We start from the raw sequence: 55,998 nt of genomic DNA on the forward strand, positions 1-55,998 counted from the left end.
GCCGCGATGCACCCCGGCAGCGCCCCGCAGTGGTCGCACCCCGGCAGCGCCCCGCAGGGGTCGCGCCCGAGTGGCCGAGAGGCGGTGGCAAGCGTGCGGAAGGTGAGTACGCTGCTGCACATGACGGATCACCCCCCGGGTCCGCTCTGGACCGGCCGAGCGTCCAACCGCGTGCAGTGGTTGTTCGCCGTACTGGGTGCCCTGTTCGTCGCGCTGGGCATCCAGCTCGCCGTCTCCTCGGACTGGACCTCCGGGATCGTCCCCCTCGTCATGTCCGTCGTCGGCTGCCTCGCCGCCGGACTGCTGATCCTCTACGGCACCCTGGCCTTCGTCCACGTCGCCGTCACCGTCGACGCCGAGTCCCTCGTCCTGCGCTGCGGCCACATCGGGCTGCCGCGGCGCACGATCGCGCTGAGGGAGGTGGCCGCCGCCGAGTTCGTGCCCCGGATCACCCCGCAGCAGTGGGGCGGCTGGGGCTACCGCTGGCGCCCCGAGAAGGGCACCGCCGTGATCGTCCGCCGGGGGGAGGGCGTGGAGCTGCGGCTCGACGACGGCAAGCTCTTCACCTTCACCGTCGACGACGCGGAGAACGCCGTCCGGGTCATCCGCGCCCACCTGCGGGCCCTCGCCCGCTGAGGCCACAGCCCGCGGACGTACACTCCGCAGATGAGCAGCAGCGTCACCCGCGCGGCCGAGGCCGCCCCCGCCACCGACCGGGCCAGCGCCCCCCGGACCCGCCGCGCCAGGGCCCTCGTCCGCCCCGGCCTCGCGGCCCTCGCCGGGGTGCTGCTCTACCTCAGCTTCCCGCCGCGCCCCCTGTGGTGGCTCGCGCCCTTCGCCCTCGCCCTGCTCGCCGGCGCTCTGCACGGCCGCCGCGCCCGAGCCGGTTTCGGACTCGGGCTGCTGGCCGGGCTCGGCTTCCTGCTGCCGCTGCTGGTGTGGACCGGCGAGGAGGTCGGACCGGTGCCGTGGCTGGCGCTGGCGACCGTCGAGGCGCTGTTCGTCGGCCTCACCGGGCTCGGCATCGCCCTGGTGAGCCGGCTGCCCGCCTGGCCGCTGTGGGCCGCCGCCGTCTGGGTGGCGGGGGAGGCCCTGCGCGCCCGGGTCCCGTTCGGCGGCTTCCCCTGGGGCAAGCTCGCCTACGGCCAGGCCGACGGCATCCTCACCCCGCTCGTCGCCGTCGGCGGCACCCCGCTGCTCGGCTTCGCCGTCGCGCTGTGCGGCTTCGGGCTGTACGAGCTCCTGCGCGTGGTCCGCGACCACCCGCGCCGCGCCACCGCCCTCGTCGCCGCCGTCACCGTGGCCGCCCCGCTCGGCGCGGCCCTGGCCGCCCGGCCGCTGGTCTCCGACGCGGCCGAGGACGGCACCGCCGTCGCCGCCGTCGTCCAGGGCAACGTGCCCCGGCTCGGCCTGGACTTCAACGCCCAGCGCCGGGCCGTCCTCGACAACCACGCCCGCCGCACCCTCCAGCTCGCCGAGGACGTCAAGGCCGGCCGGGTCCCGCAGCCCGACTTCGTGGTGTGGCCCGAGAACTCCTCCGACCTCGACCCGTACACCGAGCCCGACGCGTACGCCGTGATCGACCGGGCCGTCAAGGCCGTCGGGGTGCCCGTCGCCATCGGTTCCGTGCTCGAACCGGAGACCGGGCCGCTGCGCAACACGATGATCCTGTGGGACCCGGTCAAGGGCCCCACGGACACCTACGACAAGCGCAAGATCCAGCCCTTCGGCGAACGCATCCCGCTGCGCCCGGTGGTCCGGCTGTTCAGCTCCGACGTGGACCGCGTCCGCCGCGACTTCGGCCCCGGCACCGACCCCGGCGTGTTCGCCATGAACGGCAGCCGGGTCGGCATGGTGACCTGCTTCGAGGCCGCCTTCGACGACGCGGTGCGCTCCACCGTCCGGGCCGGCGCCCAGGTGATCGCCGTACCCAGCAACAACGCCACGTTCGGCCGGAGCCAGATGACCTACCAGCAGCTCGCCATGGACCGGATCCGCGCGGTCGAGCACAGCCGCTCCGTCCTGGTGCCCGTCACCAGCGGGGTCAGCGCCGTGATCCGGCCCGACGGCACCGTCGTGCAGCGCACGCGGCTGTTCACCCCCGACGCCCTGGTCGCCGAGATCCCGCTGCGCTCCACCGAGACGCCCGCCACCCGGCTCGGCCCGCTGCCCGAGTACGCGCTGCTCGCCGTCGCGGCGGCCGGACTCCTCGGGACGGCGCTGCGCCGGGCCCGGGCCCGCGGGGGCGCCGCGACCCCGTAGGGTCGGTGACATGTCGACACCTGACTGGATCCGCGCCGTGCGTGCCCACGCCGGCAACGAGCTCCTCGTGCTCCCCGGCATCAGCGCCGTCGTCTTCGACGACGACGGCCGGGTGCTGCTCGGCCGACGCGCCGACAACGGCCGCTGGTCGGTCGTCGGCGGCATCCCCGACCCGGGGGAGCAGCCCGCCGACACGGCGGTGCGCGAGGTCTACGAGGAGACGGCCGTGCACTGCGTACCCGAACGGGTGGTGCTGGTGCAGATGCTCCGCCGCACCACCTATCCCAACGGGGACGCCGTCCAGTTCATGGACATCACCTTCCGGTGCCGGGCCGTCGGCGGCGAGGCCAAGGTCAACGACGCGGAGTCGCTGGAGGTGGCCTGGTTCGACGTCGAGGCGCTGCCGCCGGACCTGCCGGCGTTCGCCGTCGACCGGATCCGGCAGGCGCAGAAGGACGAGCCGACCTGGTTCGCCGCCCCGGAGTTCACGCCCGGCGGCTGAGGGCGCGGCCCGGCGGAGCGGCCCGGCGGAGCTGCCCCCCGCCCGCCGTCTGCCTGCCGGGCGGGCCCGCCCGCCCCGCCCCGGCGGTCAGTGCGCCGCCGCGGCGCGCCGGTAGAGCCGCTCGGCGAGGTCGCCCAGGACGGCGCTGTAGGAGACGTCGTCCTCGGTCCCGCCGCCCTCGAAGCCGCCGAGGACCCCCGCCAGCGCCCCACCGGCCAGCCACGGGCTGCCGCTCGTCCCCCCGGCCAGGTCCGGACAGTCGATGCGGCGCTGGGTGGGACCGGCCATGGTGGTGTCGTTCGAGCAGGTCAGCGGCTCGTCCACGGTGCTCGGGTAGCCGACCACCGTGACCGGTACGCCGGCCGGGGCGTCGGTGGCCAGCGGGAAGCCGCCGACCACGTCCTCGATGGCCCGCCCCTCCAGCGGGGCGAGCGTGGCGAAGGCGATGTCGGCGTCCGGGTCCGCGCCGTCGGTCCAGCTCGGGTCCTGGGTGACGCCGGTGAGCCGCCAGACGCCGTACGGCGCGGAGCCGTCGCGGTAGCCCGGGACGAACACCGTGCTCAGCGGCTGCCCCAGGCAGTGCGCGGCCGTCGCGATCAGGTCGCGCCCCGCGCTGCGCACCACCGAGGCGGTGCAGAAGTGCCCGCCGTCCAGGCCGCCCGAGAACAGCGCGCCCACCCGGGCGGTCACCGGACCGGCGTCGGCCACCGCCGTCACCCCCGTCGGGGGCGTCGCCGAGGCGTCGCGGCCGTCCAGCGTGAGCAGCGCGGACACGGTGGCCAGCGCCAGGGCGACGCGGCCGGCCCGCCGGGGCCGTCGGGGGAGCGCACGGTGGATCATGCCTCGACCCTGCAGGGCGAACCTGTGACCGGAACCCCGGCTTCCTTAGGAGTTCCCTGTGAGTCGAAGCCGGCGATTCCCCATGAGTCGGCCGGGGCGGGCCGAGGCGCGCGCCGCGGCGCCTCAGCCGGTGCGCTCGTACACCGTCACCCGGCGCCCGCGCACCTGGGCGTCGGCGGTGACCCGGAAGTGCTCCCGCAGCACCGCCGTCTTCACCGCGTCCCGCTCCGCCGACACCGGCCGGGCCACCTTCGCCGCGTCCGTCACCAGCAGGATCCGCCGCTGCGCCAGCATCGCGGCCCGGATCCGCGCCGGGTCGGCCTCCTCGCCCTTGAGGGTGCCCGACTCGACCGGGCCCCGGGCCAGGGCGAGGTCCGTCAGACCCGCGAACGCCGCCGGGGAGACCAGCGCGGTGTCCCGGCGCGCGGCCGGGACGAACAGCACCGCGTCCCCGGCCCCCTTCAGCCGGGCCACCTCGTCCGCGACCGCCAGTACGTCGTCGACCCGGCTGGCCGGCGCCCGCTTGGCCAGCTCCACCGGCAGCATCGCCACCCCCGCCACCGCGACCACCACCGGCACCAGCAGGCGGGCGGCCCGCGGGGAGCGCGGCCGCAGCGCCCGTACGGCCGCGCCCAGGGCCGCGCCGATCAGCAGGGCCAGCCCCACCATGCTGAACAGCACGTACCGGTCCAGGAACAGCGGCTGCACCAGTGACAGCCCGATCAGCCCCACCTGCGGCACCGCCAGCAGGGGAAGGCCCACCGCCGCCACCGACGGCCGGCCGACCCCAGGCCGGTCCAGCCACGCGCCGAGCCCGCCGATCGCCAGCAGGACCGCCGGGCCGATCAGCATGTGCCAGGTCAGCGGCGGTATCCACGACACCTGGTCGGACTGGCTCCGGCTGAACAGGACCAGCGGCAGCGCGCCCGCCACCGCCGCGCCCGCGGCCACCGCCCAGCCGCACCAGGTCCGGCGCCGGGCCCGGACCCACAGCAGCGTCGCGGCGTGCGCGGGCAGGATCAGCAGCGAGAGCCAGTTCAGCAGGGCGCAGACCAGCACCGTCAGCCCGTACGCCGCCCAGCCCGGCCACCGCCACCGCCGCGCGCCCGTCGTGCGGGTGGCGTCCGCCCGGCCCGTCGTGCCCGCCGGCTCCACGGCCCGGACCAGCAGCAGCGTCGCGAGCGCCGCCCCGGCGGCGACCAGGGCGTAGGGGCGTCCCTCCTGGAGGTGGAACTGCACGGCCGGCAGCAGCCCGAGCGCCAGCCCGCCGCCCAGTCCGGTCCACAGGCCCGCCCGCCCCGGGCCGGCCAGCCGCCGCCCGGTCACCGCCACGCACGCGGCGGCCCCCGCCACGGCGAGCACCGACGGCAGCCGCAGCGTCGTCGTACTCGCCCCGAACACCTCGAACAGGCCGTGCATCAGCAGGTAGTACAGCCCGTGGACGGCGTCGACCTGGTCCAGCATGTGCCAGATCTCGCCCGCCGAACGGTTCGCCACCTGCCACGTCGCGGCCTCGTCCCGCCACACGCTGTCCTGCCGGGAGAGCCCCCACAGCCCGAGGGCGAGCGTCCAGAGGGCCGGTACGAGGGGGACGACCGACGCGGCACGAGGGGCCCACCGGCCCGCGGCTGCCCCGGATATGCCGGATATGGGGGAAGACATGAAAACGAACGGGTCCTCGGCGGTCGGCTCGGGCGGAAGCCACCAGTCTATGGACGCCACGGAGGATTCCCCGACCGGCTGTTGTGCAAGGCGGTGCGTGAGCGCCGCCGCCCCGCGCCCCTAGCCTCGCCGCAAGGAACGAACGAGGGGCGGTACCGCAGGTGAACTGGCTGATCCACGACTACCGCGAGAGCGATCTCGCCGCCGTCGTCCATCTCATCGACACCACGGCCGAGCTGGGCCAGGAGTCGGTCTTCTCCCTCGCCGAGTGCATCAGCGCCCTCACCGACCGCCAGCCCGCGGTCGTCGCCGTCCACCAGGGCGTCCCGATCGGCGCGGCGCTCGCCTGCGTCACCGGGGAGCGGGCCTGGGTGATGCGCATCGCGATCGCCTCCGGCTGGCGCGGCCGGGGCCTGGCCAGCGCGCTGCTGGTGGAGCTGGAGCGGCGGCTGATCGCCGCCCGGGTCGGCCGGATCGCCTACGTCCTGCCCGAGGAGGACCTCCTCGGCGAGGGCCTGCTGAACGCCGGCTACACCCGCCAGCCCGCCGTCGCCTACTTCGAGAAGACCGAGCCGCTGCACGGCCCCGCCGCCGGTCTCCTCGACGACCTCGGCGGCCGCTTCCTCCCGAACGACCTGTGGGCCCGGGTCGCGGGCATGGAGAAGGAGAAGGACCTCATCGAACGGCGCGTGGTGCTGCCGCTGGCCGAGCCCGAGCGGGCCGCCCAGCACGGCGTCCGCCCGCCGCGCGCCATCACCCTCTTCGGCCCGCCCGGCACCGGCAAGACCACCTTCGCCCGCGCCATCGCCTCCCGGCTCGGCTGGCCCTTCGTGGAACTGCTGCCCTCCCGGCTCGCCGACGGCGGCAACCTGGCCGCCGCCCTGCGCACCGCCTTCGCCAGGATCGCCGAACTGGAACGGGTCCTGGTCTTCATCGACGAGGTGGAGGAGATCGCCCCCGTGCGCACCGAGCCCGCCGCGCCCGGCGGCATGCACGGCGTCACCAACGAACTGCTCAAGCTGATACCGGGCTTCCGGGAGGGCGACGAACGGCTGCTCGTGTGCGCCACCAACTCGATCCGTTCGCTGGACCCGGCCTTCCTGCGGCCCGGCCGCTTCGACTACCTGATCCCGATCGGCACCCCGGACGCCGGGGCCCGCGCCGCGATCTGGTCCCGCTGGACCGAGGGCCGGGCCGACGTGGACGTGGCGGCGCTGGTGGCGGCGAGCGAGCTGTTCACGCCGGCCGACATCGAGCACGCGGCGCGGATCGCGGCGCAGGTCAGTTTCGAACGCGACCTGGAGGCGGTGGCCGGCCCGCCGGGAACCCCGCCCGGCGCGACCACCCGCGACTACCTCGACGCCGTCGCCCAGTGCCGCCCGACCGTGACCCCGGCGCAGACCCGCGACTTCGCCGCCGACATCACGGCGCACGCACGGTTCTGACACCGGGCTGCCCCGGCGCGGGCGTCAGCCGGGGCAGTGGTAGGTGAACTCCACCGCCGCCGTGCGCCGCGTCGGCTCCAGCAGCTCCAGCTCGGCCCGCGCCGGATAGCTGCCAGGGCCCTGGAAGGTCCACATCAGGTGCAGCCGGGCCTCGTGCTGCCCGCGCGTCACCCGCTCCGTCATCCGCTCGGAGCGGGTGCCGTCGCTGCGGATCCACCGGTACGTCAACGTGCCCGCGCGCCCGTCGGTCCGCACCGCGGCGACCACGTCGGCCGTGGCGTCGCAGGACGGGCCGGCGGCGTCGGTGCTCACCACCACGTCCCGGACCGTGACGGCGGGGCCGTAGCGCTGCCAGAGGAGGTACGCGAGGACGGCGAGCAGCACCGCCCCGGCGAGCGCGTACCGGCGCAGCCCGGCCCCCCACCGCCGGCGGGCGGGCGCCGCGGCGGCCGGGCCCGCGACCACCGGGAACGGCGCGACCGCCGCGGCCGTCACGCCCGGGCCGAAGCGCAGGACGGAGCCGTCCACCCGGTCCGGGGCCACGTCGGCCACCGGGGCAGGGCCGCCGCTGATCCATTGGCTGCCGAGCGCGGTGGCGCTGTAGTCGTTCTCGTCGCTCATCGGATCTGGCACCTCTGCGTCGTGAGGTGGGACACCGCGGCGCCGGACCCGGCCGCGGGCGTGGTCGTGGCACGCACGTGCCAGTAGCAGTCGCGGCCGGAGAACCCGAGGGTCCTGGCCGTCCCGGCGGTGGCGGAGGGGAAGGTCATGGTGCCCTGCGAGGTGCCGAGCGTGTCCGGGGAGTTGCTGCTGAACCACTCCAGCCGGACGGTCGCCGGTCCGTCGGCGGCCACCGACAGCGTGACGACGGCCTGCGTGAAGTCGGACTGGCGGAAGGAGGTCACCCCGACCGACCGCACGCGCACCCCGGGCGACGGCGGTGGTGTCGTCGGCGGTTTCGTCGTCGGGCCGGGCGACACGGGCGGCGCCGCGGTCGGCGACGTACCCGGTCCCGGTGCCGGCGAGCCCGAGCCCGACGCGGACGGCGACGCGGACGTGGACGCGGAGGCCGAGGCACTCGCCGACGCCGAAGGGGATCCGGACGCGGACGGGGAGGCCGTGCCCGTGGGGGACGCCGACGCGCCGGGCCGGCCCGTCGGCGGGGCGGCGCTGGTGGTCGCGAAGGCGCTGAGCGCCCCGGCCGGGGCGGTGCGGTCCGTGGCCGAGGCCTCCGTGAACACCAGCAGCGCCCCCAGGACGAGCGCCACCCCGGCACCCAGCCAGCCGCGCCGGCCCGGGTTCCACAGCGAGGTGGTGGCGAAGGCGGTGGTGGACGCGGGGGGCGCCGCCGCGGACGGGAACAGCAGCGGCAGCAGGGCGGCCAGCGCCGCCAGCTTGCGCTGGCCGCGCTCCTCCCAGTCCTCCCCGTACGCCGAGCGGGCCAGGCCCTCCAGCTCCGCCACGAACGCCTCGGCGTTCTCCGGGCGGTCCTCCGGCCGCTTGGCCAGGCCGCGGCGGATCAGCGGCCGGACCGGCTCCGGGGCCTCGGCCTCCGGGACCGGGGCCTCGATGTGCTGGAGCGCCAGCTCCGCGAAGTTCTCCCCGGCGAACGGCTTGCGCCCCGTCAGGCACTCGAAGAAGGTCGCCGTCGCCGCGTACACGTCGGCCGCCGGCGAGGCCGGCTGCCCCTGCCACTGCTCGGGCGCCATGTACGCGGGCGTGCCCGCCACGCCCGGTGTGGTGCCCCGGTCCGCGGCGATGCCGAAGTCGACCAGCTTCGAGGTCCCGTCGGCCGCGACCAGCACGTTCTCCGGCTTGTAGTCGCGGTGCACGACCCCGGCCCGGTGCGCCGCCGCCAGGCCCAGCAGCGAGCCCTTGAGGACCACCAGGGCCGCCTCGGGACCGGTCTGCCCGGCCTGCTGCAGGACGGCGCGCAGGGCGATGCCGTCCACCAGCTCCATCACGATGGCGGCGCCGTCCGGCGCCTCCACGTACTCGTACAGGCCGACGACGTACGGCGAGTGCAGTGCGCCGAGCAGCCGCGCCTCCGCCCGGAACTCCCGGACGAACGCCGGATCCTGGCGGAGGCGGTCGCTGAGGTACTTCACCGCGACCGGGATCGAGGTCCCGTCGTGCACGGCGAGCACCACGCGGCCGCTGCCGCCCGATCCCAGTTCTCTGGTCTCCGTGTAACCGGGGACCGTCCACGCCTTCATTTCCGTCCCCCCTGAGATGGGTCACTCCACCCGCAGGGACACGGACGAGCCGTGGCCGGTTCCCGACCTACGGGCCCGCTCAGGCAGCGGCCCGTTCCGCGCGGATCATGGCGTGCAGCCGGTCCGCGGCCGACCGCCCGAACGCGGGGTCGTTGATGTGGGTGTCGTAGTCGTAGATGCGTGCCGCACTGCCCCGCAGCCCGTCCCGCAGTGCGGTGAACAGGGCCCGGTCGGCGGCGGGGTCATGATACGGGCCGCCGGGAGCGCCCAGTGTCGACAGCCCCCGCTTCGGGACGCACAGGGCCGTGGGGCCCGTGGCGGCGCGCAGTTTGGCCGCCACCAGGCGCCCGATCTCGGCGCATTCGGCCGATGTCGTCCGGATGACGGTGATCGACGGGTTGTGCACCCGCACCCGCCGGAACCGGGCCCGTTCCGGCAGGGTCTCCGGCGGCCCGAACTTCACCATGTCCAGCGCGCCCAGGCTCACCACCTGCGGGACGCCCGCGCGGCCGGCCGCGGTCAGCCGGTCGGGTCCGGCGCTGAGGATCCCGCCGCAGTGCTCGTCGGCGATCTCGCTCAACGTCAGGTCCAGGACCCCGGCGAACACCCCTTGACCGGCCAGGGCCTCCAGGGTCCGGCCGCCGGTGCCGCTGACGTGGAAGACCAGCACCTCGTAGCCCAGCTCGGTCAGCCGCTCACGGGCCGCGTCGACCCCGAGGGTGGTCACCCCCGCCATGCTCGCCGCGACCACCGGCCGCGCTCCCTTGCCCAGCTGGCCGGGGAGGATGCTTCGGGAGGTCCGGGCGAACCCCTGGGCCATCCCGGCGACGGCGTCGACCGCATTGGCCAGGACCGGCGCCGAGACGGTGTTGATGCCGGCGATGTCCACGACGCTGTACATCATGGTGATGTCCGAGGACCCGACGTACTTCGCCACGTCCCCGGACGCCATCGAGGAGACCATCACCTTCGGCACCCCGAGCGGCAGCGCCCGCATCGCCCGGGTGGCGATCGAGGTGCCGCCGCTGCCGCCGATCGCCAGGACCCCGTGGAGCCTGCCCTCCGCGTGCAGGCGCAGCAGCGTCTGCTCAGCGCCGCGCGCCATCGTGGTGACGGCCGCGCCCCGGTCGGCGGCCGCCCGTAGTTCCGACAGTTCCGTTCCCGCGGCCCGGGCCACTTCCTCCCGCGGCACATCGGCGGGCACCCGGGGATCGCCCATGATTCCGGTGTCGACCAGTATGACCTCGACGCCGGCCCGCAGCAGTCGCTCGCGGAGCCAGCCGTACTCCACACCCTTGGTGTCCAGGGTTCCCACCAGCACGACGTTCGTCATGTGTGCAATGTCCACGCATCGCGGCGCGCTGGCAAGTCAAAGGTGGGTCAACCGTGCAGATGTGCCAACAGCCGTTCCACGAAAGCCACCTGAGCGGTGTTCAGACGAGTCCGAGCCACCTCGGGAGTGCACCAGGCGACCCGGTCGAGCTCCGGGAACTGCGCCGTACGGCCGGAGCCCGGCGGCCACTCCAGGGTGAAGGTGCCGGGCACCATCAGGGCCGGGTCGAGGTCCGCCTCGACCGCCCAGACCGTCACCAGCTTGCCGTTCGACTGCCGGACCTCGCCCAGCGGTACGTACGGCCCGTCCGGCGCCGGCAGCCCGATCTCCTCGGTGAACTCCCGCCGGGCCGCGTCCCGCGGGTGCTCGTCGGGGCCGTACTCGCCCTTGGGGATCGACCAGGCCCTGGCCTCCTTGTGCTGCCAGTACGGGCCGCCCATGTGCCCCAGGAGCACCTCGACGCCCGGGCCGTCGCCGTCCGCACCGCCACCGTGGCGCCGGAACAGCAGGAGTCCGGCGCTGCGCTTGTCCGTCATGGGGACAACCCTGCCCAGGACGGGCCCGGTTCAGTGGTGGTGCGGGCCCTCGCGGTGCACCGGTCCGTGCGGCGAGGCGCAGTGCCCGTCGTCCCGCCCGCCCGTCTCACCGGGGCGGCCCACCGACAGCAGGGCCTCCTGGGCGTGGTCCACCTGCAAGGTGGTGTGGCCGATCCCGTACTCCGTGGCGAGCAGTCGCTCCAGGTCGCGCCGGACCGCGTGGCAGTCGCCGCCGGGCTCGACCAGGACATGGGCCGACAGCGCCGCCTCGCCCGAGGTGATCGTCCAGATGTGCAGGTCGTGCACCTCGGTCACGGGGTCGAGCGCCACCAGGCGGTCGCCGACCGCGTCCGGGTCCACATGGGCCGGGGCCGCCTCCAGGAAGATCCGGCCCGAGTCGCGCACCAGTCCGTAGCCCGCCTTCACCATCAGCGCCACCACGACCAGGGTGGCGATGGCGTCGGCCTGGACGAAGCCCGTGGTGAGCACGATCAGACCGGAGACGGCGGTGCCGATGAAGGCGAACAGGTCGTTCAGGATGTGCTGGTAGGCGCCCTCCACCGCGAGCGAGGACCGGTTCGCCCGGGAGATGCACCAGGCCGCGGCGACGTTCACCACGATCCCGGCCAGGGCCGTCACCAGCACCGGACCGCCGGCCACCTCCGGCGGCTCGATCAGCCGGCGCACCGCCTCGTACGCCAGCCAGACCGCCAGCAGCAGCAGCGTCAGCCCGTTGGCCTGCGCGGAGAGTATCTCCGCGCGCTTGAGCCCGTACGTGAACCCGCCGCGCGCCGGCCGGGCCGCCAGCCGCATCGCGACCAGGGCGAGCACGATGGAGACCGCGTCGGTCAGCATGTGCGCGGCGTCGGAGATCAGGGCCAGCGACCGGGCGAGGATGCCGACGACCACCTCGACGGCCATGAACGAGCCGATCAGCCCGAGGGCGATCGCCAGCCACCGGCGGTCGGCGTCCGCGGACACGCCGTGCGCATGGCCCGCGTGACCGCCGTGGCCCCCGTGGTCGTGGCCGTGCCCGTGGTCGTGTGCACCCATGACGTTCCCCCGTCCGTACGGTTTTCCGACCCGTGCAGTGAAGCGCACCTTCGCGCGTGGGGCAAAGGCTGCAACGGGGACCGTTGTCATTCCCTATAAGAGGCCTCTGACCTGCGATGATGCCGACGCCGAGGGGGCATGGGAAAATCGGCCCATGGTCCAGCGCCCCGGCGTCCCGACCGCGCCCGAGCTCGTCCTGGAGACCGCCGGGGGCATCACCGTGCTGGACCCGCGCCGCGTCTACCACGTCGGCCGGGACCCCTGGTGCGAGATCTGCCTGGCCGACGAACGGGTCTCCTGGCACCACGCCGTCCTGCGCACGGACGGCGACCACTGGACCGTGGAGGACGACAACAGCACCAACGGCACCTGGGCGGACGGCCACCGCGTCCACGCCTGGGGCGTCGGACCCGGCAGCGAGCTCCGCTTCGGCAGCGCCTCCGACGGGCCGCGCGCCGTCCTGAGCGCCTCCGCGCCCCGCTCGTCACCCGCCGCGCCCTCCCCGCCCCCCGCCGCGCCTCCCTCGCCGCCCTCGCCGCCCGCCGCGCCCCGCCCGTCCGGCCCGTCCGGCCCCGTGGCCCTCGGCCCGGTCGTGGTCGCCGAGCCCTCCCTCACCGGCACGTTCCGGTCACCGACGTCGGTGCGCCCGATGCCCCCGCGCAGCACCCTGCGCATCGGCCGCGCCCCGGACAACGACCTCGTCGTCGACGACCTGGTGGTCTCCCGCCGGCACGCCGCCCTCACCGCGCACGCGGACGGCACCTACGAGATCACCGACCTCGGCAGCCACAACGGCACCTACCTCAACGGCGTGCGCGTCGTCCGCGCCCGCGTCCACGAGGGCGACACGGTCGGCATCGGCCACTCCGCCTTCTGCCTGGTCGGCGGCCGGCTCGAGGAGTACGTGGACACCGGCGAGGTCTCCCTCGACGTCCAGGACCTCGCCGTCCACGTCGACCGCGGCCGCCGCACCCTCCTCGAAGGCGTGTCCTTCCCGGTCGGCGCCCGCAGCCTGCTCGCCGTCGTCGGCCCCAGCGGAGCGGGCAAGTCCACCCTGCTCGGCGCCCTCACGGGCCTGCGCCCCGCCGACCACGGCACCGTCCTCTACGACGGCCGCGACCTCTACCGCGACTACGCCGAACTGCGCGGCCGCATCGGACTCGTCCCGCAGGACGACATCCTGCACGACCGGCTCACCGTCCGGCGCGCCCTGTCCTACGCCGCCGAGCTCCGCTTCCCCCAGGACACCGCCCGCGCCGAACGCGCGGCCCGGGTGGAGGAGGTCATCGCCGAACTCGGCCTGGAGCAGCGGGCCGGGCAGAGCGTGCACAGCCTCTCCGGCGGCCAGCGCAAGCGGGTCTCCGTGGCCCTGGAGCTGCTGACCAAGCCCTCGCTGCTGTTCCTCGACGAGCCCACCTCCGGCCTCGACCCCGGCATGGACCGCTCCGTGATGCACACGCTGCGCCGCCTCGCCGACGACGGCCGGACCGTCATCGTCGTCACCCACAGCGTGCTCAGCCTCGACGTGTGCGACCGGCTCCTCGTCCTCGCGCCGGGCGGCCGTACCGCGTACTTCGGGCCGCCCGCCGAGGCCCTCGGCTTCTTCGGCTTCCCCCAGTGGCCGGAGGCCTTCGAAGCCTTCGAGAACGAGCGGGACCGGGACTGGGCAGGGGAGTTCCGGGCCTCCCGGTTCCAGGCCCGCTACGTCGACGGGGTCGCCCGGCAGCCGCGCGTGGCCGCCGCGCCGCCCGAAGCGGAAGCGGCCGGGCCGGAAGCCGCCCCGGCTGCCGAGCCGCCCGCCGCACCGCCCGCCCCGCCCCCCAAGGCGCAGAGCTGGGGCGCCCAGCTGAGGACCCTGGTGCGCCGTTACGCGGCGGTGCTCGCCGCCGACCGCGTCTTCCTCGTCGTCATGGTCGTGCTGCCGTTCCTGATGGGGGCCATGGCCCGCGCGCTGGCCGGACGGGCCCTCACCCCCGAGACGGCCGTCAACGCCCTGCTGATCCTCTGCGTCGGCGGCGTCCTGACCGGGGCCGCCAACGCGGTGCGCGAACTGGTCAAGGAACGGGTCGTCTACCAGCGCGAACGCGCCGTCGGCCTGTCCCGGTCGGCCTATCTGATGTCGAAGGTCGTGGTGCTCGGCACGATCACGGTCGCCCAGGCCGCCGTGCTCACCGTCGTCGGGCTGGGCGGCGTCGACCACAACGCGCCGGGCGGCCGGGGCGTGCTGATGCCGCCGCTGATCGAGATCACGCTGGCCGTCGCCCTGCTGTCGTTCACCGCGATGATGCTCGGCCTGCTGGTCTCCGCCCTGGTCCGCAAGGAGGAGGTCACCATGCCGCTGCTGGTCCTCCTCGCCATCGTCCAGGTCGTCTTCTGCGGGGCCCTGCTCCGCCTGGACGGCGTACCGGTGCTCGAACAGCTCGGCTGGCTCGTGCCGTCCCGCTGGGCCATGGGAGCCATGGCGGGCACCGTCGACCTGCGGGCGATCGTGCCCGGGGCGCTGACCTCCGACCCGCTGTTCCGGCACAGCGCCGGGGTCTGGCTGCTCGACGTCGGCATGCTCGTCGCCCTGTCCGTGCTGTTCGGGGTGCTGGTGGCCCGGCTGCTGCGCCGCCACGAGCCCGCCGTCATGCGGAGGTGACCGTCCGATGACCAGCCCCGCCGGCTCCGCCGGCCCCACCGGGCAGCCCGGCGACGTCCGGTCCCACGTCCCCGACCCGCTCGGCCCTCCCTCCGACGTCCCGGCCGGTGCCGGACCCGAGGACCGCTCCGGCGCCGGGCCCGGCTTCGCGCCCACGCACGTGGTCCCGCGGGAGGGCCTGCCCGCCTGGGAGGCTCCCGACCCGGGCCGGCCCACCACCGCGCTCGACCCGTTCCTCCCCGTGCAACTGCTGTCCCGCCGCGGCGACTGGGGCGAGGTGCTGTGCTCCAACGGCTGGTCCGCGTGGGTCGACGGGCGCCTGCTGGTCGCCGTACCGCAGCCGCCACCGGCCGGCCGGCGCCCGCTGACCCGCACCGACGACCCGCGGCCGCTGCTCGACCGGTGCGCCGACGCGCTCAGCCGCTACCGGCGGGCCGCCGACGACCTCGCGGCCGGGCGCGGCGACGGCGAGGCCTTCCGGCGGGCCACCCGGGGCCTGCGGGCGGGCGTGGTGCTCGACGGCGAGTCCGTCTGGCTCTACGACGAGTCCTCCGGCCACTGGGCGTACGGCGACGGCACCCGGCTGAGCGTGTACGCCGTGCCCTCCGCCGCACCCGACGCCTCGGCCGCACCCGACGCCACTGCCGTCCCGGACGCCCCGCCCGCCCCTGGCGCCGCCGCGCCGCATCCGCCCACCCGGATCGTCGGACCGGGTGAGGACTGACGGGCCGCCGCTGCCGGGAGGAGGTGTTCCGCTGGGCGCGGTACGCGGAAAAGCGCTGAGCGTCAGGTCGTCCGGTCGGGTCCGGCCGGGCGTCCCGGCGCGCCGGCCGCGTCGCCCGCCTCGCCGCGCCGGTGCACCGGTTTCGCCGCCAGGGCGCCCAGGAACCCGGCCACCGCACCCCACAGCAGTGCCAGCCCCACCGTGCGCCCCAGCTGGGGCAGCAACTGCACGGAGCCGCCCAGTCCGGGTACGTCCCCCAGCCCCAGCAGCGACAGCCCGAACTGCGCGTGGACCCGGCCGAGCAGGCACACGGCCAGGACCCCGAGCCCCAGGGCCACGGCCAGGTGCAGGGCATGCCGCCAGGGCGGCACCCCGGCGGGGGAGCGTACGGCGGTCAGGAAGCCCGTGGCGAACAGCAGCACGGCCGCCGCCACCACGAGCCACCACCAGACCGGGCCGTCGGAGCGGGCCAGGCTTGCCACGTCGACCGTGGACAACCCGCCCGGGGTGCGCAGCACCTGGTCCAGCACGTGCGGCACCGGCAGCCCGAACGGCCCTTCCACCCGGCCCTCCCAGGCCCCGCCGAAGCCGACGGTGAGCGCGAGCCAGGCCAGGTTCGGCAGGCCCAGCAGCAGCACGGCGAAGGTGTCGGCCGGGTGGCCGCGCGTCGCGGCCGCCACCAGCCCGATCACGGCGGCCACGGCCACGCACGCCAGCAGCAGAGCGGCGGTCGAGAACGCGGCCGGCCGCAGGGCCGTGTGGAAGCGGACCAGGGCGGACGGCAGCGGGGCCCGGCGCGAGACCAGCAGGGCGATCAGCAGCAGGCCCAGGATCCACAGCAGTCCGAAGCCCAGGGTGGCGGCGAGGTCGGCGCGGAAACCCACCTCGGGCGTGACGCCCAGGAGGTCGCCGACCTGCCGCGGATCCGCGAGGTCCCCCAGATCGCCCAGTCCCACGAGGTCCCCTAGGTCACCGAGGTCCCCGAAGTCCTGCGGCGGGCTGTCGGAGGGGAGGCCGGGTGGCAGGGAGAGCACGAACGTGTGCCGGGCCAGCAGGGCGCTGCCGGTCAGCGCGAGCAGCCAGAGCACGACCACCGGGACCGCGCGGGCCAGGAGTTCCAAGGCGGTGGCCACCGCCCGGTTGTGCAGCGGGCGCAGGAAGCACAGACCGGTCGCCAAGGCGCCGGCCAGGCTCACCGACAGCGGCACCACCGACAGGTCCACCCGGGCGTCCGCGAGGAAGCCGGCCTCTCCGGTCACCTCGACCGCGCCCCCGGCGGCCATCGCCACCACGGCCGCCACCACGTGCGGGAAGGCGCCGTCGGGCAGGTTCCCCGCCCCGGCGCACGCCAGGCCCGCGGCGGCCACCGCGGCCATCGCCACGAAGCCCGCCACGACCGCGACGAAGGCGTCGCGCCAAGCCCTCAGCAGGCTTCCGGCCGTACCGCTCACGGCGTCACCGTAGGCAGCGACGCCGGCAGGCCACCACCGGAACGGCGCACCCGAGGGGCGACGGAGTGAACCTGGTGCGCCAATGGGTGCATGACCACCCAACCCTCCGGCACCCCGCCGCCGGAGCGGCCCACGGGGCCTCCCCGGGGCCCGCTCTCGGGCCGGCAGGAGCCGCCCGCGCCCCCGCCGCCCCCGCCGGCGGGGCCCGGGGGACCGACGGGCGGGGCCGGCGGCGCGGGTGGATCCGGCCGGCCGTGGTGGCGCTCCCTGCCGGTGATCGCCGTGGCGGTGGTCGCCCTGGCCGCCGTCGCGACGCTCACCGTGGTCCTGTCACGGCCCTCCGGGCCGCCGCGCACGGGCGGCGAACTGTTTCTGCAACCGGCCGCCGCCCAGGGCCGGGACCCGTTCACGGAGTCCACCGCCACCCAGCCGGCCGGTCCCTCGGAGAGCGCGACGGCGGGCCCCACGCCGCCGCCCGCGCCCACCGGCACCGGCCCCGTCACCACCCGGTCGGTCACGGGCTCGGACCCGACCCTGTACGGCGGCACGCGCGACGTCGCCAGCTGCGACGTGGAGAAGCAGATCCGCTTCCTGTCCGCCGATCCCGCCAAGAACCAGGCGTTCGCCACGGCCCTGGGCATCGGGCCCACGGCCGTGCCCGGATACCTGCGCTCCCTCACCCCGGTCACGTTGCGGCACGACACCCGGGTCACCAACCACGGCTACCGCGACGGGCGCCCGACGGCGTACCAGGCGCTGCTCCAGGCCGGGACGGCCGTGCTGGTGGACAACCACGGCGTGCCGAGGGTGCGGTGCGCGTGCGGCAACCCGTTGGGCGGACCGGCGCCGCTGCGGCCCGACTCCCGGCGCTACGGCCAGCCGTGGGCGGCGTACCGGCCGCAGAACGTCGTGGTGATCAGACCGACGATCACGGTCATCAACAAGATCGTGATCTACGACCACGGGAACGGCCGCTGGTACGAACGCGGGACCGGCCCCCGGGAGGTGCCCGACCGGCCGGTGGAACCGCCGGTACCACCGGCCTCGCGGCCGCCGACACCGCCGCCGCCGAAGCCTCCTTCGACGGAGCCCGGGACGCCCACCGGTACGGACACCGACCCGGGCCGGGAGCCGCGCACGGACCCGGGCACCGGGAAGCCGACGCAGGAGCCGCCCGCGCCGCCGGACACCACGACCACGGATCCGGGCACCACCCCGGCGGAGCCCGACACCACGACCACGGACCCGGACACCCCCACGGGGCCGAGCACCGCGACCGGTACGGGCGAGACGACCGGGCCGCCGATCGCCGTCGACCCCCGGGTGCCGAGGGGAGCCGTCACGACGTCCTCGGACCCGGCCCGGACCGGGGCGACCTCGCCCGGGCCGTCGTCCTACGCACCCCGCCCGCAGGAGTGACCGGTCGGGCGCTGTCCGGCCGGAACCGGGCGGTGTTCAGCAGAACTTGTCGAACGCACTGGTCGCGCCCGCCAGGAAGCCCTGTTCGTAGGCCTTCTCGACCGCCTCGTCCTGGGCCGTCAGACCGGGCTGCTTCTTCGGCTTCGGCATGGCGTTGTCGCAGCTTTCCTGCGCGGCGGCCTTTCCCGCCTTGACGCCGTCGGCGAAGCCGCGGTCCCGGGCGGCCCGGACGAGCTCCTTGTTCGTCTCCTTGTCGGCGCGCACGGCCTTGCAGTGCACGACCGTGCCCACCTGGGCCTGGACGAGGTAGTCGCCCGGCGGCAGCCCGCTCCGGGTGAACGCCCCGGGCGGGTCGAGCCCGTCCAGGTTGCCCAGGCCCTCGAAGTTGCCGCTGCTGCCGCGCAGTCCGGCGCCGCCGGTGCCGACGAAGCCCGTGCCCGTCACCGTCACCGTGGTGCCGTCGTCGGAGGGCTTGACGGTGCAACTGCCCGCCGTGACGACCGCGGAGGGCGCGGCCAGGTCGGCGACGGCGGCCGGGCCGACCCCGAGGGAGACGGCCACGAGCGGGCACATCGCGGTCAGCCGTCGCGTACGGCTCTTCATCGAGCTCGCCTCCGCGGGGTCATCGCCGGGTCTTGCAGAACTTGTCGAACGCGCTGGTCGCACCGGCCAGGAAGCCTTCCTCGTAGGCCTTCTCGACCGCCTCGTCCTGGGCCGTCAGCCCCTGGTTGTGCTTCGGCTTGGGCTTCGAGCCGCGGCAGTTCTCCTGGGCCGCTTCCTTGCCCGCCTTGACGCCGTCCTGGAACCCTTGGGCACGGGCCTTGCGGATGGCGTCCTTGTTCGCCTTCGCGTCGGACGGGACCACCGTGCAGTTCTTGAAGCCTCCCGTGTCGGGCAGGACGACGTAATCGACGTTCTTCTGGAAACGGGTCACCTGGAACGACCCGTTCGCGATGTTCAACGGCTCCGTGCTCTCCCCGTCGTTCAAGGACGCCTTGATGTCGTTGCCCTGGTCGTCCGTCCAGCCCGAACCGCTGATGGTGACGCTCGTACCGGCCTCGTTGGGCTTGACCGTGCAGGTGCCGACGGCGGGGGCGGCGGTGGCGGTCGGGGCCAGGGCGGCCAGGCTCCCCGCCGCGAACGAGGAGACGATCAGGGTGACGACCGCGGTGTGGCGGGTACGGCGGGTGTTCCGGTTCATGGAGCGACCTCCTTCGTGTCGGGGCTGCGCGGTGGCGGTCAGCGGGGAACCGCGATGACGCCGAGGGCCTGGGAGTTGTTGCCGGGGACCGTGTCGCCCTCGGCGCTGATGCTCGCGTGGACCGCGCCCGGCCCCTGGCTCTTCACCGTGGCGAGCAGGGGCACCTGCCCCTTCGCCCCCTTGGCGACCGTGCCGCCGGTGCAGCGGAAGCCGCTGCCCGACGCCGTGCACTGCATGCCGCTGAACGTGCCCGACTCCGGCAGGCGCCGCATGGTCAGGGAGCCGGAGACCTGGACGTCCACGGTCACGCCCGTGGCGTCGGCGCCCGAATTGGTGAAGTGGATCCAGTAGTTGCGGTTGGTTCCGGCCGGCGGGTTGGCCTCCCCCTCGATGTTCGTGATCGAGACGTCGGTGGCCGCCTTGGACGAGCCGGTGGGCTCGGCGCAGACCTGGTTGGACGTCTCGGTGGTGCCGAAGCGGCCGAAGACCCCTTCCTCCGCCGCCACCTTGGTCTCGATGACCGCGCAGTACCCGGTGCCGGGACGCAGCCCGGCGTTCACCGTGCGGACCACCGTCCGGTTCACACCGGGGACCTGACCCGCCACCTGCACCCTCCGGATCTCGCCCCCGCCTCCCTGCGGGGTGAGGACCGCCGTATGGCCGGCGTCCCGGACCTCGGTGTCGCGGAAGCTGATGGTGATGTCGGGCGCGTCCAGTTGCAGGCTGATCAGCTGCGCGGACGACGCCGGTGTGGACAGCCCGAGGGCCAGGCCGCAGGCCGTCCCGCCGGCCACCGACGCCCGGAGCAGCCACCGGGGCCTTGTCGTGCGTCTCATGGGAATCCCCGTTCTCGGCTGGGGGAGCTGGGGGGAGAGGACGGGGCGCCGCGGCCACGCCCGGGCGGGCGTGCGGGCACAGCACGACAGCAGACGCGGGAGGCACCACCGCCGCCTCTCCCATCGTCCCGCCGCGGCCTCGCGCTGTCGAACGGGGGGCGCGGCCGGCTCCCAACCCGGGCTTCCTCGCGCCTCCTTGGTGTTCCGCAGCCGCGGGAACGGCCCGGGGCGGGTCGGGCCGGCGGCCGCGGGCGGCCGTGGCCGGGCGCGGGCGGGCGAGGCGCTGAACGGTGGCGCGCGCCGCGTCACGGGGCGTCACCCTGCGTGACGCGCGTCTGCCTCCGCGCACGGCACCGATCGGTGAGACCCTGGCTGCATGGCCGACAGGGGAGACCCCCCGGAGGTCGAGTGGCCCGCTCGACCGGACCTGAGCCTGGCGCTCAACCGCATGGGCACCTTCGACTGGGACCTCGACGGCGGGCAGCTCCACCTGGACCCCACCGCCCTGGAGGTCTTCGCGCTGCGCCCGGACGAGTTCACCGGCACCCCCGAAGGGCTGCGGACCCGGATCCCGCCCGCCGAGGAGGCCCGGCTCGACGCGCGGGTCGCCCAGGCCCTCAAGGACGGCCGCACCGAGTACGGCGCCTACTTCCGGATCCGCCGGCCCGACGGCAGCACCCGCTGGACCCACATCCAGGGCCACATCCGGCGCGATCCGACCGGCCGCCCGTACCGGATCATCGGCGTGGTCCGCGACGCCGACCTCGACCCGCGCGAACCCGGCGCCCACGCCGAGGCCGACGAGGGCCGGCTGCGGATGACCGGCGTGGTCGAGCGCACCACCGCGATCCTGGCCCACGCCCGCACCGTCAACGACGTCACCGACATCCTCAAGGACCCGGAGGCGCTGAGCCATCTGGGCGCGGTCAGCGTGATGCTCGGCGTCGTCGACGGCGCCCGGATCCACCTGGTCGCCGAGGGCCAGCTGGGCAGCTACGTGCCCGAGATCGAGTACACCCGCATCGACGCCGAGTTCCCGATGAGCGTGGCCGTGCGCACCATGCGGCCGGTGCTGATCGCCTCCCGCGAGGAGTTCGAGCAGCGGTTCCCGCTCCTGTGGCCCTACATCGAACCGCTGTCCGTCCGCAGCGGGGTCTACCTGCCGCTGATCGCGCAGGGCCGTACCATCGGCGCGCTGGGCCTGCTGTACACGCGCGAGGGCGACTTCACCGCCGAGGAACGCAACGTACTGGTGGCGCTCGGCAGCGGGATCGCGCAGAGCCTGCAACGGGCGATGCTCTTCGAGCAGGAGCACGACCTCGCGGAAGGGCTCCAGCGGGCCATGCTGCCGCGCCGGATCCCCGCCGTGGCCGGCGCGCAGATCGCCGTGCGGTACCGGGCCGCGCGCATGGGACGGGACATCGGCGGCGACTGGTACGACGTGATCCCGCTCGGCGAGGGCCGCGTCGGCGTGATGATCGGCGACGTCGAGGGACACGACACGGACGCGGCCGCCGTGATGGGCCAGCTGCGCATCGTGATGCGCGCGTACGTCACCGAAGGGCACACGCCCGGAGCGGCGATGGCGCGGGCCTCGGCGTTCCTGCGGGACCTGGAGACGGAACGGTTCGCCACGTGCACCTACGCCCAGGTGGACCTCAACACCGGCCAGGTCCAGCTGGTCCGGGCCGGGCACCTCGACCCGGTCGTACGGCGCGGCGACGGCAGCTGCCACCGGATCGCGGTCGCGGGCGGCCTGCCGCTCGGGCTGCCGATGCGCGAACTGCCGGGGACCGGCTCGGGCTACCCGGTCACCACGCTGGAACTCCACCCGGGCGACACGCTGCTGCTGTGCACCGACGGGCTGATCGAGCGGCCGGGAGACGACCCGGACAGCGGCCTGGGCGAACTCATGGCGGCCGTGCGCACCGGCCCGACGGACGTCGAGGAACTCGCGGACGCGCTGTGCGACCTGGTCGGCGACAGCGGGGGCGGGGACGACATGGCCCTGCTGGTGCTGCGCCGACGCGGCAGCCCCGGCCCGCGCGGCAGCGGCCCGCTGCGCCAGCACCTCACCCCGGGCGACCCCGAGGGCCCCACCACGGCCCGCCACCTCGTCCGGGCGGCGGCCGCCGCCTGGGGCGCGCCGGAGCGCGCGGACGAGATCGAACTGGCGGCGGACGAGCTGATGACCAACGCCCTGGTCCACACCCAGGGCGGCGGCGAGGTCAGCCTCCGCCTGACCATCGACGGCCGGATCCGCGTCGAGGTCGAGGACACCTCCAGCGCCCTGCCCCGCCGCCGCGAGGCGGGCGACTGGGCGGTCTCGGGCCGCGGCCTGCTCCTGGTGGACCGGCTGGCCGACGCGTGGGGGGTCGAGCCCAGGGGCGGGGGGAAGTGCGTGTGGTGCGAATTCCACGTGGGCCCGGCCGCGTCCTGAGGAAAGGATTGCGTATGCGCAACGTGACGTACTCGATGGCGGCCTCGGCGGACGGCTACGTCATCGGGCCGGACGGCCGCTTCGACTGGACGGCGCCCGACGAGGAGGTCTTCCGCTTCTGCATCGAGGAGCTCCGGGGGGTCGGCGTCCACCTGATGGGCCGCCGCCTGTACGAGACGATGCTGTACTGGGAGACCGCCGACCAGGACCCGACGCTCGACGACGCCGGTCGCGAATGGACCGCGCTCTGGAAGCCGCTGCCGAAGGTGGTGTTCTCCACCACCTTGTCGGAGGTCCAGGGCAATGCCCGGCTGGCCTGCGCAGGCCTGGCGGAGGAGATCGAGCGGCTGCGGGCCGAGCCGGGGGAGGGCGACATCGCGATCGGCGGCGCGACGCTCGCGGCCGGGGCCGCCGCGGCGGGACTGATCGACGAGTACCGGGTCAGGGTCCATCCGGTGCTGGTCGGCGGCGGCGTCCCGTTCTTCGCGCGGCTCGCGCGCCGGGTGGACCTCGACCTCGTCGAGACCCGCCGCGTCGGCCCCCGCGTCGTCCACCTCCACTACCGCGTCGCGCCGGGGGCGCGGCCGGCCCCGGCCCCCGGCAGCCGGCTCTGAGGCCGTCCGCGTCCGGCGGCCCAGGGGCTCAAGCACCGGCCGGCGTGTGGTGTCACAGGGCGACGAGGGTGATCTCCGTGGCCTTGACGCTCGTCCAGACGTCCGAGCCGTCCTTCAGGCCCAGGTCGGCCGCGGCCGCCGGGGTGATCTCGGCGACCAGGTCGGGGGCCTGGGGGGAGGTGATCAGGACGCGGAGCCGGCTGCCTGCCGTGGTGATCTCGCGGACCGTGCCCGGCCAGACGTTGCGGGGGCTGCCCGCCGGGCGGGTGCGGTGCACCGAGACGGCCTCGGGGGCGACGACGGCCAGGGCCTCCGTACCGGCCGGCAGGGTGTCGGCGGTGACCACGTGGCCGCCGCCGGGCAGGGCCAGGCCGTCCGTGCCGGCCGTGCCGGGCCAGGCGTTGCGGCCCAGCATGCGGGCCACCCAGGGGGAGCGGGGGTGCCGGGTGACCTCGGCCGGGGCCGCGTCCTGCAGGGCCCGGCCCTCGGAGAGGACCAGGACCCGGTCGGCCAGCGAGACGGCCTCGACGGGGTCGTGGGTGACGATCAGGCAGACCCCCGGGAAGCCGGACAGGTGTGCCCGCAGGGTGTGCCGGACCCGGGCGCGGGTGGTCTGGTCGAGGGCGGCCAGCGGCTCGTCGAGCAGGAGCAGCCGGGGCCGTGCCGCCAGCGCCCGGGCCAGTGCGACGCGCTGGGCCTGGCCGCCGGACAGCTGGGCGGGCCGGCGGTGCGCGAGGTGGCCGACGCCGAGCCGGTCCAGCCACGCCTGCGCCTCGCTGCGGGCCTCGGCCCGGGGCACGCCGCGGGCGCGCAGCCCGTACGCGGTGTTGGCCAGGGCGGTCAGGTGCGGGAACAGCGCCCCGTCCTGGGGGACCCAGGCCACCCCGCGCCGGTGCGGCGGCAGACCGGTCACCTCGACGTCGCCCAGCCGCAGCTCGGCCCGGGCCCGGGGGGTCAGGCCCAGCAGGGCCCGGAGCAGGGTGGTCTTGCCGGAGCCGTTCTCGCCGACCACGGCGATGGTCGTGCCCGGCGCGGCGTCCAGCGTCAGCTGGTTGAACCCGCTCACCTGGGCCGACAAGGGCCACCGCTCCCCACCGCCGTCGACGTCCGAAGCCGCCCCGGCCGCGCCCGCGGCCGCCGTCGGCGTGCCGGTCCCGGCCGGCGGCGGGTCCGCCGGGGCCTCCGCCTCCGGGGCGGGCCGTGCGTCGCGTTCGGGCGCGGGGGACGGCATGCCGTTCCAGCGCCCGCGCAGGGCGATGAGCACCGCCATGGCGATCGCGAGCAGGAGCAGCGACACGGAGGTGGCGGCCTCGGGGCGGTCCTGGAGCAGCAGGTAGACCTGGAGCGGCAGCGTCTGCGTGGTGCCCGGCAGGTTGCCCGCGAAGGTGATGGTGGCGCCGAACTCACCCAGCGCCCGCGCCCAGGTGAGCGCCGCGCCCGCCACGAGCCCGGGCGCCACCATCGGCAGCGTCACCGTGAGGAACACCCGCACCGGCGAGGCGCCGAGCGACGCGGCCGTCTCCTCGTAGCTCTGCCGCAGCCCGCCCAGCGCCCCCTCCAGGCTGATCACCAGGAACGGCATCGCCACGAACGTCGCCGCGACCACGGCCCCCGAGGTGTGGAACGGCAGGGTGATCCCGAACGTCTCGTCCAGCCACGGCCCGAGCAGCCCGCGCCGCCCGAACCCGAGCAGCAGCGCGACACCGCCCACGGTCGGCGGCAGCACCATCGGCAGCAGCACCAACGACCGGACGAAGGCCTTCCCCCGGAACTCCACCCGCGCCAGCAGCCAGGCCAGCGGCACGCCCATCAGCAGCGACAGCCCGAGCGCCCAGAACGACACGACGAGCGAGAGGCGCAGTGCCTCCAGCACCCCGGGGGCGGTCAAGTGGCTGCCGAGCTCGGTCCACCGGGTGCGCAGCAGGATGCCGACGAGGGGCAGCAGCAGGAACGCGACGGCGAGCAGCGCGGGCAGCGCGAGCGCCAGGGGCGTGCGGGAGCGGAGCCGGACCCCGGAGCGGAGGCGGGCTCCGGAGCCGAGGCGGCCTCCCGAGCCGGGTCGCGGGTGGGGGCGGAGTCGGGGTCGGAGTCGGGGTCGGGGGCGGGGGCGGGTCGTCACCATCGGATCAACCAGGTTCGTCGTCGGTGCCGGGCCTGCCCGCCCGGCGGGCCGGCGGACCGGCCGGCAGGGCGGGCGGCGGGCGGGGGCGCAGCCGTCACGGCTGCTGGAAGCCCGCCTCCTGCAGGATCTTCTGCGCCTCGGGCGAGCTCAGCCAGGCCACGAACGCGGCGGCGGCAGCGGCGTGCTTCGACGCCTTCAGCGGGGCCGCCGGGTAGGAGGCCACGGCGTTCTGGTCGTCGGGGATCTCCACCGTCTCGACCTTGTCCCCGGACTTGGCCGAGTCCGTCCGGTAGACCAGGCCCGCGTCCGCCTCGCCCAGCTCGACCTTCGACAGCACGGCGCGCACGTTCGGCTCCTGGGAGACGGGCTTCACGGTGACGCCCTGCCGGTCCAGGATCTCCTTGCTGTAGCGGCCGACCGGCACCTCGGGCGCGGCCAGGACCACCTTCAGCTTCGTGCCGGCCAGGTCCTTCAGACCGCCGATCTTGTGCGGGTTGCCCTTGCCGGTGGCGATGACCAGGCGGTTCCTGGCGACGATCTGCGCGGTCCCGGTCTCGGCCTTCAGGCCGTCCATGGTCCTGGTGTCGGCCGTCACCAGGGCGTCCGCCGGGGCGCCCTGCTTGACCTGGGCGGCCAGCTCCTGCGAGCCGGCGAACGAGAAGGTGACCTTGGTGCCGGGGTGCGCCTTCTCGTACGCGGCGCCCGCCGTCCTGAAGACGTCGGTCAGCGACGAGGCGGCCAGCACGGTGAGGTTCGCCGGCTCGGCCCCGGCGGAGGCGGCGGACCCGGTGGCGGGTCCGCCGTCGCCGCAGGCGGTCAGGGCGGCGAGCAGCGCGCAGGTCAGGGCGCCGGCCGCGACGCGGCGCCGGGTCACGATGACGGACATGGTGGTGGGACTCCTCGGGATCGGGCTGAAGGCGACCGCATCGCCGTGGGAGGCGCCCCGGCTCAGGCGCGGTCGATGTGCACGCTGGTGGACTTCACGCGGGCGATGGCCTGCATGCCGATCTCCAGTCCGAGCTCCTCGACGGCCTCACGCGTCAGCAGCGAGACCAGCCGGTGGGGACCGGCCTGGATCTCGACCTGGGCGGCCACGTCGCCGAGCTTCACGGCGGTGACGATCCCGGGGAACGCGTTGCGTGCCGAGGTGTACGGCTCCTCTTCGCCGGACTGGGCCCCCTGGCCCACCTCCACGGCGAAGGCGGCCAGGTCGCGGCCGCCGATGAGCCGTCGGCCGCTGTCGTCGCGGTGGGTGGCGACGCGGCCGGCGTCGGCCCAGCGGCGCACGGTGTCGGGGCTCACGCCCAGCAGACGCGCCGCCTGACCGATGGTGTAGTCCTGCATGTGCGCCACCGTAGGGGGCCCAATGGCGCATCTGCAAGTTTGTAGGACCGAAATACATAGCAACTGCGGTGCACTTGTCGCATCGTCCGAGGGGCCGTCCCCCTCCGCGCGCCTCCACGGCCCGCCCCTTCCCCGTCCCCCGGTCGCTAGAGTCGGGACATGGCTGATCACGCAAGCGCACGGGTGGACGCCTGGATCTGGTCCGTCCGCCTCACGAAGACCCGCTCGATCGCGGCCACGGCCTGCCGCGCCGGTCACGTCAAGGTCAACGGCGAGCGCGCCAAGCCGGCCCAGCCGGTACGGGCCGGTGACGAGATCCGGCTCTTCCACGCCGGGCGCGAACGGATCGTCGTGGTGCGGCAGGTGCTGACCAAGCGGGTGGGCGCCCCGGCCGCCGCCGAGGCCTACGTCGACAACAGCCCGCCGCCCCCCAGCCCGGTCGAGGCGGCGGCGGTGGGCGTGCGCGACCGCGGCGCGGGCCGCCCGACCAAGCGCGAACGCCGCGAACTCAACCAGCTCCGCGGCCGCTGACCCACCCCCGCCGAGGCACCGGGGCATCTCCGCGCCCGGGCCCGGTTCTTCCCGCCCGGGGTTCCCGGCCTCTCCCGGGCCGGGGACCTCGGGTGCCTGACCGCGGGGCCCGGCCGGATCCGTCAGTACGTCACCGTGATCCGCCGCGCCACCCCGTCGACCCGGGCCAGGCCGCCGTACGGGATCACCAGTTGCGGGTCGGTGTGGCCGAGGTCGACGTCGAACACGGCCGTCGTCCGCGGGGCGTACGCGGCCAGCGCCCGCAGCACCGCCTCGCGTTGCTCCTGCGCGAACCGCCGGCCCCCGGCCTCGTCGAGGGGCCGGTCGAACGACCATGCCTTCGCCCGGCCCATCAGCAGCGCCGGGAAGCGCTCCAGCATCCCGCGCTCGCCCATGCTCCGCAGGATCCGGAACACCTCCTCGGCGGCCGGCATCTCCTCCGACGTCTCCAGGAACAGCACCTGGCCCTCGTACGCCGCCGGGTCCCGCTCGATCTCCTTGTCCGCCATCAGCAGCCAGGACAGGATCTCCACGTTCCCGCCCCAGGTCCGGCCCTCCACGACCCGCGCGGGGCCGTGCCAGTGCCACCCGCCGCCGGGCCGGGTGGCCGGCTCGGACGCGAAGGTGGCCGGGTCTTCCCAGGGCCGGTCGACGTCGCGGTACCGCTCGGCCGGGCGGAGCTCGTAGGGCCCGGAGGTGAACAGCGCCGCGCGCAGGGACTCGGCCGTCAGCGGGGCGAGCGCGCCGGGGCGGCCGAGCTCCGTCATCACGCACGAGCCGTGGTAGCCGACGATGCCGAGGTTGCGCAGGACCAGGAGGAGGTTGGTGTTGTCGCTGGACCCGAAGAACGGCTTGGGGTGGGACCGGATCAGCTCGCGGTCCAGCAGCGGCAGCACGGTCAGCTGGTCGTCGCCGCCGATGCTGGCGAACACCGCCTTGATCTCCGGGTCGGCGAACGCGGCGTGCAGGTCGTCGGCCCGCTCCCGGGCGGTGGCGCCCATCCGGCGGCTCGCCGGGTACTCGACGGGCACCAGCCCGAAGTCCTCCCGGAGCCGGCGCAGGCCCAGTTCGTAGGGGAGCGGGAAGAGCCCCGGCAGCCCGGAGGACGGCGAGAGGACGGCGACCTTGTCGCCGGGGACGGGCTTGGGCGGATACGCGGGTGTGATCATGGCGCGACTCTAGGCGAGCCCCACCGCCCTCCTCATCCCCATTCGGCTCACCCCGGACCCGGCCCCGCCCCCCACCCGGCTCCCGCCGCAGGCGGGGCCTGGCGGGCGGCCGCTCACACCTTCCGGTACGCGTACGCCTCCCCGGCCGCCGCCACCACCGCGTCCAGGTCCGCCCCGGTCGAGGCGGTGACCACGGCCGCGACCGCGCCCTCCACGAACGGCGCGTCCACCAGCCGCGACCCGGCGGGCAGTTCCTCGTCCTCCAGCAGTGCCTTCACCGTGAGGACCGCGCTGCCCAGGTCCACGAGCAGGGCCACCCCGGCCCCCTGGTCCACCTCCCGCGCCGCGGCCAGGATCAGCTCGGAGCTGGTGCCCAGCTCCCCGCCGGCGGTGCCGCCCGCGGCGGCCACCCGTGCCGTCGCGCCGGCCCCGGCCAGCCCCTGGGCCAGCCGTGCCACCGACTGCGCGACCTCGGCGCTGTGGGAGACCAGCACCACGCCCACCGTGCTCATGAGCCCTCCCCGGCGGCGTCCGCGAGCGCCCCGAGCAGCAGGGCCGACGACGTGGCGCCGGGGTCCTGGTGCCCGATGCTCCGCTCGCCCAGGTAGCTGGCCCGGCCCTTGCGGGCCTGCATCGGCACGGTGGCCAGCGCGCCCTGCTCGGCGGCGTCGGCCGCCGCCCGGTAGGAGGTGGCGAGGGCCGCCACGCCGGGCAGCAGGGCGTCCAGCATGGTCTTGTCGCCGGGCGCCGCGCCGCCCAACTGGGCCACCGCGTCCACCCCGACCTGCAGGGCCGCGCGCAGCTGCTCGTCGGAGACCTCGGCGGCCTCGCCGAGCTCCTTGCCGGCGCGCCGGAACAGCGTGCCGTACAACGGGCCGGAGGCGCCGCCGACCGTGGAGATCAGCGTCCGCCCGGTCAGTTGCAGCAGCGCGCCGGGGGTCGCGGGCGGCTCCGACGCCAGCGCCGACTCCACCGCCGTGAAACCGCGCAGCAGGTTGCTGCCGTGGTCGGCGTCGCCGATGGGGGAGTCGAGCTCGGTCAGCCGGGCCGCCTCGCGCCGCACCACGTCGGCCGCCGCCGCCATCCAGCGCCGGAAGAACTGCGTGTCACGCACGGTCAGCGCCCCCATCGCAGCGCGGCCGTCTGCACGGGCGCGTCCCACAGCCGCACCAGCTCCTCGTCGGCGCGGCACAGCGTGATCGAACAGCCCGCCATGTCCAGCGAGGTGACGTAGTTCCCGACCAGCGCCCGGGCCACCGTGACCCCGCGGTCGGCCAGCAGCCGGGCGACCTCGCCGTGGAAGCCGTACAGCTCCAGCAGCGGTGTCGCGCCCATGCCGTTGACCAGCAGCAGCACCGGCGCGTCCACGGGGCCGATGTCGGCCAGCTCCTCCAGTACGGGACCCAGCGAGACCTCGGCGATCTCCTTGGCCGTCATCATCGCGCGCCGCTCGCGGCCCGGCTCGCCGTGGATGCCGATGCCGAGCTCCAGCTCCCCGTCGGGGAGTTCGAACGTGGGGCTGCCCTTGGCCGGGGTGGTGCAGGCGCTCAGCGCCACGCCGAAGCTGCGCGAGCACTCGTTGACCTTCCGGGCGAGCGCCGCGACCTGGTCGAGGGGCCGGCCCTCCTCGGCGGCGGCCCCGGCGATCTTCTCGACGAACAGCGTGGCACCCGTACCGCGGCGGCCCGCCGTGTACAGGCTGTCGGTGACCGCCACGTCGTCGTTGACCAGGACCTGTTCGACCTGGATGCCGTCCTCCCCGGCGAGCTCGGCGGCCATCTCGAAGTTCATCACGTCGCCGGTGTAGTTCTTGACGACGAAGAGCACGCCCTGGCCGCCGTGCGCCGCGGCCGCCGCCCGGACCATCTGGTCGGGCACGGGCGAGGTGAACACCTCACCCGGGCACGCCGCGGTCAGCATCCCGTGCCCCACGAACCCGGCGTGCAGCGGCTCGTGGCCCGAGCCGCCGCCCGACACCAGGCCCACCCGGCCGCTGTCCCGGGCGTCGCGCCGGGCGACGACCCGCCGCTCCACGTCCACGTCCAGGTCCGGATGCGCGGCGGCCATGCCCCGCAGCGCGTCGGCGACCACGGTCTCGGGGCTGTTGATGAGCATCTTCACGGATCACTCCTCGAACGGTGGGCGGTGCGGCCGCACTCAACATAGAGGCCGCGACCGCTCCACCTCCCGAGGACACGGATCCTGGGCGGGACGAGCGCTCGAAGCGACCGCCGCCACCGCGGTCGGCTGCCCGCCGCCTACGCCACCGCCACCGCGACCGCGTCGGGCTCGCGCGGCTCCTCGCCGCAGTGCTCCGGCCCGGTGTCCTCCGGGACGCTGACCAGCCAGCGCGCGTCCGGGTGCGGGCGCAGGTACAGCGCCCAGTAGAGCGTGGCCGCCGCGGTGATCCCGCCCGCCCACAGCAGGTACTGGGTCTCCTGCTGGATCAGGATGTACGCCATCACCGCGATCAGCAGCACCGGAACGGCGGGCCACAGCGGCATCCGCCACGCGGGCGCGTCGCGGTGGGCCCCGCGCCGGCTGAACAGCGCGGCCACGGCCACCAGCAGGTACATCCCGGTCACCGAGACCCCGGTGACGCCGTACAGGGTGTCCAGGTTGACGAAGCACAGGGCCGCACCCGGCACGCCGACCACGAGCGTGGCCACCCACGGCGAGCCGAACCGGCCCAGCCGGGACAGCGCGCGGTTGACGGGGGCGGGCCAGGCCTTGTCGCGGGCCGAGGCGAACAGCACGCGCGAGTTCTGGATCACCATGACGATGCCGGCGTTGACGATGGCGAGGGCCACGCAGAGGCTGACGAAGGTGCCGACGGCCGAGTTGGACCAGGCGGTGACCATGCCGCCGAGGTCGCCGTCGGCCAGCGCCTGGAGGTCGGGCGCGCCGACGGTGATGGCGATGACCGGGACCAGGATGACGGCGGTGGAGATCGCCAGGGTGGCGAGCACGGTCCGGGCGACGTTGCGCCGCGGGTTCTCCAGCTCCTCCGACAGGTAGACGGCGGTGGAGAAGCCCTGGGTGACGAAGAGGGCGATCGCCAGGCCGGAGACCACCATCATCGCGGTGACGGCCGAGGGGCCGCCGCCCTCGGCGGCGGCGGTGCCGTGCACCAGGGCGTCGGCGCCGCGCTCGCCGTGCGCGAACCCGAGGACGGCGACCAGCGCCGCGGCGACCACTTCGAGGACCAGGAAGACTCCGGTGATCCAGGCGTTGGCCCGCAGGTCGAGGAGGCCGGCCAGGGTGGCGAGCAGCATCACGGCGCCGCCGGCGACGGGCGCCGGGACGTCCACCACCGGGGCGAGGTAGTCGGCCGTGCCCATGGCGATCACCGGCGGCACGATCATCACCACGAGGAGGGAGAGGACGAAGACCAGCCAGCCGGTGAGCCGGCCCGCGAGGGTGGAGACCATGGCGTACTCGCCGCCCGCGCTGGGGATCAGCGTGCCCAGCTCGGAGTAGCAGAACGCGACCCCGATGCAGAGCAGCGAGCCGATGGCGATGGTCAGGGCCGTCCAGGTGCCGAGGTCGGCGAACAGGTCGGGGACGACGACGAAGAGCGTCGAGGCGGGTGTCACGCAGGACAGCGTGAGCAGGGTCCCTCCGACGACTCCGATGGAACGCTTGAGCTTCTGCGGGACGGGCCCGGTGCCGGGCGAGAGGGCCTGCGGGGCGCTGGGGAAGTCTGACATCGGGGCGTGTTCCGATCGGCTGGAGCGGTGAGATGAGCGGGGAGCGGTATCGCCTCCGGGGCGGTGGTGGTCACGGGGTGGTTCTGAGGGCTCCCGGGCCGTCATGGAAGCCCCACCGGATCCGCAGGTCAATAGCCGATCCCCTGCGGATTCCGTCGTTCCGACACGCCGAAACGGCGCCACCCGGTGTTAAGAACGCGTCAATGCGGCATGAACGCGCGGTACGGGAACCGCAGCGGCAGCCCCGAGAATTTTCCTCTGCTTTGCAGGGCGGCGGGTCCTACGGCGCCCCGGCCGCGGCCAGGTGCCGGACGAACCACTCCCGGGCCAGCTCCGCCACGGACTCCAGGGTCCCCGGCTCCTCGAACAGGTGGCTCGCCCCGGGCACCACCGCCAGCTCGTGCGGACAGCGCAGCAGGCCCGCCGCCCGCCGGTTGAGGTCCAGCACCAGCGGATCGGCCCCGCCGACGATCAGCAGCGTGGGAGCCCCTACGTCGCCCAGCCGGTCCTCGGCCAGATCGGGCCGCCCGCCCCGCGAGACCACGGCCGCGATCTGGGCGCCGGGCTCGGCAGCGGCCACCAGCGCGGCCGCGGCTCCCGTACTGGCGCCGAAGTAGCCGACCGGCGAGGCGGAGCGCCCGCGCAGCCACCGCGTGGCCCCGACCAGGCGGCGTGCCAGCAGAGGGATGTCGAATGTGCGGTCGCGCACGCCCGCCTCCGCCGGGGTCAGCAGGTCGAACAGCAGCGTGCCGAGCCCGGCCGCGTTCAGCGCGTCGGCCACCTGCCGGTTGCGGGGGCTGGTGCGGCTGCTGCCGCTGCCGTGGGCGAAGACCACCACGCCCGAGGCGTCGGCGGGCACGGTCAGCAGGCCGGGCAGCACCACGCCGTCGGACGCCACCTCCACCGGTCCCGACCCGGCCGCCGGTGCCGGTCCCGCCGCCGGGCCGCCGTGTCCCGGTCGCCTCGCCGCGCGGCGGTCGGCCTGGGACAGCAGGGCCGCGACCTCCTCGTCGGAGGTCTGGGCGAAGTCGTCGTACCACTGCCCGACGGCCGCGAAGTCGGGCGGTGCCGACAGGCACAGCACCTCGTCCGCCGACCGCCGCAGCCGCTCCACGGCCTGCGGCGCGGCCACCGGAACGGCCAGCACCACCCGGGAGGCGCCCTGGGCGCGGGCCACCTCGCAGGCCGCGGCGGCGGTGGCGCCCGTGGCGATGCCGTCGTCGACGATCACCGCGGTCCGGCCGGTCAGCGGCACCCGCTCGCGGTCGGCACGGTAGCGGGCCAGCCGCCGGTCGAGCTCGGCGCGCTCGCGCCGCTCGACCTCGGAGACCTCCTCGGAGCCCAGGCCGGCGGCCCGTACGGTGTCCTCGTCGATCACCAGGGCGCCGCCCTCGCCGAGGGCGCCGAAGGCCACCTCCGGCCGGTAGGGGACCCCCAGTTTGCGGACGACGATCACGTCGAGGGGCGCGTCCAGGGCCCGGGCGACGGGGGCGGCCACCGGCACCCCGCCCCGGGGGAGCGCGACGACCACCGCTCCGCTCAGGTCCCCCCGGACCACCTCGGCGGCCAGCTGCCTTCCCGCGGCCTCGCGGTCCGTCCAGCGCATAGCTCCATGGTCGGCTCCCGGCGGGCGGCCCGCATCCGGGCGGGATCAGCCTCCGGTGCCGCGCCGGCGGACGCGGGAGCGGCGGATGAACAGCCCCACCGCAGCACCGGCGAGGGCGGCCACGGCCACTCCGGCGGTGGTCACCCACGCGATCCGGCCGGAACGGGAGGACGAGGACGAGGACGAAGGGGAGGGCGAGGGCGAGGGGGAGGTCGAGGCGGCCGGGCCGGTGGGCGCGACCGGGCCCGCCGGAGAGGACTGGGGGGCCGGAGAGGACTGCGGTGCGGCTGAGGACTGCGGGGCCGGGGCGGCGGCCTCGACGGTGAGGTCCCGCTCCGCGCGCCCGAGACCCGGGAAGCCGACCTCCACGGTGACCTTCCAGCGGCCGGCGGGCAGCGTCTCGGCGGTGGTCCAGCCGGCGGGGGAGGCGCCGTCCTTCACCAGCGTCCAGGGACCCGTGGTCCGCGTGCCGTCCTCGCTGACCGCGTTGACGGTCGCGGCCACCTTCCCGTCGACGGCGTCCCCGTCGTTCTCCCAGGTGACGTCGGTGGTGACACGGCCCTCGCGATGGCCGGTGACGACCACCTTCAGCGTGTCCCCGTGCGCCTGGGCGACGGCGGGGAGACCGAGGGCGAGGGCGAACGACAGGGCGGCCGCGGCCGCGGTGGTGATCCGTCTGTGCATGGTGCTGCTCCGGAAGGGGTGAGGGGGAGCGGAAGGAGCGGGCAGGCGGGCCGCCCCGTGAACGGCCCGCCTGCCGGTGGGAGGGGGGCACCCGGTGGTCACACGGCACCAGGTGCCCCGAGGGGGAAGGCCGGTCAGCCGACCTTCTGCGCCGTCCAGCTCTGGGCCGGGCGGCCGTCCGCCCGCTGGAGGTCGAGCAGCTGGGCGCCGTAGTACGGGCGGTTGCTGACCGTCAGGGCGAAGGCGCCGCTGCGCTCGGTCACGACGACCGATCCGCCGTTCGCCGTCACCTTCCACTGCTGGGCGGTGGAGCCGGTGTCGCAGGGCTGCTGGGCGATCCACATGCCGGCCGTGGGGGTGCCACCCGGCTGGAGGCACTTGCCCGAGGAGACGGACCGGATCCGGACGTGGCCGCCGCCCGCGTCGTCGAAGTACCACTGCTGGTGCGCGTAGCCGTTGCCGCGGGAGCCGACCAGGACCGCGCCGTCGGCGCTGCGGCCGCCCCACAGCTCGGCGTTCAGGCCGGTGCTGCCGTTGCCGAGCTGGTAGCGGGTGTTCGGCGTGGTGGTGGTGTCGCCCGCGCCGGTCGTGCGGAAGGACGTGGCCTTGCCGGGTCCGCTGTCGCGGCCCGCCGTGTCACGGACGGAGACCGCCACCGTGTACGAGGTCCCGGGCCTGAGGTTGTAGATCCGCAGGACCGTGCCCTGCACCCAGGTCAGGTGCTTGCCGTTGAACATCACCTGGTACCAGGCCGCGTTCGGCACCTGCGGCCAGCTGACGACCGCCGAGTCCGCCCGGATCTGACCGACCGTCACATTCGGGCCGGCGCCCGGCTTGGTGGAGCCGCTCGGCGACGGGGTGGGCGTCGGGGTCGGCTTGGGGCTGGGGTTCGGGCCCGGGTCGGTGCCGCCACCGCCGCGCGACTTCATCAGGAACTGGTTGTCCGCGATGTTCCAGTGCGTCGCCAGGTAGCTGCCCGGCTTCGGACTGGTGTGGAAGTAGTCGTCGTGGTTGCAGTCGAGGATGTTCTCGGACGCCTTGTTGGTGCAGATGTTGCGCATCTGCGGGTAGTACGGGGTGTCCGAGTAGCACATGACGTCCCACTCGTCGGTGCAGTGCGCGCCCCGGCTGGTGTTGGGGGCGCTGTTGTTGACCGCGCCCAGGTTGTGCCCGAGCTCGTGCGCCGCCGTGTGGCCGCCCCAGCAGCCCGTGTCGGTGCGGCCGTAGGAGGGGCCGAAATTGCTGAGGTTGTTCTGACCGGGCCGCTCGTCCCCGTTGAAGGTGCCGATGCCGCAGTAGACCTGCGAGTCGGCGAAGATCATGTACTTGCGGTCCTTGCGGTCGAGGCCCTTGGCCGCGAGCGCCCGGTTGGTGGCGTTGAACTCGGCCAGTGCGGAGGCCGGGAGTTCGATGCTCATCACGGTCGGGGTGCAGTCCGCGTTGGTCACGTAGCGGATGTGGCGCACACCGCCGGTCTCCTGGGCGCTGTTCGCGTAGATGAGGTCGGCGTCGGCGGCCCACTTGCGGAAGGACGCGACGTACTCGGAGTAGCGGTCCTTGCCCGGCGGGTGGACGTAGACGACCTGCACGCGGTTGCCGGTGCTGCCGTCGCCGTCGCACTGGACGGTCTGGCCGGCGGGGCCGGCCGCGGCGGTCTTCTGCTGCCCGGAGGGGGCGGCGGGCGGGGCGGCGGCGCTGCCGCTCGGGGTGGCCTGGGCGTCGACGGCGGGCGTGGCCTGAGAACGTCCGCCGGACTGCTCGGGGGCCGGGTCCTCGGCCTCGGGCTTCGCCGGGTCGGCGGCCTCGGCGACCGCCTTGACCGCGGGCTGGGTGTCCTTCTTGATGTCGACGCCGCTCGGCGGGGCGTCGGGACCGTGCGTGCACAGCCCGGTCTCGGTGCTGTAGACGCCCGCACAGCGGTCGCCCTTCGGGGCGATCTTCAGTCCGTCGTAGATCATGCCGCGCGGCGGGTCGTTGGCCGGCATCGCGCTCAGCGGCTCGGGGTCCTTGTCCCGGGCGGGCGCGGCGGCCGGCTCGGCCTCCACGGCCGGAGCGGCGAGATCCACGGTGCTCGGCGGAGCGTTGTCGCGACCGGCTTCGTACGCGACACCGCCGGCTATGGCGGCCGCGACGGCCATGGCGGCGGTGATGCCTATGAACCGTCGCCTGGGCGGTCGCTGACGCTCTTTCAGTCTTCGATGCCTGGACATGCGCACCTCATTTCCTTGGTCAGGAGAGTGGGTGCGCGGAAGCCTGCCAGACGGGATCGGCGGAGAATTCGGACAAACGGGTTCCGCGGCCAAGAATCCGTTCCGTTACCTCGTGGTTCGATTTGACGAACAATCAATTACCTTGCAGAGAAGGCGAGTTACGCGCGTCGCACGTGAATGGTCCAGGCCTTTTTAAGGATCTCGTTATCGAATCGAGATCATCGGGAAAAGCTTGTTGACGTGAATTCAGTACAATCTTCATCCGTCGATCACATCGTGAATTCCGACCGTCACGAGCGGTGAGGGTTCATCAGTTTGAACGCGAGAACGGGCGAACGGGAGATCGCGGGGCGGGGCGGGGGTGCGGTCGCTCGCCCGAGCGCGGTCCTCCGTGCGGTGTCCTACGGGTGCGGAACGGGCGGGTCGGCGGGGGCCGGACCCGCCGGGTCCGGCGGGGGCGGACGGTGGGAGAGGGCGCGCAGGGCCGTGTACGCCGACCAGACGACCGACACCAGCGGCACCGCCACCACCGCGCCCACCACCCCGGCGGCGATGGCCCCCGCGATCACCGAGACGGCCACCACCACCGGGTGCAGCCGCACCGCCCAGCTCATCACCAGCGGGTGCAGCAGGTGCCCCTCGATCTGCCCGATCACCACGATCAGCGCGACCACGACGCCCGCCACCAGCGGCCCCTTCGCCGCCAGCGCCACCACCGCCGCGACCGCCAGCGCGATCGGCGAGCCGACCAGCGGCACGAACGCGGCCACGAACTCCAGCAGCGCCAGCGGCACCGCGAGCGGCACCCCGAGGAAGTACAGCGCCAGGCCGACCAGGATCGCGTTGGTGCCCGCCACCAGCACGATGCCGTGGGTGTACCCGGTGAACGTCCGCCACGCCGCGCGCCCGCCCACCTCCCACCGCTCGCGCGCGCCCGCCGGCAGCTGCCCGCAGAACCACGCCCAGTGCCGGTCGCCCGAGTGGATGAAGAACACCGCGCAGAACAGCGACAGCACCAGCACGGTCAGCACCTTGACCACCTGGCTCGCCCCGCTGAGCGCCGTGGTGAGCAGCGCCGAGCGATGGGTGCCGAGGTAGTCCCCGATCCGCGCCTGCAGTCCGGACAACGCCCCCGGATCCAGCCGGAACGGCGGCCGTTCCAGCCAGGTCTCGATGCTCTCCAACCCCTCCCGGAACTCCCGCACCAGCCGTGCGCTCTCCCCGGCCACCGCCTCGCCCACCAGCGCCAGCACCCCCAGCGTGAAGGCGATGCTCCCCACCAGCGACAGGGCCACCGCGAGCCCACGCGGCAGCAACCGGGCCGCCAGATCCGCCACGGGCCGCAGCAGCGCCGTGATCACCAGCGCCACGAAGAGCGCGATGCCGATCTCGTGGAACCGGCCCAGCACCATGAAGATCCCGTACACGGCCACGCCGACGGCGATCAGCCGCCACGCGTACGCCGCCGCCCGGCGCAGGACGGGGGACACCTGGGGCTCCATGCCCATCGAGGTACCACCCCCGCGCGCCCGCCCCACGCCCGCGCCACCGGATTCGCCCGACCGGGGCCCGCGGCCGCCGCCCGCGCGGTGCCTGCCGCACCCGGCCCGCCCGCGCGGCGAGGATCGGCCCATGGGCGTCGTCCTGCCGGTCCTCTTCGCGCTGCTGGCCGCGGTCAGCAACGCGCTGGCCACCGTGCTCCAGCGGCGCGCGGCCCTCACCGTCGCGCAGCACCAGGGCTTCCGGGCCGGACTGGTCCTCGACCTGCTGCGCCGGCCGGTCTGGCTGGCCGGGATCCTCGCCGTGATCGTCGCCGGCGCCGGCCAGGCGGCGGCGCTGGCCACCGGGCCGCTCTCGCTCGTCCAGCCGCTGTTCGTGCTGGAGCTGCCGCTCGCCCTGCTGATCGCCTCGCTGATGGCCCGCCGGCCGATGCCCGGCGCCCTGTGGCTGGCGGTGGCGGGCGTGGTGGCCGGGCTGGGCCTCGCGCTCGTCGCCGCCGCGCCGTCGGGCAACCGCACGCACGTGGCCCTGGACCGGTGGCTGCCCGCGCTGGTCGTCTGCGGGGCCGCCGTGCTCGCCCTGGCCGCCGCCGGACTGCGCCGGCCGCCCGGCCGGGCCCGGGCGGGCTGTCTGGGCGCAGCCACCGCCGTCTGCTACGCCCTGACCGCGGCGCTGATGAAGACCTCCATGCACCTGCTCGACGAGGGCGGGATCACCGGGTTCCTGACCGCCTGGCAGACGTACGCGTTCGCCGCCGCCGGGCTCTGCGCCCTGCTGCTGCTCGAACACGCCATGCAGGGCGGGCCGCTGGTCGCCTCCCAGCCCGCCCTGACCCTGGGCGACGCGAGCGTGAGCCTGCTGCTCGGCGTCCTGCTCTACGAGGAGCACGTCCGGTCCGGGTGGTGGCTGGTGCCGCAGCTGCTCGGGGTCGCGCTGATCGTCACGGGCGTGTTCGCGCTGGCCCGCAGCGGCCGGGCCGCGGCCTGAGGGGCGGCGGCGGGGTCAGGCAGGCCGCAGGCGGGGCCGGGTCCGTTCGAACAGGGCGAGGGCCAGCACCAGCAGGGCGGCCGGCGCCAGCAGTTGCGCCACCGGCCAGCCGGCCCGCACCAGCAGGGCCCCGGCCGCCCCGCCCGCGAACATCGCCACCACCGCGGCGGCCCGCCGCTGCCAGGTGGCCCCGCCCCGGGCGAACGAGCCGTCATGGCCGAGGACGCCCCCGAGGAGGCCGGTCAGGGTCCGCGTCGACAAGGTGGTCGGCACGCCCACCACCCCCACCCGCATGCTGGTGACGTTGCGCAGGCCCATCGTGAACGCCAGCAGGGCGGTCACCGCCAGGTGCCGGTGGGTGGGGGAGCCGTAGCGCGGTGCGAGGCCCCACCCCGCGCCTGCGGCGCACGCCAGCAGCCCCGCCTCCGCGAAGAGCGCGAGCACGAACCAGCGTCGGCCGCGGGCCTCGGCCGTGGCCTCCAGCCGGGCACCCGCGACCACCCCCGCCGCGAACGCGACCAGCGACAGCGCCGGGGCCAGCACCGGGAAGGCACCGACGCGGCCGGCGCCCGCGACGCCGAAGGAGAGGAAGAGCAGGTTGCCGGTCTGCATCGCGGTGAACACCGGCCCGAGCGCCAGCAGGCTCACCGCCTCGACCAGCCCCGTCACCGCGGTCAGGACGACCATGACGCGGGTGATCGACGGGCCCGGCGGACCGGGCGTACGCGCGTCCATGACGCCCGAGCGTGACACGCCCGACCCGGCTCCCCGGCCCGACACGCCCCTGCGGCCCCCCGACACGCCCCCGCGGCCCCCGTACGCCGCCGGGTACGCCGCCGTGCGCCGCCCGGGGCTCAGGTGCCCGTGCGGACCGTGAGCGACCACCCGAGCAGCGTCCCCGCCGCCGGTGCCGCCACGTCGGCCACCTTCAGCTTCCACGTGCCCCGCACGCCGTCGCCGAGCAGCGGTGCCAGCGGCGTGGGCGGCTGCGAACCCAGGGTCAGCCGCAGATCCTTCGCATCCCCGCCGGTCCGGTTGTGCAGCACCGCCCGCCGACCGGTCGGCGACAGCAGCACCACCCGCAGGTCGCCGACCCGCGGGTGCTCGATGTCGACCGTGACGGTCAGCTCCTGCACCGTGCCCTCCGCCTCCAGGACGATCGCGTCGGTCAGCCCGCCGAGGCTGTCGTCCACGATCGCCGCCCCGGGCGTGGACGCGCCCTCCACCTGGGTCCCGGCGACACCCCGTTCACCGGTGCGGAAGGTGATGACCTCGCCGGGCGCGCTGATCGAGGACAGCGTCAAGCCGGACTCGGTGCCGTCCCACCACAGTGACGCCGGCCGGCTGCCGTGCGAGACGGCGGTGCCCGGCGTGGGGCCGTACAGGTCGGCGCCGTCGCCCTGGTTGCGGTTGGTCTCCAGGTCCATGTGGCCGTCCGCCTGCAGCAGCGCGCACTGGTAGTGACGGGTCGGGGTGCCCTGCTGGAACTCGTTCGAGCCCCGGATGTCGCAGTGGTACACGGCCAGCCCGCTGGAGGTCAGCTCCGCGTCGAAGCCGATGCTGCTGCGGTTCTCGACCAGGTAGTACTCGATGTCGCGGCGCCCCGGGTGCGGGAAGACCAGCGCCTCGTCGTACGCGCCGTGCCGCGCTTCGTACGTGCCCGGCTCGGAGATGTCCACGTCCCGGGTCCAGCCCACCAGCCGGCGCAGGTAGACGCAGACCGCGGACGGGACGAAGCCGCGGCCCAGGTGGTTGCCGGCCGCCATCGTGCAGTAGGTGCCCAGGCCCGCGCTGGTGAAGTCGTCGCCCTCGCGCTCGATCTTGCCGTAGTCGTACAGGTCCGGCCACCGGCACAGCAGGTGCCCGCTCTCGTGGCAGAACGTGCCGATGCTGAGGTCGGCCGCGCTCTCGCCGATGCTGGTGACGGTGTAGAAGTTGGTGGTCACGCCGTCGATCTCGGCCAGGAAGCGGGAGTTGTGCGGCCACAGGTCGCCGCGGAACTCGGTGCGGCCGGCGTACATGATGCAGATCGAGTCCACCACGCCGCGCCCCAGCGAGTCGAACCGGCCGAAGTCGACGCCGTCGTCGAGGGCCGCCTGCAGCGCCTCGGGCACCAGCAGCCCCTGGTTGGCCGGCAGGGTGTACGCGAGCCTGGGCCGGCTCAGCCGGTACGGGCCGACCACGGTGTTGGTGAACCGGAGCCGGCCCGTCGACATGGTCTCGAAGAACCCCTTGACCGAGCAGGTGTTGCCGTTCGCCGTGAAGTCCGGGGCGTTGAGCAGCGCCTCGACGGCGTCCACCGGGACGTCGGTGGGCGTGCCGGGGAAGTCGACCAGGATGGTCAGGCCCTGGACGTCGCCCTCGGTGAGCGCGTCGCCGGGCAGCAGCCCCTGCTGCGGGCCGAAGGTGAGCAGGGTGTCGGGGTCCAGGGCGGCGCGCTCGCTCGGCGGGACCATGTCCATCAGCCGGGCCTTGACCCGCTCGCGCCGGTAGAGCTGACCCTCCCTCAGGTGCCGGGGCAGACCGGCGGGCGGCGGCTGGGAGATCGGGACGCCCGTGGAGACGAACCGGCGCTCGTCCCCGCCGCCGTCGTCGGTGGCGTAGCAGTAGCGCCCCTGGGTGGCGTCGTAGACGACGGACCAGCCGTCGAGGGTCTCGTAGCGCGCGTACTTGTCGTCGCCGAAGGTGACGAGTCGGACCTCGCCGCCGTCTTCCTGCGTGTAGGTGAGGGTGTCACCGAAGATGCCGCTCATTGCCTGTCGCCTCCCGGGTCCGGGCGAGCGAGGGGTCCCTCCCCTCACGTCCGGCGGCGGGGACGCCGGTGGCGGGGGGCCGAGCGGCCCCGGGGACCGGGGTCCCCTCACCTCCAGTCTTCGCCCACCGGGCCGCCCCGGCACCCGGAGCACCCGGTCGTCCCCGAGCGCGCCTGCATCTTCCTGATGACGTCGACCGGTCCGGGATCGTCCCGCGGCACGAGGGAACGCGTGCCGCCGGCGCCGAGAATCGAGGAGACCGTGAGCGTCCGATCGTCGAAGGCCCTGCCGGGCCGTTCGGAAGGGGAGGACCGGATGCGCCGTCCCGCGTGCCTCGACCGTCACCGCCCTCGCCGCTGCCCTCGCCACCGCCCTCGTCGCCGGCTCCGTACCGCCGCGGCCTCGGCGCTGCTGCCGGCCCTGCTCGCCGTGGCGGCGGGAGCCGCCCCCACCGGCGCAGCCGCCGCGTCCCACGCCCTCGACCGCGCGGCGCTCGCCGAGGACCTGCGCGCGGTCCACCGGGCCGGCGTGTACGGCGTCTTCGCCTCGGTCCGCGACGGCGCCGCGCGGTGGGACGGCGCCGCCGGGTTCGCCGACCGCGACACCGGCCGGCCCGTGCGCGCCGACCTGCGGCACCGGGTCGGCAGCACCACCAAGTCCTTCACCGCCGTCGCCGTGCTCCAGCAGAACGCCGCCGGCCGCGTGGACCTGGACCGGCCGGTCGGCGCCTACCTGCCCGAGCTCGTCCCCGGCGAGCGCGGCCGCAAGGTCACCGTGCGGATGCTGCTGAACCACACCAGCGGCATCGCGGACTTCCTGCCGGACGCCTTCCCCTCCCTCCGGCAGAACTCGCCGGCGAGCCTGGACGCCGAGCGGTACCGGACCGTCGCCCCCGCGCGGCTCGTGGCGTACGGCGTGGGCCGGCCGCAGCTCTTCGAGCCGGGCACCGACTGGAGCTACTCCAACACCAACTACGTCGTCCTCGGCGAGCTGCTGCGCGCGGTCACCGGCCGCGACCCCGAGCAGGTGATCACCGAGGACGTGATCCGCAGGGCCGGCCTGCGCGACACCTACTTCCCCGGCACCGACCCGAGGATCAAGGGCCCGCACCCGCGGATGTACGACGCCTTCTTCGGCCGGAACGACCCGCCGCGCGACTACAGCGTCTACAACATGACCTGGGCCGGCACCGCGGCCGCGCTGGTCTCCACCGCGCAGGACCTCGACACGTTCTACCGCGCGCTGCTGCGCGGCGCCCTGCTGCCCGCCGCCCAGCTCGACCACATGCGGGCGACCCGGCCCGTCGAGGCCCCGGACGGCACCGTGGTCCTGCGGTACGGGCTCGGCCTGTACTCCGTGGACACGCCGTGCGGGCCCGCCTGGGGCCACGACGGACTCGTGTGGGGCGCCGGCACCCTCGCCCTGTCCAGCCCCGACGGCAGCCGCCAGATCGCCCTGGGCCTGAACCTCACGAAGTACCACCGCCTCGACGAGGCCACCGGCCGGCCGCTCCCGCACCCCGCCGACGCGGCCCTGGAGGAGCTGCGCGACCGGGCCCTGTGCGGCGCCGCCCCGACCGGACCGGCCGCCGGCCGGGCGTGGTCGGCGCCCGGTCCGGTTACCGCCGGTCCGGTCAGCGCCCGGTACGGCAGGCCAGGAGCAGGGCGATGTCGTCCGGGCGGTCGGCGGCCCGGCCGGCCTCGCTGATCAGCCGGTCGGCGGTCTCCGTCAGCGGCCCCGGCCCCGCCGAGGCCAGCACCGCCCGCAGCTGGTCCACGCCGTGGTCGATGTCCTCGCCCGGCTGCTCCACGAGCCCGTCGGTGTACAGGGCCAGCACCGACCCCGGCCCGAGCACCAGCTCCGCCACCGGGTACGCCGCCTCCCCGTCCACGCCGAGCACCACCCCGCCCGGCAGGTCCAGCACCTCGGTCCGGCCGTCCGGAGCCCGCAGCAGCGGTTGCGGATGCCCGGCCCGGACCGCCTGCGCCGCGCCCGTCGCCGGGTCGAGCAGGACGTAGCAGCAGCTCGCGAACTGACCCGGGTCGAGGTCGATGAGCAGCCGGTTGGTGCCGCCGACGACCTGCTCGGGCGCGTTCCCGCTCAGCGCGAACGCCCGGACCGCGCTGCGCAGCTGCCCCATCGTCGCGGCGGCGGCCACCCCGTGCCCCTGGACGTCCCCGATGACCAGGGCCAGCAGCCCGTCCCCGGTCTCGATGACGTCGTACCAGTCCCCGCCCACGTCCAGGCCCTGGGTGCCCGGCAGGTACCGGCCGACCGTGTCGACGTGCGGCAGCACCGGCAGCCGGTTCGGCAGCAGCGCGGCCTGCAGGCCCCGGGCCAGGGCCGCCTCGGTGTCGTAGCGCTGCGCCCGCTCCAGCGCCTGCGCGATGAGCCCGGCGAGCGCGGTGAGGACCGTACGCTCCTCCGGGCTGAAGCCGCGGGGCGCGTCGAAACCGAGGATGCACGAGCCGACCGGGCGGCCCGAGGCGATCAGCGGCAGGAACGCCCGCGCCCCGACGTCCGCGTCCAGCGGGATGCCCGGATAGGCGGCGGCCAGCTGCTGCATCGACTCGAAGAAGATCGGCCGCCCCGTGGTCAGGGTCTCCACGCCCGGCAGCCGGGCGTCCAGCCCCACCCCGTCGAAACGGTCCAGGAAGCCCGCCGGGAAGCCGGTCTCCCAGGCCAGGTGCAGATGCTGCTCGCTCAGCAGGTAGATGGCCAGCTGCCGGCCGCCGAACGCGGGCAGCAGCTCCTCGGTCACCACGGCCGACACCTGGCGGGCGGTCACCGCCTCCGTCAGCGCGATGGCGAGCGCCACCGGCCGGTACAGCGCCGACGCCCGGTCGGCGGGCGAGCCGAGGCCGCCGCCGGGGCGGACCACCGAGCCGGGCGCGTACACCGGCTGCTCGGCCGAGGTCAGCTGGAGGGTCACCCCGGCCCGGTCGGCGTGCAGGGCGACCGCCTGCCAGACGCCGTACGGGTGCCGGGCCACGAACTCGACCGGGTCGCCGGACATGAACACGGCACGGAAGTGGTCCTCGTGCGCGGGCCCGCCGAGCCAGGGGAGCGCCTCCCACAGGACCTGGCCGGCCGGCTCGGGCCCGAGCAGCTCCCGCGCGGCCCGGTTGACGTAGCTCACCCGCCCCAGCCGGTCCAGGCCGACCACGGCCTGCGGCAGCCGGTCCGCGGCGGCCCCGGGCGGGACGGGGAACGCGCCCGCCCGGACCCGGTGTCCGTCACCGCCGTGCAGTTCCACGGCGTGGGGCCGGGCCCGGCCGTCCTGCACCGGCAGCACGTACGCCCGCCCGGGCCGGCCCTCCGCGAGGGCGCCCGCGGCCGCGGACAGCCCGAGCCGGTCCTCGGCCGCCCACCCCGCCGTCAGTGCCTCCGGGGCCGGCTCGTCGGCCGCCCATTCGAACGGCGCCGCCGCCGGTCCGGGCGGGGGCCGGCACGGCTGCGGCAGCTGCAGGCCCAGCGGGTCGGCCTCCCAGCACACCGGCACGCCCAGGTCCGCCAGCCGGGCCAGCTCGCGGGTCAGCCGGGCGGCCGCCTCACGCAGCCGGCGCCGGTCGGAGGGGCCCACCGGCCGCCCCGGGGTCGGCGGGCGCAGCACCATCAGCACCCCGAACTTCCGCCCGTCGGCGGCCAGCGGCTCGTACAGCGACCCGAACGGGTACGGCAGCCCGGCCATCAGCTGCGGGAAGCGCCGCATGGCGGCCTCGGCGTCGGCCAGCAGCACCGCCTGCCCGGTCCGGTGCGCCTCGGCGACCGGGAACGGCCGGTTCTCGATCATGTGCCACCACGGCTCGAACAGCTGGGCGGGCAGCCCCGCCAGCACCGCGAGCTTGAGCAGTTTGGGAGTCGCCGAGCACAGGTAGACCCCGCCCGCGAAGCCACCGACGGCCTCCACCGCGCCGACCGTGGCCCGGGCGAGGACCGGCCCCGGCCCGTCGTCCGCTCTGCCCGCCACACAGCCAGCATGCGCCCCGGTCCGACGGCCCCGCACGCGGGCGGAGCGCCCGGCGCCGGGGCCGGGGCCCGGTGCCGGGTCGGCCGCCCGGTGCCGGGCGTCGGCGTCGGACCACTGGCCCGCGTCGGCGTCGGGCCACTGGCCCGAACGCGCGCGGCGCCGGTCCCTCGTCCGAGGGAAGGCCGGGCAGGTGGCGCCCCGGCGCCGCCCGGCCCGGGGGAGGGTAGCGATCATGCTGCAGCAGTACGACACCATCGGCGAGCGCTTCGAGCCGTCCCCGACCACGGCCGCCTTCTCGGCCGCCGACACCCACACCCTGGTGGACGCGCTGGACGCGCTCGGCGGGGTCAAGGGCCTGGACGCGCTCGACCTCGCCTGCGGGTACGGCCACTGCACCCGGCTGCTGGCCCGGGCCGGGGCCCGGCGGACGGTGGGCGTGGACGCCTCCGAGGAGACGATCAGACGGGCGCGGGCCCATCCCGAGGGCTCGGAGGGCATCGAGTACGTCGTCGCGGACGCGGCCGCGCTGCCCCCGCTCGGCCCGTTCGACCTGGTCACGGCCGTCTACCTGTTCAACTACGCGCCGGACCGGGCGGCTCTGCACGCCATGTTCCGCGGCATCCGCGACAACATGCGCCCCGGCGCCCGGCTGCTGGCCATCGTCCCGAACCCGGGCGCCTTCCCGCACGTGGACTGGTCGCCGTACGGGGTGCGGATCGTCGACCGGGTCCGCGAACAGGACGCGGACGCCCCGCTGCTGCGGGCCCTGTTCCTGATCGACCCGCCCCAGCCCTTCGAGTTCCGCGAATGGCCGCACGCCGAGTACGGCGAGGCCGCGGTCGAGGCCGGCTTCACCTCGATCGGCTGGCACCCCGTCAAGACCCCGCCGCCCTGCGCCACGTGGGACGAGACGTACTGGGCGGGCTACCGCAGCTCCCCGGTCAGCACCCTGATGACCTGCGTGGCCTGAACCCGCCCGGCGGTGGTGCCGTATCGGCGGCCGGCGAGCGGGCGTCGGCCGGCCGCGCGTCAGCCCGCCGCCGACCGGACGATCTCCACGATCCGGTTGCGGGCCGCCCGGCCCTCGGGCACCGGCAGCAGCGGGTACCCGTGCGGCAGGCCGGGCTCCTCGTGGTAGTCGACCTCGACGCCGTCCGCGGTGGCCCGGCGCAGGAGTTCGCGGCTGTCGGTGGTGAGTACGTCCCGGGTGCCCGTGAAGACGGTGATCGGGGCGAGCCCGGCGAACGAGCCGCGCAGCGGGCTCACCCGCGGGTCGTCCGCCGTCAGGTTGCCCGCGTACAGCCGGCCGGCCTCCGCGAGCCCCGAGCGGGCCAGCAGCGGATCGGCCCGTTCGATCTCCGCCTGGTCCGGGTGGCTCACGGTCAGGTCCAGCCACGGCGAGATCAGCACGATCCGCGAGGGCCCGGCCCCGGTCCGGTCCCGCAGCCGCTGCGCCGCCGCCAGGGCCAGCCCGGCGCCGGCCGAGTCCCCGATGAGCACGGTGCCGCCGGCGCCGCCGGCCGCGATCAGGCCGCTCAGCAGGTCGGCGGCGACCGGCACCGTCCGGTCGGCGGTGCCGCGCGGAGCCAGGATGTACGCCGGGACCACGCAGCGCGCCCGCGCCCGGGTCACCAGCGTGCGCACCATCGACCAGTGCGGGCGCTCCAGCTCGTCGACGTACGTCCCGCCGTGCACGTACAGCACCCGGGCCGCCGGTTCGGCGCCGCGCGGCTGGGCGTCGTACACCGGCCACGCCCCGACGAACGTCCGCGACAGGTCCGCCACCCGCCCCAGCGAACGCGGAGGCAGGTGCGAGGCCGGACGGCGGACGCCGAGCGCCACCGTGGCCCGTACCGCCTCGGCACTCGCGAGCCGCTTGCGGCGCCCCGTCGCCATCAGCGCGGCCGACAGCGCGCGACTGCGCAGGCTCGGCACGAACGCCACCTCCCACTCCCCGGTCCGTCCCCCGGACCCTTGCCCTCGCTCGCCGCCGGCGCGCCGGCTCGATCGATGCCCCGGCTGCTCTCCGGGACACGGGAGGAGCATAGGCGTGAAGCTCCGCTGTCGACCCGCTTAAGAAATCCTCGATGGACTGATCAACGCCGTCTCGGCAGATTGGTCCCCGTCCGAACCGCCGCACGTGCCCCCGTGCGCACGGCGTTCCCTCGCAAGCCTGGAGCCACCCCATGAAGGCACTCGTCAAGCACAAGGCCGAGCCCGGACTGTGGCTCATGGACGTGCCGGAGCCCGAGTACGGACCCGGGGAGGTGCTCATCAAGGTGCTGCGGACCGGAATCTGCGGCACCGACCTGCACATCCGCTCGTGGGACGGCTGGGCCCAGGGCGCGGTCAAGACCCCGCTGGTGCTCGGGCACGAGTTCGTCGGGGAGGTCGCCGCGGTCGGTGCGGACGTCCGGGACATCGAGATCGGCGCGCTGGTCAGCGGCGAGGGCCACCTGGTCTGCGGCAAGTGCCGCAACTGCCTGGCCGGCCGCCGCCACCTGTGCCGCAGCACCCTGGGCCTGGGCGTGGGCCGGGACGGCGCGTTCGCCGAGTACGTGGTCCTGCCCGCCCAGAACGTCTGGGTGCACCGCACCCAGGTGGACCTGGACGTCGCCGCGATCTTCGACCCCTTCGGCAACGCCGTGCACACCGCGCTGTCGTTCCCCCTGGTCGGCGAGGACGTGCTGATCACCGGCGCCGGCCCGATCGGGATCATGGCGGCGGCCGTCGCCCGGCACGCCGGCGCCCGCAACGTCGTCATCACCGACGTCAGCCCCGAGCGCCTGGAGCTGGCCCGCAAGGTGGGCGCCACCTTGGCCCTCGACGTCAGCGACGCCACCATCGCCGACGCCCAGGCCCGGCTGGGGCTGCGCGAGGGCTTCGACGTGGGCCTGGAGATGTCCGGCCGCCCCGAGGCGATGCGCGACATGATCGCCAACATGACCCACGGCGGCAAGATCGCGGTGCTCGGCCTGCCCGCCGACGAGTTCCCCGTCGACTGGGCCAGGATCGTGACCTCGATGATCACCATCAAGGGCATCTACGGCCGCGAGATGTTCGAGACGTGGTACGCGATGACCGTGCTGCTGGAGGGCGGCCTCGACCTCAGCCCGGTCGTCACCGGCCGCTACTCGCACCGCGACTTCGAGGCCGCCTTCGACGAGGCCGCCACCGCCCGCAGCGGCAAGATCATCCTGGACTGGACGGCGTAGCCCCGCCACCGGTCCCGTCCCGCGGCGGGCACGCGCCCGGCCCCGCGGGGGCGCACGCCCGGCCTTCGGGCGTACGTCCCGACCAGCCCCGGATGTCCGTTTCGCCCCGGACCCACAAGGAGAAAGCGAAGCCCATGTTCGAGTCCGTACGCGCCGACCTGCGCAGCACCCTCGACGAGATCCGCGCGGCGGGTCTGCACAAGCCCGAGCGCGTCATCGGCACGCCGCAGAGCGCCGCCGTCAACGTCACCGCGGGCGGCGCGCCCGGCGAGGTGCTCAACTTCTGCGCCAACAACTACCTGGGTCTGGCCGACCACCCCGACGTCGTCACCGCCGCCAAGGACGCCCTGGACCGCTGGGGCTACGGCATGGCGTCCGTGCGCTTCATCTGCGGCACCCAGGAGGTCCACAAGGAGCTGGAGGCCCGGCTGTCGGCGTTCCTCGGCCAGGAGGACACGATCCTGTACTCCTCCTGCTTCGACGCCAACGGCGGTGTCTTCGAGACCCTGCTCGGCGCCGAGGACGCGGTGATCTCCGACGCCCTCAACCACGCCTCCATCATCGACGGCATCCGCCTGTCCAAGGCCCGCCGCTTCCGCTACGCCAACCGCGACATGGCGGACCTGGAGGCCCAGCTCAAGGCCGCCGTCGAGGGCGGCGCCCGGCGCAAGCTGATCGTCACCGACGGCGTGTTCTCCATGGACGGCTACGTCGCCCCGCTGCCGGAGATCTGCGACCTCGCCGACCGCTACGACGCCATGGTCATGGTCGACGACTCGCACGCCGTCGGCTTCGTCGGCCCCGGCGGGCGCGGCACGCCGGAGCTGCACGGGGTCATGGACCGCGTCGACATCATCACCGGCACCCTCGGCAAGGCCCTCGGCGGCGCGTCCGGCGGCTACGTCGCCGCCCGCGCCGAGATCGTGGAGCTGCTGCGCCAGCGCTCGCGCCCGTACCTGTTCTCCAACTCCCTCGCCCCGGTCATCGCCGCCGCCTCCCTGAAGGTCCTCGACCTGCTGGAGTCCGCCGGCGACCTGCGCGAGCGGCTCACGGAGAACACCAAGCTGTTCCGCACGAAGATGACCGAGGCCGGCTTCGAGATCCTGCCCGGCGACCACGCCATCGCGCCCGTGATGATCGGGGACGCGGCGGAGGCGGCCCGGATGGCGGAGCTCCTGCTGGAGCGCGGCGTCTACGTCATCGGCTTCTCCTACCCGGTGGTCCCCATGGGCCAGGCCCGGATCCGGGTGCAGCTCTCGGCCGCCCACTCGACCGCGGACGTCGAGCGCGCGGTGGCGGCGTTCGTCGACGCGCGGGCCGCTCTGGGCAGCGCCTCGGCCTGAGACAATGGGCGGGTGATCGACCCCCGCCGGCTGCGCATCCTGCGGGCCGTGGCGGACCACCGTACGGTGACCGCCGCGGCCGCAGCCCTGTACCTCACCCCGTCCGCCGTCTCCCAGCAGCTCGCCGCGCTGGAGCAGGAGACCGGGCACGCGCTGCTGACCCGCAGCGGACGGGGCGTACGGCTGACGGCGGCCGGGGAGATCCTGCTCGGCCACGCGCACGAGGTGCTGGCGCAGCTGGAGCGGGCCGAGGCCGAACTCGCCGCGTACGCCGGCGGGGCCGCCGGCGAGGTGACGGTGGCGGCCTTCGCCACCGGTATCGCGGAGGTCCTCGCCCCGGCGATCTCCCGGCTGTCCGTGGACCACCCGGGCCTGCGGCTGCGGGTCCGGGACGCCGAGGGCGACGAGAGCCTGCCCATGCTGCTGGACGGCCGGGCCGACGTCGCGCTGGCCGTGGAGTACCGCGGCGGCCCCGGCGCCGACGACGCCCGGTTGTCGGTCCTGCCGCTGTACGCCGAACCCTTCGACGCCGTGCTGCCCGTCGGGCACCCGCTGGCGGAGCTGCCCGAGGTCGCCCTGGCGGACCTCGCGGACAGCGAGTGGATCGGCCAGTACCCGGGCAACCCGTGCCATGACGTGACCCTGCTGGCCTGCGAACTCGCCGGGTTCCAGCCCCGCTTCGCGCACTCCTCGGACGACTTCCGGGCCGTGGCCGCGCTGGCCGGGGCCGGTGCGGGCGTGGCGCTCGTGCCCCGCTCGGCGCTGCGCGGCATGGAGCTCAAGGAGGTCCAGGTCCGCCCCGTGACCGGGCCGTCGGCCACCCGCCGCGTCTTCGCGGCCACCCGCCGCGGCGCCGAGACCCACCCCTTGATCGCCCCGGTCCTGTCGGCCTTGCGCACGGCTTCGGGGCAGCTGCGGATCCATTGAGCGGGGCCTGGCTCGGGGCGGCTGGGCTGAGGGCGGCCGGGCCGACGGGGAAAGCCGGGCGATCCAGCCGCCGGGCCGCCGGGTGAGCAGGGCGAGTGGGCGAGCGGCCCGCCGGGCGAGGACGCTCGGGCCGTGGGCGGCCGGCCACCGGGAACCGGGCCGGGCCGCTGGTGCCCGGATCCCGCGGGGCGGCGTCAGACGCGTACGACCTCCACGCCCGCCTCCTCGAACGCCGCGGCTCCGGCGTCGCCCAGGCCCGCGTCCGTGACCAGGACGTCCACCGCGGACGTGGGGCAGATCCGCGCGAAGGCGCGGACGCCGAGCTTGCTGGAGTCCGTGGCGACGATCACGCGCCGGGCGCGTTCGCACAGCAGCCGGTTGACCGCCGCCTCGTCCTCGTGCCGCGTGGCGGCGCCGTCCGCGGCGTCGAACCCGTCCACGCCCAGGACCGCCGTGTCCACGGTGATCTGCTCCAGGACACCCTGCGCCAGCGGTCCGGTGAGCTCGAAGGACTGGGGGCGGGCCACCCCGCCCGTCAGCACGATCTTGAACTGCGGCCGCACGGCCAGCTCACCCGCGATGTTCAGCGCGTTCGTCACGACGGTCAGGGCCGGCGGCGTCAGTTCCGCCAGGTCGGCCCGGCCCGCCAGGGACCGTGCCACCTCCGTGGTCGTCGTACCGCCCGTCAGCCCGATCACCTCGCCCGCGTCCACCAGGTCGGCAACCGCCTCGCTGATGCGCCGTTTCTCCGCGGCCCGCCGTGAGGTGCGGTAGCGCAGCGGCAGTTCGTAGCTCACGCCGTGCAGCACGGCGCCGCCGCGCGTGCGCACCAGCATCTGCTGCTCCGCGAGCTGGTCGAGGTCGCGCCGGATGGTCGCCGCGGACACCCCGAGCTCCGCCGCCGCCGGATCCACCTCCAGCCGCCCCCGCTCCACCAGCAGGGCGAGCAGCGCCTGCCACCGTGCCTCCCGCGACAGCGACATGAAACAGACACCTCCGGTTCGTACGTATGGCCGTACCCCACGACACTAGCCCAGCCGATCATCGCGAAGGTGCTTGAAGTTGCGTGAAACAGCCCGCTACCTTGCAGCAAAACGCACCACCCGCACCACCGCTCCGCCGCGCGCCGGCGGAGCGGGGCGCACGAGCCAGGGCATCGATCACAGAGCGGGCCGTCGATCGTCGTAGGGAAGGGCATGGATCGCGGTGTAGAGCGGGGATCGCGCGGCGGAGCACCGATCACGAAGACCCACCCCCAAGAACGCACCTCATCGCACAGGGAGCGGCCATGAGTCATGTCGCGTACGAGCTGAGCACACAGCCCGCGTGCTGGGAACGGGCCGCCGAGCTCGCCCCGGCCCACCGGGACGTGCTGCCGGCGCCGGGGGAGCGGACCGCCGTCGTCGGCTGCGGCACCTCGTACTACATGGCGCAGGCCGCCGCCGTCCTGCGCGAGGAGGCCGGGCACGGCGAGACCGACGCCTTCCCCGCCTCGGAGTTCCCCCGCCACCGCCGCTACGACCGGGTCGTCGCCCTGACCCGGTCCGGCACCACCACCGAGGTCCTCGACCTGCTGGCCGCCCTCCGCGACACCGGCACCCGTACCACCGCCGTCCTCGGCGATCCCGACACCCCCGCCGTGAGCCTCGCCGACGAGCGGGTCGTCCTCGACTTCGCCGACGAACGCTCCGTCGTGCAGACCCGGTTCGCCACCACCGCGCTCACGCTGCTGCGCGCACACGTCGGCCGCCACGGCGAGGCGGTCGTCGCGGACGGCCGTACCGCCCTGGAGGAGCCGCTGCCGCCGGCGCTGGACGGCTGCGGGCAGTTCTCCTTCCTCGGTCGCGGCTGGAGCGTCGGCCTCGCGCACGAGGCCGCCCTCAAGATGCGCGAGGCCTCGCTGTCCTGGTCGGAGTCGTACCCGGCGATGGAGTACCGGCACGGCCCCATCAGCGTCTCGGGGCCCGGCACCGCCACCTGGTCGCTCGGCGAGGCGCCCGAGGGGCTGGCCGAGCAGGTGCGGCGGACCGGCGCCCACTGGGTCGAGGGCCGGCTCGACCCGCTGGCCGAGCTCGTCCGCGTGCACCGCCTGGCCGTCGCCGTCGCGGCGCAGCAGCAGCTCGACCCGGACCGGCCGCGCCACCTGACCCGTTCGGTCGTCCTGACCGCCGGAGAGGAGGCCGTGCGATGACCCTGGCCGACACCGGCGGGCTCGTGCGGGACGCCGTACGCGCGGGCGGCGCCGTCGCCGCCTTCAACATCATCACCCTGGAGCACGCAGAGGCTGTGGTGGCGGGCGCGGAACAGGCCGGCGCGCCCGTGGTCCTCCAGCTCAGCGAGAACGCGGTGAAGTTCCGCGGCGGCCGGCTGCTGCCCATCGCCCGGGCCGCGCTCGCCTGCGCCGAGGCCGCCTCCGTGCCCGTCGCCCTGCACCTCGACCACGTCAAGAGCCCGGAGCTGCTGCGCCAGGCCGCCGACGCCGGCTTCGGCTCGGTGATGTACGACGCCGCGCACCTGCCCTACGCCGAGAACCTGGAGGCCACCCGGTCCGCCGCCGACTGGGCGCACGCCCACGGCCTGTGGATCGAGGCCGAACTCGGCGAGGTCGGCGGCAAGGACGGCGCCGCCCCGCTGGACCCGCACGCCCCCGGTGCCCGCACCGACCCCGACGAGGCCCGCCGGTTCGTGGCCGACTCCGGCGTCGACGCGCTCGCCGTGGCCATCGGCAGCACCCACGCGATGACCACGCGCACCGCCGCCGTGGACCACGCCCTGCTGGACCGGCTCGCCAAGGCCGTGGACGTACCGCTGGTCCTGCACGGCTCCTCCGGCCTGCCGGACGCCGAACTCGCCGCGGCCGTCGCGGGCGGCATCCGCAAGGTCAACATCGGCACCGCCCTCAACGTCGCGATGACCGAGGCCATCCGGTCCCACCTGACCCCGGCCGACCCCCGCCCGTACCTGACGGCCGCCCGCACCGCCATGGCGGCCACGGCGCTGGCCATGATCACGGCGCTGGGCTGAGCAGCCGCACGTCCCTTCCGAATTCCTGGAACAGGTTCTACCCTGACCGCCGCCAGCGACGGACGACCGAGAGCTTCCCGGAGGGGCCGTGCACCTCGAATACACGCCTGAGCAGCAGCGGTTGCGCGCCGAACTGCGCGCCTACTTCGCCGAGCTGGTGCCCGAGGACGTCTCCGCCCGCTACGGCGAACCGGCGGCGCAGAAGCGCTTCTACCGCGAGACCGTTCGCCGGCTCGGCGCCGACGGCTGGCTCGGGGTGGGCTGGCCCAAGGAGTTCGGCGGGCGCGGGATGTCCGCCATGGAGCAGTTCATCTTCTTCGACGAGGCCGCCCAGGCGGTCGTCCCGCTGCCGCTGATGGCCCTCAACACCGTCGGACCGACCCTCATGCAGTTCGGCACCGACGAGCAGAAGGCGTACTTCCTGCCCCGCATCCTCTCCGGCGAGATCGACTTCGCCATCGGGTACAGCGAGCCCGGCGCCGGCACGGACCTGGCCGCCCTGACGTGCAGGGCGGTCCGCGAGGGCGACGAGGAGACCGGCACCTACGTCGTCAACGGACAGAAGATCTGGACCACCAACGGCGACACCGCCGACTGGGTCTGGCTCGCCGTGCGCACCGACCCCGAGGCGCCCGCCCACAAGGGCATCACCATGCTCCTGGTCCCCACCAGCGACCCCGGCTACAGCTGCACCGTCATCAACACCCTGGCCTCGCACGACACGACCGCCAGCTACTACGAGGACATCCGGGTGCCGGCCGGCCGCCGGGTGGGCCCGGAGAACAAGGGCTGGCGCCTGATCACCAACCAGCTCAACCACGAGCGCGTCACCCTCGCCGCCCACGGCACCATGGCCGTACGCGCCCTGCACGACGTCCAGCGCTGGGCCGCGCGGACCAAGCTCGCCGACGGCCGACGGGTCATCGACCTCGGGTGGGTCCGCGGCCGGCTCGCCCGCGTCCACGCCCGCCTCGACGCCATGAAGCTGCTCAACTGGCAGATGGTCAACGCCGTCCAGTCCGGCACCCTCACCCCGCAGGACGCCTCCGCCGTCAAGGTCTACGGCTCCGAGGCCCGCCGCGACGCGTATGCCTGGCTGATGGAGGTCGTGGCCGCCGCCGGCGCCCTGAAGGACGGCTCCGCCGGGGCCGTCCTCCACGGGGAACTCGAACGCGGCTACCGCAGCGCCGTCATCTTCACCTTCGGCGGCGGCAACAACGAGATCCAGCGCGAGATCATCTCCTGGCTGGGCCTGGGCATGCCCCGAGTCCGCCGCTGAGCGCCTCCCCGGCGCCGGATCCGTGAACCCGGACCCCGATCCCGGACCGCGATCCCGGACCCAGATCCCGAACCCTCGCTCGCACCCTCGCTCGCACCCGGACCGGCGACCGGTAGACTTGCAGAGTTATGCAATTTGCTAGTTCGGGCGCACCGCGCGGGGTCGTGGCGTCATGACGGACAACCGCCCCGAGGAGGTCACGGCCGTGGAGCAGGAGAGCTGGAAGGAGAAGGGCGTCGCGTTGCGGGCCTTCTTCTACATCTTCGGCACGCACCTGTTCGCCGGGTTCGTGTGGCTGCTGTTCTACCTCGGGCAGCACGCCCAGAAGTGAGGGCGCAACTGCGCCCCGCTCAGGTGTGGCGGCCGGCCTTGAGGTCGGCCAGGAGTTCGGCCTGGCCTTCCAGGACGCCGGAGAGGATGCCGCGGGCGACCCGCAGGAGCTCGGCGAT

The 55,998-nt window shown here is 75.0% G+C and carries 49 protein-coding genes (1 of these 49 only partly in view); 20 read left to right on the forward strand and 29 right to left on the reverse strand.

Annotated elements, in window-relative coordinates; genetic code table 11:
* The first annotated feature begins 120 nt into the window (after positions 1 to 120).
* From LG632_RS07605 to LG632_RS07615, 3 genes are read left to right on the forward strand one after another with little or no spacing between them, the layout of a single operon-like run.
* Entirely contained in the window at positions 121 to 636 is a 516-nt protein-coding gene (locus LG632_RS07605) for a hypothetical protein (protein WP_226726073.1), read from the forward strand.
* 30 nt (positions 637 to 666) lie between these two features.
* Positions 667 to 2,262 (forward strand): apolipoprotein N-acyltransferase, encoded by a 1,596-nt coding sequence (gene lnt / locus LG632_RS07610; RefSeq protein WP_226726074.1) that lies wholly within the window; start codon positions 667 to 669, stop codon positions 2,260 to 2,262.
* Between the two features lie 10 nt (positions 2,263 to 2,272).
* Positions 2,273 to 2,764: an NUDIX hydrolase gene (locus LG632_RS07615; protein ID WP_226726075.1), complete on the forward strand. Its 492-nt coding sequence runs from the start codon at positions 2,273 to 2,275 to the stop codon at positions 2,762 to 2,764.
* An 87-nt stretch (positions 2,765 to 2,851) separates the two neighbouring features.
* Here LG632_RS07615 and LG632_RS07620 read toward each other — a convergent pair whose 3' ends face one another.
* Both LG632_RS07620 and LG632_RS07625 read right to left on the reverse strand, forming a co-directional pair.
* A complete protein-coding gene (locus tag LG632_RS07620; RefSeq protein WP_226726076.1) occupies positions 2,852 to 3,604 on the reverse strand; it encodes a trypsin-like serine peptidase in 753 nt (250 codons plus the stop codon).
* Between the two features lie 123 nt (positions 3,605 to 3,727).
* Positions 3,728 to 5,266 (reverse strand): glycosyltransferase family protein, encoded by a 1,539-nt coding sequence (locus tag LG632_RS07625; protein WP_226726077.1) that lies wholly within the window; start codon positions 5,264 to 5,266, stop codon positions 3,728 to 3,730.
* A gap of 161 nt (positions 5,267 to 5,427) precedes the next feature.
* Between LG632_RS07625 and LG632_RS07630 the strand changes: the two genes are divergently transcribed.
* The gene (locus tag LG632_RS07630; RefSeq protein ID WP_226726078.1) at positions 5,428 to 6,711 is read left to right on the forward strand and encodes an ATP-binding protein; all 1,284 of its coding nucleotides are present in this window, start codon (positions 5,428 to 5,430) and stop codon (positions 6,709 to 6,711) included.
* A gap of 24 nt (positions 6,712 to 6,735) precedes the next feature.
* Here LG632_RS07630 and LG632_RS07635 read toward each other — a convergent pair whose 3' ends face one another.
* The 5 genes from LG632_RS07635 to LG632_RS07655 form a co-directional block, all read right to left on the reverse strand.
* Positions 6,736 to 7,332, reverse strand: a complete 597-nt coding sequence (locus LG632_RS07635) for a hypothetical protein (protein ID WP_226726079.1) — start codon at positions 7,330 to 7,332, stop codon at positions 6,736 to 6,738.
* Complete coding sequence (locus tag LG632_RS07640; RefSeq protein ID WP_226726080.1) at positions 7,329 to 8,927, reverse strand: serine/threonine-protein kinase; 1,599 nt, start codon at positions 8,925 to 8,927, stop codon at positions 7,329 to 7,331. The genes LG632_RS07635 and LG632_RS07640 overlap by 4 nt, the downstream gene beginning before the upstream one ends.
* Before the next feature lie 79 nt (positions 8,928 to 9,006).
* Positions 9,007 to 10,260 carry a Tm-1-like ATP-binding domain-containing protein gene (locus tag LG632_RS07645; protein WP_226726081.1) on the reverse strand — a complete coding sequence of 418 codons (1,254 nt, stop codon included), beginning with the start codon at positions 10,258 to 10,260 and terminating at the stop codon, positions 9,007 to 9,009.
* Positions 10,261 to 10,307: 47 nt separating this feature from the next.
* Positions 10,308 to 10,796: an NUDIX hydrolase gene (locus LG632_RS07650; RefSeq protein ID WP_226726082.1), complete on the reverse strand. Its 489-nt coding sequence runs from the start codon at positions 10,794 to 10,796 to the stop codon at positions 10,308 to 10,310.
* A 30-nt stretch (positions 10,797 to 10,826) separates the two neighbouring features.
* Complete coding sequence (locus LG632_RS07655) at positions 10,827 to 11,849, reverse strand: cation diffusion facilitator family transporter (RefSeq protein ID WP_226726083.1); 1,023 nt, start codon at positions 11,847 to 11,849, stop codon at positions 10,827 to 10,829.
* A 154-nt stretch (positions 11,850 to 12,003) separates the two neighbouring features.
* On the opposite strand from LG632_RS07655, the gene LG632_RS07660 reads away from it, so the two are divergent.
* Both LG632_RS07660 and LG632_RS07665 read left to right on the forward strand, forming a co-directional pair.
* Positions 12,004 to 14,490 (forward strand): ABC transporter ATP-binding protein/permease, encoded by a 2,487-nt coding sequence (locus LG632_RS07660; protein ID WP_226726084.1) that lies wholly within the window; start codon positions 12,004 to 12,006, stop codon positions 14,488 to 14,490.
* Positions 14,491 to 14,497: 7 nt separating this feature from the next.
* On the forward strand, positions 14,498 to 15,214 hold the full coding sequence (locus tag LG632_RS07665; RefSeq protein WP_226726085.1) for a hypothetical protein: 717 nt from the start codon (positions 14,498 to 14,500) through the stop codon (positions 15,212 to 15,214).
* Between the two features lie 62 nt (positions 15,215 to 15,276).
* Here LG632_RS07665 and LG632_RS07670 read toward each other — a convergent pair whose 3' ends face one another.
* Positions 15,277 to 16,665, reverse strand: a complete 1,389-nt coding sequence (locus LG632_RS07670) for a streptophobe family protein (RefSeq protein WP_226726086.1) — start codon at positions 16,663 to 16,665, stop codon at positions 15,277 to 15,279.
* Between the two features lie 90 nt (positions 16,666 to 16,755).
* Between LG632_RS07670 and LG632_RS07675 the strand changes: the two genes are divergently transcribed.
* The gene (locus LG632_RS07675; protein WP_226726087.1) at positions 16,756 to 18,084 is read left to right on the forward strand and encodes a DUF6777 domain-containing protein; all 1,329 of its coding nucleotides are present in this window, start codon (positions 16,756 to 16,758) and stop codon (positions 18,082 to 18,084) included.
* Between the two features lie 36 nt (positions 18,085 to 18,120).
* Here LG632_RS07675 and LG632_RS07680 read toward each other — a convergent pair whose 3' ends face one another.
* Genes LG632_RS07680 through LG632_RS07690 form a run of 3 tightly spaced genes read right to left on the reverse strand, consistent with a single transcriptional unit; the run spans position 18,121 to position 20,121 of the window.
* Positions 18,121 to 18,687, reverse strand: coding sequence for a hypothetical protein (locus tag LG632_RS07680; protein ID WP_226726088.1), 567 nt, complete (start codon positions 18,685 to 18,687; stop codon positions 18,121 to 18,123).
* Positions 18,688 to 18,706: 19 nt separating this feature from the next.
* Positions 18,707 to 19,285, reverse strand: coding sequence for a hypothetical protein (locus tag LG632_RS07685; protein WP_226726089.1), 579 nt, complete (start codon positions 19,283 to 19,285; stop codon positions 18,707 to 18,709).
* A 38-nt stretch (positions 19,286 to 19,323) separates the two neighbouring features.
* Positions 19,324 to 20,121, reverse strand: a complete 798-nt coding sequence (locus LG632_RS07690) for a DUF11 domain-containing protein (RefSeq protein WP_226726090.1) — start codon at positions 20,119 to 20,121, stop codon at positions 19,324 to 19,326.
* Positions 20,122 to 20,497: 376 nt separating this feature from the next.
* Between LG632_RS07690 and LG632_RS07695 the strand changes: the two genes are divergently transcribed.
* Both LG632_RS07695 and LG632_RS07700 read left to right on the forward strand, forming a co-directional pair.
* On the forward strand, positions 20,498 to 22,561 hold the full coding sequence (locus LG632_RS07695; RefSeq protein WP_226726091.1) for a SpoIIE family protein phosphatase: 2,064 nt from the start codon (positions 20,498 to 20,500) through the stop codon (positions 22,559 to 22,561).
* A gap of 14 nt (positions 22,562 to 22,575) precedes the next feature.
* The gene (locus LG632_RS07700) at positions 22,576 to 23,175 is read left to right on the forward strand and encodes a dihydrofolate reductase family protein (protein WP_226726092.1); all 600 of its coding nucleotides are present in this window, start codon (positions 22,576 to 22,578) and stop codon (positions 23,173 to 23,175) included.
* Between the two features lie 52 nt (positions 23,176 to 23,227).
* Here the strand turns inward: LG632_RS07700 and LG632_RS07705 are convergent, their stop codons facing one another.
* From LG632_RS07705 to LG632_RS07715, 3 genes are all read right to left on the reverse strand, one after another.
* The gene (locus LG632_RS07705) at positions 23,228 to 25,297 is read right to left on the reverse strand and encodes an ABC transporter permease (RefSeq protein WP_226726093.1); all 2,070 of its coding nucleotides are present in this window, start codon (positions 25,295 to 25,297) and stop codon (positions 23,228 to 23,230) included.
* Between the two features lie 94 nt (positions 25,298 to 25,391).
* A complete protein-coding gene (modA, locus tag LG632_RS07710) occupies positions 25,392 to 26,183 on the reverse strand; it encodes a molybdate ABC transporter substrate-binding protein (protein ID WP_226726094.1) in 792 nt (263 codons plus the stop codon).
* Between the two features lie 62 nt (positions 26,184 to 26,245).
* Positions 26,246 to 26,641, reverse strand: coding sequence for a TOBE domain-containing protein (locus LG632_RS07715; RefSeq protein WP_226726095.1), 396 nt, complete (start codon positions 26,639 to 26,641; stop codon positions 26,246 to 26,248).
* 159 nt (positions 26,642 to 26,800) lie between these two features.
* Here LG632_RS07715 and LG632_RS07720 point away from each other — a divergent pair, with 159 nt between their 5' ends.
* Positions 26,801 to 27,172 carry an RNA-binding S4 domain-containing protein gene (locus tag LG632_RS07720; RefSeq protein WP_226726096.1) on the forward strand — a complete coding sequence of 124 codons (372 nt, stop codon included), beginning with the start codon at positions 26,801 to 26,803 and terminating at the stop codon, positions 27,170 to 27,172.
* 122 nt (positions 27,173 to 27,294) lie between these two features.
* Here LG632_RS07720 and LG632_RS07725 read toward each other — a convergent pair whose 3' ends face one another.
* From LG632_RS07725 to LG632_RS07765, 9 genes are all read right to left on the reverse strand, one after another.
* Positions 27,295 to 28,341 (reverse strand): S66 family peptidase, encoded by a 1,047-nt coding sequence (locus LG632_RS07725; protein WP_226726097.1) that lies wholly within the window; start codon positions 28,339 to 28,341, stop codon positions 27,295 to 27,297.
* A 113-nt stretch (positions 28,342 to 28,454) separates the two neighbouring features.
* Complete coding sequence (locus LG632_RS07730) at positions 28,455 to 28,853, reverse strand: PTS-dependent dihydroxyacetone kinase phosphotransferase subunit DhaM (RefSeq protein WP_226726098.1); 399 nt, start codon at positions 28,851 to 28,853, stop codon at positions 28,455 to 28,457.
* Complete coding sequence (gene dhaL / locus LG632_RS07735) at positions 28,850 to 29,455, reverse strand: dihydroxyacetone kinase subunit DhaL (protein WP_226726099.1); 606 nt, start codon at positions 29,453 to 29,455, stop codon at positions 28,850 to 28,852. Before dhaL ends, LG632_RS07730 begins: the two co-directional genes overlap by 4 nt.
* 2 nt (positions 29,456 to 29,457) lie before the next feature.
* A complete protein-coding gene (dhaK, locus tag LG632_RS07740; RefSeq protein WP_226726100.1) occupies positions 29,458 to 30,462 on the reverse strand; it encodes a dihydroxyacetone kinase subunit DhaK in 1,005 nt (334 codons plus the stop codon).
* Positions 30,463 to 30,599: 137 nt separating this feature from the next.
* A complete protein-coding gene (locus tag LG632_RS07745; protein WP_226726101.1) occupies positions 30,600 to 32,051 on the reverse strand; it encodes an APC family permease in 1,452 nt (483 codons plus the stop codon).
* A 280-nt stretch (positions 32,052 to 32,331) separates the two neighbouring features.
* Complete coding sequence (locus LG632_RS07750) at positions 32,332 to 33,657, reverse strand: phosphoribosyltransferase family protein (protein ID WP_226726102.1); 1,326 nt, start codon at positions 33,655 to 33,657, stop codon at positions 32,332 to 32,334.
* A gap of 45 nt (positions 33,658 to 33,702) precedes the next feature.
* Positions 33,703 to 34,341, reverse strand: a complete 639-nt coding sequence (locus LG632_RS07755; RefSeq protein ID WP_226726103.1) for a hypothetical protein — start codon at positions 34,339 to 34,341, stop codon at positions 33,703 to 33,705.
* Positions 34,342 to 34,475: 134 nt separating this feature from the next.
* Positions 34,476 to 36,479, reverse strand: coding sequence for an RICIN domain-containing protein (locus LG632_RS07760; protein ID WP_226726104.1), 2,004 nt, complete (start codon positions 36,477 to 36,479; stop codon positions 34,476 to 34,478).
* A gap of 473 nt (positions 36,480 to 36,952) precedes the next feature.
* Positions 36,953 to 38,059: an AI-2E family transporter gene (locus LG632_RS07765; protein ID WP_226726105.1), complete on the reverse strand. Its 1,107-nt coding sequence runs from the start codon at positions 38,057 to 38,059 to the stop codon at positions 36,953 to 36,955.
* Between the two features lie 124 nt (positions 38,060 to 38,183).
* Here LG632_RS07765 and LG632_RS07770 point away from each other — a divergent pair, with 124 nt between their 5' ends.
* Entirely contained in the window at positions 38,184 to 39,038 is an 855-nt protein-coding gene (locus LG632_RS07770; protein ID WP_226726106.1) for a DMT family transporter, read from the forward strand.
* Positions 39,039 to 39,053: 15 nt separating this feature from the next.
* Here LG632_RS07770 and LG632_RS07775 read toward each other — a convergent pair whose 3' ends face one another.
* Together LG632_RS07775 and LG632_RS07780 are read right to left on the reverse strand one after the other, a co-directional pair.
* Positions 39,054 to 39,773: a YoaK family protein gene (locus LG632_RS07775; protein ID WP_226726107.1), complete on the reverse strand. Its 720-nt coding sequence runs from the start codon at positions 39,771 to 39,773 to the stop codon at positions 39,054 to 39,056.
* A gap of 119 nt (positions 39,774 to 39,892) precedes the next feature.
* A complete protein-coding gene (locus LG632_RS07780) occupies positions 39,893 to 41,791 on the reverse strand; it encodes a M6 family metalloprotease domain-containing protein (protein ID WP_226726108.1) in 1,899 nt (632 codons plus the stop codon).
* Between the two features lie 315 nt (positions 41,792 to 42,106).
* On the opposite strand from LG632_RS07780, the gene LG632_RS07785 reads away from it, so the two are divergent.
* The gene (locus LG632_RS07785; protein WP_226726109.1) at positions 42,107 to 43,498 is read left to right on the forward strand and encodes a serine hydrolase domain-containing protein; all 1,392 of its coding nucleotides are present in this window, start codon (positions 42,107 to 42,109) and stop codon (positions 43,496 to 43,498) included.
* On the opposite strand, the gene LG632_RS07790 is transcribed toward LG632_RS07785, so the two are convergent.
* Positions 43,425 to 45,761: a SpoIIE family protein phosphatase gene (locus tag LG632_RS07790; RefSeq protein WP_226726110.1), complete on the reverse strand. Its 2,337-nt coding sequence runs from the start codon at positions 45,759 to 45,761 to the stop codon at positions 43,425 to 43,427. The genes LG632_RS07785 and LG632_RS07790 overlap by 74 nt on opposite strands.
* A 232-nt stretch (positions 45,762 to 45,993) precedes the next feature.
* On the opposite strand from LG632_RS07790, the gene LG632_RS07795 reads away from it, so the two are divergent.
* Positions 45,994 to 46,731 (forward strand): class I SAM-dependent methyltransferase, encoded by a 738-nt coding sequence (locus tag LG632_RS07795; RefSeq protein ID WP_226726111.1) that lies wholly within the window; start codon positions 45,994 to 45,996, stop codon positions 46,729 to 46,731.
* A gap of 59 nt (positions 46,732 to 46,790) precedes the next feature.
* Here the strand turns inward: LG632_RS07795 and LG632_RS07800 are convergent, their stop codons facing one another.
* Positions 46,791 to 47,705 (reverse strand): alpha/beta hydrolase fold domain-containing protein, encoded by a 915-nt coding sequence (locus LG632_RS07800; protein WP_226726112.1) that lies wholly within the window; start codon positions 47,703 to 47,705, stop codon positions 46,791 to 46,793.
* A gap of 242 nt (positions 47,706 to 47,947) precedes the next feature.
* On the opposite strand from LG632_RS07800, the gene tdh reads away from it, so the two are divergent.
* From tdh to LG632_RS07815, 3 genes are all read left to right on the forward strand, one after another.
* A complete protein-coding gene (gene tdh, locus LG632_RS07805) occupies positions 47,948 to 48,976 on the forward strand; it encodes an L-threonine 3-dehydrogenase (RefSeq protein ID WP_226726113.1) in 1,029 nt (342 codons plus the stop codon).
* Positions 48,977 to 49,110: 134 nt separating this feature from the next.
* Complete coding sequence (locus LG632_RS07810; RefSeq protein WP_226726114.1) at positions 49,111 to 50,319, forward strand: glycine C-acetyltransferase; 1,209 nt, start codon at positions 49,111 to 49,113, stop codon at positions 50,317 to 50,319.
* 12 nt (positions 50,320 to 50,331) lie between these two features.
* The gene (locus tag LG632_RS07815) at positions 50,332 to 51,246 is read left to right on the forward strand and encodes a LysR family transcriptional regulator (RefSeq protein WP_226726115.1); all 915 of its coding nucleotides are present in this window, start codon (positions 50,332 to 50,334) and stop codon (positions 51,244 to 51,246) included.
* 194 nt (positions 51,247 to 51,440) lie between these two features.
* Here LG632_RS07815 and LG632_RS07820 read toward each other — a convergent pair whose 3' ends face one another.
* Positions 51,441 to 52,223: a DeoR/GlpR family DNA-binding transcription regulator gene (locus LG632_RS07820; RefSeq protein ID WP_226726132.1), complete on the reverse strand. Its 783-nt coding sequence runs from the start codon at positions 52,221 to 52,223 to the stop codon at positions 51,441 to 51,443.
* A gap of 311 nt (positions 52,224 to 52,534) precedes the next feature.
* Between LG632_RS07820 and LG632_RS07825 the strand changes: the two genes are divergently transcribed.
* From LG632_RS07825 to LG632_RS07840, 4 genes are all read left to right on the forward strand, one after another.
* A complete protein-coding gene (locus tag LG632_RS07825; protein WP_226726116.1) occupies positions 52,535 to 53,437 on the forward strand; it encodes an SIS domain-containing protein in 903 nt (300 codons plus the stop codon).
* Positions 53,434 to 54,270, forward strand: coding sequence for a class II fructose-bisphosphate aldolase (locus LG632_RS07830; protein WP_226726117.1), 837 nt, complete (start codon positions 53,434 to 53,436; stop codon positions 54,268 to 54,270). The genes LG632_RS07825 and LG632_RS07830 overlap by 4 nt, the downstream gene beginning before the upstream one ends.
* Positions 54,271 to 54,358: 88 nt before the next feature.
* Entirely contained in the window at positions 54,359 to 55,549 is a 1,191-nt protein-coding gene (locus tag LG632_RS07835) for an acyl-CoA dehydrogenase family protein (protein ID WP_226726118.1), read from the forward strand.
* Between the two features lie 172 nt (positions 55,550 to 55,721).
* On the forward strand, positions 55,722 to 55,880 hold the full coding sequence (locus LG632_RS07840; RefSeq protein WP_226726119.1) for a DUF6126 family protein: 159 nt from the start codon (positions 55,722 to 55,724) through the stop codon (positions 55,878 to 55,880).
* Positions 55,881 to 55,899: 19 nt separating this feature from the next.
* On the opposite strand, the gene LG632_RS07845 is transcribed toward LG632_RS07840, so the two are convergent.
* A protein-coding gene (locus LG632_RS07845; protein ID WP_226724938.1) for an ArsR/SmtB family transcription factor crosses the window boundary here: on the reverse strand, positions 55,900 to 55,998 show its 3' portion. It continues 237 nt past the right edge of the window; the window shows 99 of its 336 coding nt (coding positions 238–336); its start codon lies beyond the right edge, outside the window; its stop codon occupies positions 55,900 to 55,902.

Origin of the sequence: Streptomyces antimicrobicus, from assembly GCF_020532625.1 — a bacterium.
GTDB lineage: Bacteria > Actinomycetota > Actinomycetes > Streptomycetales > Streptomycetaceae > Streptomyces > Streptomyces antimicrobicus.

What these genes read in the sequence shown, in the direction of transcription:
- LG632_RS07795 (WP_226726111.1), top strand. Translation starts at nt 45,994, where the DNA reads ATGCTGCAGCAGTACGACACCATCGGCGAGCGCTTCGAGCCGTCCCCG.
- LG632_RS07700 (WP_226726092.1), top strand. Translation starts at nt 22,576, where the DNA reads ATGCGCAACGTGACGTACTCGATGGCGGCCTCGGCGGACGGCTACGTC.
- LG632_RS07645 (WP_226726081.1), bottom strand. Translation starts at nt 10,260, where the DNA reads ATGACGAACGTCGTGCTGGTGGGAACCCTGGACACCAAGGGTGTGGAG.
- LG632_RS07760 (WP_226726104.1), bottom strand. Translation starts at nt 36,479, where the DNA reads ATGGCCGTCGCGGCCGCCATAGCCGGCGGTGTCGCGTACGAAGCCGGT.
- LG632_RS07675 (WP_226726087.1), top strand. Translation starts at nt 16,756, where the DNA reads ATGACCACCCAACCCTCCGGCACCCCGCCGCCGGAGCGGCCCACGGGG.
- LG632_RS07655 (WP_226726083.1), bottom strand. Translation starts at nt 11,849, where the DNA reads ATGGGTGCACACGACCACGGGCACGGCCACGACCACGGGGGCCACGGC.
- LG632_RS07690 (WP_226726090.1), bottom strand. Translation starts at nt 20,121, where the DNA reads ATGAGACGCACGACAAGGCCCCGGTGGCTGCTCCGGGCGTCGGTGGCC.
- LG632_RS07810 (WP_226726114.1), top strand. Translation starts at nt 49,111, where the DNA reads ATGTTCGAGTCCGTACGCGCCGACCTGCGCAGCACCCTCGACGAGATC.
- LG632_RS07635 (WP_226726079.1), bottom strand. Translation starts at nt 7,332, where the DNA reads ATGAGCGACGAGAACGACTACAGCGCCACCGCGCTCGGCAGCCAATGG.
- LG632_RS07825 (WP_226726116.1), top strand. Translation starts at nt 52,535, where the DNA reads ATGAGTCATGTCGCGTACGAGCTGAGCACACAGCCCGCGTGCTGGGAA.
- tdh (WP_226726113.1), top strand. Translation starts at nt 47,948, where the DNA reads ATGAAGGCACTCGTCAAGCACAAGGCCGAGCCCGGACTGTGGCTCATG.
- LG632_RS07775 (WP_226726107.1), bottom strand. Translation starts at nt 39,773, where the DNA reads ATGGACGCGCGTACGCCCGGTCCGCCGGGCCCGTCGATCACCCGCGTC.
- LG632_RS07720 (WP_226726096.1), top strand. Translation starts at nt 26,801, where the DNA reads ATGGCTGATCACGCAAGCGCACGGGTGGACGCCTGGATCTGGTCCGTC.
- LG632_RS07665 (WP_226726085.1), top strand. Translation starts at nt 14,498, where the DNA reads ATGACCAGCCCCGCCGGCTCCGCCGGCCCCACCGGGCAGCCCGGCGAC.
- LG632_RS07765 (WP_226726105.1), bottom strand. Translation starts at nt 38,059, where the DNA reads ATGGGCATGGAGCCCCAGGTGTCCCCCGTCCTGCGCCGGGCGGCGGCG.
- LG632_RS07840 (WP_226726119.1), top strand. Translation starts at nt 55,722, where the DNA reads ATGACGGACAACCGCCCCGAGGAGGTCACGGCCGTGGAGCAGGAGAGC.
- LG632_RS07685 (WP_226726089.1), bottom strand. Translation starts at nt 19,285, where the DNA reads ATGAACCGGAACACCCGCCGTACCCGCCACACCGCGGTCGTCACCCTG.
- LG632_RS07680 (WP_226726088.1), bottom strand. Translation starts at nt 18,687, where the DNA reads ATGAAGAGCCGTACGCGACGGCTGACCGCGATGTGCCCGCTCGTGGCC.
- LG632_RS07755 (WP_226726103.1), bottom strand. Translation starts at nt 34,341, where the DNA reads ATGCACAGACGGATCACCACCGCGGCCGCGGCCGCCCTGTCGTTCGCC.
- LG632_RS07660 (WP_226726084.1), top strand. Translation starts at nt 12,004, where the DNA reads ATGGTCCAGCGCCCCGGCGTCCCGACCGCGCCCGAGCTCGTCCTGGAG.
- LG632_RS07705 (WP_226726093.1), bottom strand. Translation starts at nt 25,297, where the DNA reads ATGGTGACGACCCGCCCCCGCCCCCGACCCCGACTCCGACCCCGACTC.
- LG632_RS07620 (WP_226726076.1), bottom strand. Translation starts at nt 3,604, where the DNA reads ATGATCCACCGTGCGCTCCCCCGACGGCCCCGGCGGGCCGGCCGCGTC.
- LG632_RS07770 (WP_226726106.1), top strand. Translation starts at nt 38,184, where the DNA reads ATGGGCGTCGTCCTGCCGGTCCTCTTCGCGCTGCTGGCCGCGGTCAGC.
- LG632_RS07615 (WP_226726075.1), top strand. Translation starts at nt 2,273, where the DNA reads ATGTCGACACCTGACTGGATCCGCGCCGTGCGTGCCCACGCCGGCAAC.
- LG632_RS07695 (WP_226726091.1), top strand. Translation starts at nt 20,498, where the DNA reads ATGGCCGACAGGGGAGACCCCCCGGAGGTCGAGTGGCCCGCTCGACCG.
- LG632_RS07830 (WP_226726117.1), top strand. Translation starts at nt 53,434, where the DNA reads ATGACCCTGGCCGACACCGGCGGGCTCGTGCGGGACGCCGTACGCGCG.
- LG632_RS07750 (WP_226726102.1), bottom strand. Translation starts at nt 33,657, where the DNA reads ATGCGCTGGACGGACCGCGAGGCCGCGGGAAGGCAGCTGGCCGCCGAG.
- LG632_RS07725 (WP_226726097.1), bottom strand. Translation starts at nt 28,341, where the DNA reads ATGATCACACCCGCGTATCCGCCCAAGCCCGTCCCCGGCGACAAGGTC.
- LG632_RS07785 (WP_226726109.1), top strand. Translation starts at nt 42,107, where the DNA reads ATGCGCCGTCCCGCGTGCCTCGACCGTCACCGCCCTCGCCGCTGCCCT.
- LG632_RS07650 (WP_226726082.1), bottom strand. Translation starts at nt 10,796, where the DNA reads ATGACGGACAAGCGCAGCGCCGGACTCCTGCTGTTCCGGCGCCACGGT.
- lnt (WP_226726074.1), top strand. Translation starts at nt 667, where the DNA reads ATGAGCAGCAGCGTCACCCGCGCGGCCGAGGCCGCCCCCGCCACCGAC.
- LG632_RS07745 (WP_226726101.1), bottom strand. Translation starts at nt 32,051, where the DNA reads ATGTCAGACTTCCCCAGCGCCCCGCAGGCCCTCTCGCCCGGCACCGGG.
- LG632_RS07605 (WP_226726073.1), top strand. Translation starts at nt 121, where the DNA reads ATGACGGATCACCCCCCGGGTCCGCTCTGGACCGGCCGAGCGTCCAAC.
- LG632_RS07640 (WP_226726080.1), bottom strand. Translation starts at nt 8,927, where the DNA reads ATGAAGGCGTGGACGGTCCCCGGTTACACGGAGACCAGAGAACTGGGA.
- LG632_RS07730 (WP_226726098.1), bottom strand. Translation starts at nt 28,853, where the DNA reads ATGAGCACGGTGGGCGTGGTGCTGGTCTCCCACAGCGCCGAGGTCGCG.
- LG632_RS07780 (WP_226726108.1), bottom strand. Translation starts at nt 41,791, where the DNA reads ATGAGCGGCATCTTCGGTGACACCCTCACCTACACGCAGGAAGACGGC.
- LG632_RS07715 (WP_226726095.1), bottom strand. Translation starts at nt 26,641, where the DNA reads ATGCAGGACTACACCATCGGTCAGGCGGCGCGTCTGCTGGGCGTGAGC.
- modA (WP_226726094.1), bottom strand. Translation starts at nt 26,183, where the DNA reads ATGTCCGTCATCGTGACCCGGCGCCGCGTCGCGGCCGGCGCCCTGACC.
- LG632_RS07625 (WP_226726077.1), bottom strand. Translation starts at nt 5,266, where the DNA reads ATGTCTTCCCCCATATCCGGCATATCCGGGGCAGCCGCGGGCCGGTGG.